Below are 57671 nucleotides of genomic sequence, written 5' to 3'. Positions count from 1 at the left end.
GGACGCAGCGGGATGCCGGCAGCACGGTCGCCACGTCGGCGCCGGCGCTCGTGCGGTTCCAGCCCATCGCGCTCGTCACGACGTCGCCGCGCACCGTCACGACGTCGACGGCCGTCGTCGTCACGGTCAGCGTGCGTCCGTCGAACTACGCGACGCGGGCGACGGTGCCGACCGGCACCGTCAAGGTCAAGGTCAACGGCAAGACCTTCACGGGAACCCTCGACGGATCGGGCTTCGACGTCGCCCTCCCGGTCGGCATGCTCCCGCGCGGCACGCACCCCATCGTCGCGAACTACGCGGGCGACACCGCGGTGTCGCCGACGATCGACCTCGGGGCGGTCATCGTCCGCTGACGCAGCGCGCGGCAGAAGGCCCCGGGCGACTCACGAGGTCGCTCGGGGCCTTCTGCGTGCGCGGCGCGCCCCGCGGGTCAGTGCACGAGCACCGGCACGGGAAGGACCGCCTTCGAGTCAGACCAGCCGTCGGCCCCCGTGAACGAGACGCGCAGCAGGTGCACACCCTTCGCGAGCTTCGGCAGCGCGATGTCGAGCTTGCCCTTCGCCGCGGCGGTGACGGATGCCGTCGCCACGACCTTGCCGTTGTCGCTCACCGTGACAGTCCCCTGCGGGGCGCTGCCGTCGTCCGCGAGCACCTTGCCGACGATCTTGACTGACGTGCCGAAGGGAGCTGCGAGCCGGCTCGGGGCCGCGAGCACCGTCGTGCCGACGGGCTGGCGGTCCACGAGCACCGCGACCGACCGCGCGGGCACCGTCACGGTGCCGGTCGCGGCATCCCACGACGTCGTCTTCACGACGGCGTCGGAGCCGTTCGCGAGCGCCGGTGTCAGAGCGAAGCCGCGGCCCGCGAGCGACGGGATCGCCTGCGTCGTCGCCTCGGGCGAGGCGTTGAAGACGACGAGCGCACCCTCGAGCGCGGGATCGACGTCCTTGCCGAGCAGGTCATCGATGAGCATCACGATGACGCCGGGAGCGGCATCCGTCCCGCTGTTCGGGAACGTGACCTTCTGCTCGATGAGCGCGGCAGACCCCAGGCGCAGCAGGTCGACCTCTTCGCGCACCTTCAGCAGGTCGAGGGCGGATGCCTCGGCCGCCGCCATGTCGGACGCGCCCGGCTTGAGCGCCGGGTTCGCCAGCAGCGGCCCGAGGATGCTCCACCGGTCGCCGTTGTCGGCCTGGATCGGCAGGCCCGACCCGAAGGTCGACTCCTGGCCCGTCCAGTCGATCCGGTTGAACCAGTCGCCCGCGTTGTAGCTGTTGTCGTCGAGCGACTTCGACCGCAGGAGCTCCGTGCCGGCGTGCCAGAACGACGGCGACTGCGAGAGCGTCACTGTCGCGAGCGACAGGGTGTTCATGCGCACGCGGTCGGCCATCGACGTGTCTGTCGGCAGCTTGAGCACCGACAGGTCGTACAGCGTGTTGTTGTCGTGCGCGTCGACGTAGTTGATCGTCTCGTCGGGCTGGTCGGCGTAGCCGGCCTCGGCGCCGTTGTAGTCGATCTCGGCGCCCGACCTGACGGTGCCGTCGGCCGATGTGAACTCGAAGTCGCGCAGGTTGCCCGTGAGTCCGATCTTCACGAGGTCGGTCATGTCGCCGAGCGTCGCGAGCTGCTCCTCGGCCGTGCCGCTGCGGCCGTTCGGGTCGGTGCCCAGGCCCGTGCCGAAGCCCTGCTCGTACGTCGACTCGCGGACCGGGCTGCCACCGTGCACGCCGTCGCGCAGGCGATCGTTGAACGTGCCGATGCCCGTGCCGCCGAGCTGCCCCTGCGTCGCCTGCTCGAACAGCGCGTTGTTCGTCACCTCGCCGAAGTTCCAGCCCTCGCCGTACAGGTAGATCGCCTTGCCGTCGACGCCGTCCTTCTTCAGCGTGAGCTCGTCGAGCGCCGCGCGGATCGCGAGCATGTTCTGCTTCGAGTGGTGCCCCATGAGGTCGAAGCGGAAGCCGTCGACCTTGTAGTCGCGCGCCCATGTGACGACGGAGTCGACCATGAGCTTCTGCGCCACCTCGTGCTCGGTCGCGACGTTCTGGCAGCACGTCGAGGTCTCGACCTTGCCGGCCGCGTTGAGGCGCTGGTAGTAGCCCGGCACGACCCGATCGAGCACCGACTTCGCACCCTGACCCGACTCGGCCGTGTGGTTGAACACCTCGTCGAGCACGACCTGCAGGCCGAGGCCGTGCAGCGCGCCGACCATCGAGCGGAACTCCGAGACACGCGCGCCGCCCTCGGGGTCGGTCGCGTACGAGCCCTCGGGAACCGAGTAGTGGTACGGGTCGTAGCCCCAGTTGAAGGCGTCGGTCGCCGCGACCGCCGAGACGCACGCCTGCTGCTCCGCGGAGTCGGCCGGCAGCGCCGCGAGGTCGCACGCGGGCGTCTGCTGCGCCGCCTTGTCCTCTTCGATCGACGCGATGTCGAACGACGGCAGCAGGTGCACCGTGTTGATGCCGGCGTCGGAGAGCTGCTTCAGCTGCGCCGTGCCCGCGCTCTTCTGCGTGAAGGCGAGGTACGTGCCGCGCAGATCCGCCGGCACCGTCTCGTCCGTCGCCGAGAAGTCGCGGATGTGCAGCTCGTAGATCGCGCGGTCGACGGGGCGCTCGACGACGGGCGCCGCCGTCTTCTCCCACTGCTTCGGCTTCCAGCTCTTGTCGTCGAGGTCGACCGCGACCGACCTCTTCGAGTTCTCGGTCAGCGCGAACGAGTACGGGTCCGTGACCTGGTTGGTCTCGATCTTCTGCGTCGTCGGCGCGTAGACGACGACCTCCCACAGGTACTCGTCGCCCTTGAGGTCCTTCTTGCCCTTGACCGTCCAGGTTCCGGATGCCGCGTCCCACGTCGCCTCGTGGGGCACGGGGTCGCCGGTGGCGCCCGCCTCCCAGGTCAGGAGCGTCGCGGACTGCCCCGTCGGAGCCCACAGCCGGAACGTCGGCTTGTTCCCCTGGAACGTCACGCCGAGATCGAGGTCCTCGACGGCGTCCGCGTAGAGGTCGTCGAGCACGCCCGGGATCTGCACGCCCGTGAAGGCGGTCAGGGTTCCCGCTGCGTTCCGCTGAGCGACCATGAGCTGGCCCTTCAGCAGCGCGGCGGCAGCATCCCGATCCTGCCCGTCGACGTGCAGCGCGATGTACGACGCGAGCGCGGGGAAGGTGCCCTTCTGCTCGGCCGTGAGGCCCCCCGCGATGCGGGTCAGGGCGATCGGATCGCCGCCCGTGATCACGCGGTCGGGAGAGACGGCGAGCGCGGCATCCGTCGACGAATACAGCTGCCACTGCGCGTCAGCCGCCGTGGACCCGAGGTTTGCGGGCCACGCGATCGTCTCGGCGTCGATCCAGTGCGCGCGCAGCTCGCCCGTGCCGGCGAGCGGCGGGTCGGCCGACTTCACGGTGAGCAGGTGCGTCGCGATGTCGTAGCGGAAGGTCGTGACCTTGCCCAGCGTCGCGCTGAAGCCGATGTTCGCGCCGCCGGGAGCGCCGCCCGCGCCGTAGTTCTCGTCCCACGATCGGTTGTGCATGACCTTGACCTCGTACGAGCCGGTGGGCAGGTCGTCGGTCGTGTACTGGAACGTGCCGTCGTGGTTCTGGTCGAACATCATCGTGGCGAGGCACGTCGGCTGCCAGTCCTCGGTGCAGCCGAGCTCGCTCTGCAGCGACCCGGGCAGCGTGACGACGGGGCCGTCCGCCGTCGACCAGACGTTCTTCGTGCGCGCGTCGAAGAAGAACGAGACGGGACCGTCGGCGGTGTGCTTCAGCGTGATGTTGCCGCCGCCGGGCGCGCCGCCCGCTCCGTAGTTCTCGGTCCACTCCTTGTTGATCGCGATCTTGTACTCGTACGTGCCCGCCGGCAGGCTCGAGAGCTCGAGCGCCCAGATGTCGCCCTTCTGCTTCGTCATCTGCACGAGGCCGCAGGCCGGCTGCCAGTGCTCGGGGCATCCCGCCTCGTCGTTGAAGCTGCCGGGGACGCTGACGGCGGCGTAGTCCGGCGCCGGCCCCTGCGGCTCGGGCTCCTCCGGGTCCTCGGGATCGACGGGCGCCGTCGCGAGGTTCACGCGGTGACCGACCGACGCGTACGTCGAGTCCGCCGAGCGATGGCCCGCGGCATCCGTCGACACCGCGCGGTACTCGACGAGCGTGCCGTCCGCGAGGCCCTCGATGTCGTGGAAGACGCCGGGCGCGGTGTCTTCGGCCGTGCCGAGCGCGTGCCAGTCGTCCGAGCCCGCGACGCGCCACGAGAAGCTCGTCTCGCGCCACGTGTTCGACGTCTCGGCCGAGACCGCGACCGAGCCCGTGAGCCCGGCACCCGCGACGGGAGCCTCGACCTTGATCGCCGCGGCCTCAGCGGGCGCCGAGACGGGGCGGTCGGCCTTGAAGACGCGGGTCGAGAGGGCGGGCACGGTGACGGATGCCGCGGCCGAGGCATCCGTCGTCACAGCCGCTCCCCCGCCGTAGACGGGCGTCAGCGTCGCACCCGCCGTGAGCGTCGTCACCGGGACGGTCTGCTCGGTCGTGGCGTTGTTCGTCGCGACGAGGTACTCGACCTTCTCGTCGCGGTCGACGCGCGAGAAGGCGTAGACGCCCGCGCTGTCGGCCGCGTAGCGCTCGATCTGCGCGCCGTCCGCGAGCGCGGGGTGCGCCTCGCGCAGGGCGGACAGCTCGGCGATGTGCGCGTACACGGGGGCGTCGGTCGCGTAGCGGTCCTGCGAGCCGGCCGCCTCGCCGGTTACGAGCGGCTGGTCCGTGTATTCGGCGATGTCGCTCGCGAAGAGAGTCTGACGCGAGTGGCGGTCCTTGCCGTCGCCCGTGCCCGCGAAGCCCTGCTCGTCGCCGTAGTAGACGACGGGCTGGCCGCGGCTCAGGAAGAGCAGATCGTGCGCGAGCAGGTCGCGCTGCAGCTGGCTCGTCTTGCCGTTGAGGAAGTACCCGATCCGGCCCATGTCGTGGTTGCCGAGGAAGGTCGGCAGCGCCGTCGCCGACGAGTCCGACGTCGTGTAGTGGTCGTCGCCCGCGAACATCGTGCTGAGGTTCTTCACGGGGCCGCCGCCGGCGAACGAGCTCGCGGCGGACTGGAACGTGAAGTCGAGGACCGAGTTCATGTCGGTCTGGCGCACGTACGGAGCGAGCTTCGTCGGGTCGGCGTCGTAGACCTCGCCGAACATGAAGAAGTCGGGCTTGCCGTTCGCGTGGGCGTAGTCGAGGACCTCGGTCGTCCACTTCTCCCAGAACTCGAAGTTCACGTGCTTGGCGGTGTCGATGCGGAAGCCGTCGATGCCGAGGTCGATCCATGCGTCGTAGACGTCGACGAAGCCGTCGACGACGGCGGGATGCTCCGTCATGAGGTCGTCGAGCCCCACGAAGTCGCCGTACGTGACGGACTCTCCGGCCCACGTCGAGTCGCCGCGGTTGTGGTACAGCGTCGGGTCGTTGAGCCAGGCGGGCACCTTGACGTCCTTCTCGGCATCCGCGATGACGGGCGTGTAGGGGAACGAGGTCGCGGGGTCGAGCGCCGGGAACGTGTCGCCGCCCGCGAGTTCGTCGATCTTGATCTCGTTGCCGTCGGCGTCGAGGTAGGGCGAGTCGCCGATGTCGACGTAGGAATTCGTGCCCTCGGCGTACGAGATGACGTCGGCCGTGTGGTTCGTGATGATGTCGAAGTAGACCTTGATGCCCTTGGCGTGGGCCGCCGCGATGAAGGACTCGAGCTCGGCGTTCGTGCCGAGGTGCGGGTCGATCTGCGTGAAGTCGGTGATCCAGTAGCCGTGGTAGCCCGCGCTCGCGTCGGCGCCGGCGCCCTGCACGGGCTTGTTCTTGAAGCTCGGCGTGAGCCAGATCGCGCTCGTGCCGAGGCCCGCGATGTAGTCGAGGTTGTCGTGCAGGCCCGCGATGTCGCCGCCGTTGTAGAAGCCCGTGCTCGTCGGGTCGAAGCCGGTCGTGAGGCGGTCGCCCGCGAGCCCGCCCGTGTCGTTGGCGGTGTCGCCGTTGGCGAAGCGGTCGGTCATGACGAAGTAGAACTGCTCGCCGCTGCCCGCCTGGCGGACGGGCGGCGCGACGAGGGCGTCGTCCTCGGCCGTGTAGCCCGCGCGCACCGACAGCACCTCGACGCCGATCCGGTGCTGCACGTCGTCGAAGACGAACCGCAGCCTCGAGGGCCCGGCGACCGTCAGCGGAGCGTTGTCGTTGCCGCCGTTCAGGCCGTACGACTCTCCCCAGCCGTCGTCGACGGCGACCTTGTACAGCCACGACCCTGCGGGCACCTCGAACTCGGCTGCGTAGATGTTCGGGTCATCCGTCGGCTCGAGCTCGGTCGCGGCGCACTCCGGCTGCCAGTCGTCCGAGCATCCGAGCTCTTTCTGCAGGTCGCCGACGAGAGCGAAGGTGCGCTCGGCGGCGGCGGCCGGAGCCGCAAGGGCCGTCACGCCACCCGTGAGGGCGAGCGCGGCGGCAAGGAGGGTGGCGAGCACGCGGCGGCGTGCGGCAGTCGTCTTCGACACTTCAGTGGCTCCTGAGGATGGAGCGGGCACGGCGACGTGCCCGGCTGCGGTGTCTGCGACGCTAGCGCGTGGGTGGGACAGAATGCAAGCGCTTACATAATGAGAGAACCCTCATCTAGGATTCGCTGATGCCGCGCCCGCGCCCTTCTCGGCGCGTGCGCGGAAGCGCTTGCAGCGGTGTCAGCCCCGGGTTTCCGCGGTGCCGTAGGTGCTGCGCTGCTCGATGACGGCGAGCGTGCACCGCGAGATGCACACGAGCTTGCCCGCGTCGTCGACGATCCGGACCTCCCACACGTGACTGCGCCGCCCGATGGCGGCGGGCGTCGCCGTCGCCGTGACCCAGCCCGAGAAGACCGGGCGGATGTGGTTGGCGTTGATCTCCTGGCCCACGACGTGGAACTTCTCGCGATCGACCGCGAGATAGCCCGCCCACGAGGCGAGCGTCTCGGCGAGCGCGACCGACGCGCCGCCGTGCAGCACGCCGGCCGGCTGCACCGTGCGGTGGTCGACCGGCATGCGCGCGACGACGGCGTCGTCCCGCACCTCGAGCATCTCGATGCCGAGGCCTTCGATGAGCGTCCCGCCCGCCATCGCGTTGAGCGGGACGGCCGAGACCTCGCCGAACCAGATGCTCACACCGCTGCCTCTTCCGCGCGCTCGGCGGCATCGCGCTGCGCGGCATCCGGAACATAGCCGTCGATGTGCCGCTCGTCGGGTCCGTTGTAGGCCGACAGTGGGCGGATGAGCGCGTTGGACGCCGTCTGCTCCACGATGTGCGCCGTCCAGCCGACGATCCGCGCCGCGACGAACAGCGGCGTGAAGGTCAGCGTGTCGAAGCCCATCAGGTGGTACGCGGGGCCCGACGGGTAGTCGAGGTTGGGGTAGATGCCCTTGCGCCCGACGAACTCGGTCTCGAGGGCGTCGTAGAGGGCCGCGAGGTCGTGCGCGTCGTAGTGCTCGACGAGCGTGTCGAGGGCGGCCTTCATCGTCGGGACGCGCGAGTCGCCCTTCTTGTACACGCGGTGCCCGAAGCCCATGATCTTGCGCTTCTCGGCGAGCGCTTCGTCGAGCCACGGGCCGACGTTGTCGGCCGATCCGATCTCGTCGAAGATGTGCATGACCGCCTCGTTCGCGCCGCCGTGCAGCGCGCCCTTGAGCGCGCCGATCGCCCCGACGACCGCCGAGTAGAGGTCTGCCATCGTGCTCGTGATGACGCGCGCCGTGAACGTCGACGCGTTGAAGGAGTGCTCGGCGTACATGATCATCGACACGTTGAACGCGGCCGCGACCGTCGCGTCGGGCTCTTGGCCGAACGTCACCCACAGGAAGTTGTGCGAGTAGTCCAGGTCGTCGCGCGACGCGATCGGCTCCTCGCCACGGCGACGGCGCTGGTCGTACGCGACGATCGCGGGGAGCTTGCCGAAGAGCCGCTCCGCCTTCGCGAGATCCGACTCGGGCGAGTTGTCGTACGTGGTCGGGTCGCAGGCGCCGATGACCGAGACCGCCGTGCGGACGACGTCCATGGGGTGCGCCTCGAGCGGCAGCAGGTCGATCGCCTGCTTGACGTTGGCGTCGAGCGCCCGATGCGATCGTTCGCGCGTGCGGAACGCCTCGAGCTCGGCATCCGTCGGGAGCTCGCCGTGCCACAGCAGGTAGGCGACCGCCTCGAACGGCTGCGTCGCCGCGAGCTCGTGCACGGGGTAGCCCCGGTACAGCAGCGAGTTGCTGTCGGGATTGACCTTGCTCACCGCGGTGTAGTCGACGGTGACCCCCGCGAGGCCCTTCTTGATCTCGATCGTGTCAGTCATGGGTTCTCCTTTGCCCCGCGCTCAGCGGCTGATCTGGAAGTTGAAGACGTTGTTGTCGAAGTGGCCGTACGCCTCGTAGTCGATGAGGTCGTACAGGTCGGCGCGGTGCTGCATCTCGCCGAGCTTGGCGGTGAGATGGCCGTCGCCCTGGAGCGTGTCGAGGGCGCGGGATGCCGCTCCCATCGCGATCCGCAGCAGCGACACGGGCCAGATCACGATGTTGACCCCGACGTCGCGCAGCTGGTCGACGCTGAACAGGTCGGACTTCCCGAACTCCGTCATGTTGGCCAGGATCGGCACGTCGACCGCGGCCCGCACGGCGGCGAACTCCTCGAGCGAGCGCATCGCCTCGGGGAAGATCGCGTCGGCCCCGGCGTCGACGAGCGCCTTGGCGCGGTCGATCGCGGCATCCATCCCTTCGACAGCACGGATGTCGGTGCGCGCCATGATCAGGAAGTCGGGGTCCCGACGGGCGTCGGCGGCGGCGCGGATGCGCTTGATCGCCGTCGACTCGTCGACGACGGCCTTGCCGTCGAGGTGCCCGCAGCGCTTGGGGTTGATCTGGTCCTCGATGTGGGCGCCGGCGACGCCCGCGTCTTCGAGGGTCTGGATCGTGCGGGCGACATTCATCGGCTCGCCGAAGCCCGTGTCGGCGTCGATGATCGCGGGCAGATCCGTCATGCGGGCGATCTGCGCGCCGCGGCCCGCAACCTCGGTCAGTGTCGTGAGCCCGATGTCGGGCAGACCGAGGTCGGCCGACAGCACGGCGCCCGAGATGTAGACGCCCTCGAACCCCTTCTGCTCGATGAGCCGGGCGCTGAGCGGATTGAAGGCGCCCGGGAAGCGCAGCAGCTCACCCGAGGCGAGCCGCTCGCGGAACGCGCGGCGCTTCTCATGCGCGGGGATCGTCGAGTACAGCATCAGCGCACAGCTCCTTCACCAGATTCGGGCGAGTTCGCGATATTCGGACGGATTCGGCTGCGGCATCCGAATGTCGTGGAATGATCCGAAGTTCGTGGGGCGCTCGGAGCGGGCGCGACCAGCATCAGAACAGGCCCTTCGGAGCCGGCGCGCCCGCCAGGACGCCGAGCTGGGCGACGATCGAGAGCTGCTGCACCTCGGCCGGCGTGAGCTCGGGCAGGCGCTGCGCGAGGTCGAGGAACCGCTCGATCTCCTCCTGCGCGAGCACGGGCTCGGCCAGCAGGCGGAACTTGCGGATGTAGTCCTCGCGCGCGAACGGCCGCGCGCCGAGCGGGTGGGCGTCGGCGACCGCGATCTCGTCCTCGATGACCGACCCGTCGGTCAGGGTCACGACGACACGACCGCCGAACGCCTTCTCGTTCGGGTCGTCCGAGTGGTAGCGGCGCGTCCACTCGGCGTCCTCGGCCGTCGTGATCTTGTGCCACAGCTCGACGGTGTCCTCCCGCGCGGCGCGGGCCGGCGCGTACGAGTCGACGTGATGCCAGCCGCCATCCTGCAGCGCGACGGCGAAGATGTACGGGATCGAGTGGTCGAGCGTCTCGCGCGAGGCAGTCGGGTCGTACTTCTGCGGGTCGTTCGCGCCCGAGCCGATGACATAGTGCGTGTGGTGGCTCGTGTGCAGCACGATCGACTCGACGTCGGCCGGGTCGAAGGACGCCTCGTTGTGCAGCTTGCGTGCGAGGTCGATCCACGCCTGCGCCTGATACTCGGCCGAGTGCTCCTTCGTGTACGAATCGAGGATGCCGCGCTTGGCCTCGCCCGGAGCCGGGAGCGGCACGTCGTACGAGGCGCCCGGGCCGTCCAGCATCCACGCGACGACGCCGTCCTCGCCCTCGTAGATCGGCGAAGGAGAGGTCTCGCCGCGCATCGCGCGGTCGACGGCCTCGACCGCCATCTTGCCCGCGAACGCGGGAGCGTGCGCCTTCCACGTCGAGATCTCGCCCTTGCGCGACTGCCGCGTCGCCGTCGTCGTGTGCAGCGCCTGGCCGACGGCCTGGTAGATCGTCTCGACGGGCAGACCCAGCAGGGTGCCGATGCCGGCCGCCGCGGAGGGTCCGAGGTGTGCGACGTGGTCGATCTTGTGCTTGTGCAGGCAGATCGCGCGGACGAGGTCGATCTGGATCTCGTAGCCCGTCGCGAGGCCGCGCACGAGCGCCGCGCCGTCGGCCCCGACGTGCTGCGCGACGGCGAGGATCGGCGGGATGTTGTCGCCGGGGTGCGAGTAGTCCGCCGCGAGGAACGTGTCGTGGTAGTCGAGCTCGCGCACCGCGACACCGTTCGCCCACGCCGCCCACTCGGGTGATGTGCGGCGCTCGAGCGCGCAGCCGAACACCGTCGCACCGTCGCCGCCGATCGAGACGGCGTGGTCGAGCGCCTGCTGCCGCGCGGCGCTGACGGGTGCGCGGGTGAGGGAGGCTGCCGCGACCGACGCGTTGTCGATCACGCGGTTGATGATCATGTCGACGACCTCGGGCTCGACCTCGACGGGGTCGGCCGCGACCTCGGCGATGTGCCAAGCGAGCTGCCCTTCGCGCGCGAGGTTCTCGTCGCTGCGGTGGACGCGGAGGTGGTGGATGACGGTCATGCTGCTCCCTGTTCGTGATGGACGGATGCCGCGGCCCCCGTCGCGACGCCCGCGGGGGCGTCGGCGACCGAATCGAGGATGCTCGCGAGCGCGTTGTGCAGGTGGACGTGGGTCGCGTGCGCCGCGAGGTCGGCGTCGCGGGCCGCGATCGCGGCGGCGATGAGCCGATGCTCGGCGACGGATGCCGCGAGCCGGCCGGGATTGTCGCGCGCGAGCCGGCGCACCCGCACGAGGTGCGTGCGGACGGTGCGCAGGGCCGAGGTCAGGTAGTCGTTCGCGACGGCGGAGTCGAGTTCGGCGTCGAACCGCGCGATGACGGCGTAGTAGTCGTCGGTCGCGGCGACGCCGTCGACGGTGGCTGCCGAGAACTCGCGGGCGAGCTGCGCGAAGGCCGCGGCATCCCCCCGTTCCGACGCAAGTCGCGCGGCGGTCTCCTCGAGCGCACGGCGCACTTCGAAGAGCTCGCGGATGTCGCCCGCGTCGACGTCGCTGACGACCGTGACGCGCGGGGACTGCTGCACGACGAGCCCGTCGGCCGCGAGCCGGCCCAGCGCTTCGCGCAGCGGAGTGCGGCTGACCCCGAGCCGAGCGGCCTGCTCGACCTCGCCGAGCACGGCGCCCGGCGCGAGGCGTCCGGACTGGATCTCGTCGAGGAGGCTCGCGTACGCCCGGTCACTCGCCCGCATAACGCACCTCCTCGATCACGGCAGGCCTAGTGTATACACAGCGGGCCGTATCCGGCCACCCGGCCCCTTCAGCATCCCCATTCGTATACATACGACACCTGCAAGCCGACCTCTACCGGTGACCCGGGGACAGGTGTAGCGTCCGCCTCGAGCGGGGGCCCTGACAAACGGAGATGCAATGAAGCACACTCGCACCGCGGCGATCGTCGCCGCCCTCGCCGCAGCCCTTCTGGCGCTCGCGACGGCCCCCGCCTCGGCGGCACCCGCCGAGATCGATCATTGGACCGATTCGGTGACCCATATCGAGCAGGAGGCGCACGAGGCCTGGTGCCCCGACGTCCCCTTCCTCGTGCTGTACCACGAGGATTCCCACGGGAACTTCCACGGCGTCGAGCGCAGGGGCGCGTTCTACGGCGGGAGCTCGTTCCACGTCGAGGCCAGCTGGACGAACGTCGAGAACGGCAAGTCCTTCAGCCTCGTGCAGCAGGGCGTCGACAAGGATCACCTCGTCATCCCGCAGGAGGACGGCACGATCATGCTGACGTTCCTGAACACCGGCGCGTCGACGTATTACGACAATGACGGCAAGAGGATGTTCGTGGATGCGGGCCGCACGTTCGGGACCGTCCATCTCGACGCCGACTACAACTTCATCGAGTTCATCGAGGCCGACGCCAAGGGCCACTTCGAGACGGCGGGCCGCGACTTCTGCGCAGACGTCATGGAGTTCATCGGCTGACACCGGCGCGGGCCACTCCGGCTGCGATCCCCTCCAGCCGGAGGGACCCGTGAGGATTGCGTAAGGAATATTCAGAAGTTTGTGAAACCGGCGTAGCGTGCGGGGCATGACCACAGTCATCCGCACGAGCGGCCTCGTGAAGCGCTACGGCCGCCACAACGCCCTGGACGGCCTCGACCTCGAGGTCGCGGGCGGCGAGATCCACGGGTTCCTCGGGCCCAACGGCGCGGGCAAGTCCACGACGATCCGCATCCTCCTGGGCCTCGCGCGCGCCAACGGCGGCGAGGCGTCCGTCTTCGACCTCCATCCGTGGCGCGACGCTGTCGCCATCCATCGCCGCGCCGCCTACATCCCCGGCGACGTCAGCGTGTGGCCGAACCTGACCGGCGGCGAGGCGGTCGACCTGCTCGCGCGCCTGCGCGGCGCCGCCGCGCGCGACCGCGTCTACCTGGCTGAGAAGGAGCGACTCATGGAGGCGTTCCAGTTCGACGCGCGCAAGAAGGGAAGGGCCTACTCGAAGGGCAACCGGCAGAAGGTCGCGCTCATCGCGGCGTTCGCCGTGCCGGCAGAGCTCTACATCTTCGACGAGCCGACGAGCGGGCTCGACCCGCTCATGGACGTCATGTTCCGGCGTGAGGTCGCGCGAGTGCACGCGACGGGCGCCACGGTGCTGCTCTCGAGCCACATCATGTCGGAGGTCGAGCAGCTGTGCGAACGGGTCTCGATCATCCGCGCGGGGCGGATCGTCGACGCCGGCACGCTCGCCGACATGCGGCACCTCACGCGGACGGAAGTGTCGTACGAGGGATCGGATGCCGCCCCCATCGCAGCGCTCTCGGATGCGCACGACGCCCTCGTCGAGGACGGGCGGGTTCGCTTCACGGTCGACAGCGACCGCGTCACCGGGGTCCTGCCGGAACTCTCGCGCTTGGGCGTCTCGGGCCTGCGGGTCGCGCCGCCGTCGCTCGAAGAGCTCTTCCTGCGCCACTATGGCGATGACCTCGCCGCGCTGGAGGGGAACGGACGATGAGGCGCGTCGGGATCCTGCTCGCCCAGCGCCTTCGTCGCGACTGGCTGCAGCTGACCCTGTGGATCCTCGGCACGATGGCGCTCGCCCTCGCGGGCCTGAACGGCACGGCGACGACCTACGGCAATGATCAGGAACGCACGACCCTTCTCGCGACCGTGATGGCCAACCCCGTCATCCTGCTCTTCCGCGGGCTGCCTTCGGGACCCGACGAGTCGGCCTTCATGGTTTTCCTGCTCCTGCCCTTCCTCGTGATGATGGCGGCATTCATGAGCACGTTCCTCGCGGTGCGCCACACGCGCGGCGACGAGGAGGCCGGACGTCTCGAGCTCGTGGCCGCGACGACGGCCGGGAGGACCCTGCCGACGGTCGCGACGATCGTCCACGGCGTGCTCGCGAACGCGATCCTGGGCGTCCTCGTCGCGGCGGCCTTCCTCAGCGGCGGATCCCCGACCGAGGGGTCGCTGCTCGCGGGCTTCACCGCCGCGTGCGGCGGGCTGACCTACCTCGGCTTCGCCCTCCTCTCGGCGCAGCTCATGCGCACCTCGCGCGGCGCGAACTCGCTCGCCGTCTGGGTGCTCGTGGTGACCTATTTCATCGCCGGCATCGGCAACGCTGTCGGCACCCCGAGTGACGACCTCACGCACATGGAGAGCTCGTGGCTGACCTGGCTCTCGCCATTCGGGTGGGCCGAGAACACGCGCGCGTTCGACGAGAACCTCTGGTGGCCCGCTCTGCTCTGCCTTGCGGCGTTCGTCGTCTTCGCAGGAGCGGCACTGGCGCTCCAGACCGTCCGGGACCTCGGCGGGAGCATCGTCGCCGAGCGACACGGCCGCTCGGCCGCGCGCCCCGCGCTGTCGTCCACGACGGCGCTCGTCACGCGGCTCGCGGCGGGCTCGACGATCGGATGGATGGCGGGCGCGTTCTTCGCGGGAGCCCTCTCGACCTCGCTCGGCTCGGTCGTGAACGAGATGGGCTCGGACAATCCGGCGGTCGCGGACATGCTCAGGGCCCTCTCGGCGGAGGCCGACCTCGAACAGGCGGTCGTCGTCGTGTTCTTCACGATGGTCGGCCTGCTCGCGGCGTGCGCCGCCGTGCAGACGGTCGCCCGCGCCCGTCAGGAGGAGGCGCACGGAACGGCGGAGCCGGTCCTGGCCACACCCGTGCAGCGGGTGCGATGGCTCGCCGATTTCGTCGTCATCGGGTTCATCGCGATCGTGCTGACGTGCGCCGCGGCCTTCGTGGGCGCGTGGACGGGTTCAGCCCGATCGGCGAACGGCGCGAGCCTCACCCAGGACGCATTCGTCGCCGCTGCGGGACAGGTCGTCGCAGCATCCGTCTTCCTCGTCCTGACGGCGGTCATCTTCACGATCGCGCCCCGCTGGACGATCCCCCTCGGCTGGACGCTCGTCACCGCCGCCATCGTCTTCGGGCTCTTCGGCCCGCTGCTGGGGCTGCCGGAATGGGTCACGAACCTCTCGCCGTTCTCGGTCGCGCCGGTCCCGAGTGGAGACGAGGTCGATCTGCGCGGGATGTGGTGGCTGCTGCTGACCGTGGGGGTGGGGGCGGCGGCATCCCTGACCCTCATGCAGCGCCGCGAGCTCGCGAGCGCCGGGTAGGTGAACCGCGTGGGGGACGAGCATCCGGGAACCGATGCGGCCGAGCAGGCCGCCTCGCTTCTGACGGCCGCCGGAATGGCGCGGATGCCGAGCCGCGTCATGATGGCTCTGGTCGGCTCGCCCGACGACGGCTACACGGCCGCCGAGCTCGCCGAGCGGCTCGGCGTCTCGGCCGCCGCCGTGTCGGGCGCGGTCCGCTACCTGCACTCGATCCACATGATCCGGCGCATCTCGCGTCCCGGAGATCGCCGCGATCGATACGACCTCGCCGACGACGCGTGGAGCGACGTCGCGACCGCGAACGCGCCGCTGTACACCCGGCTCGCCGACTTCATGGACCTCATCGCCGACGACAACGGCGAGGCCCCTGCCTCCGTCGCCCGCGCTCGCGCGACCGCCGACTTCCTGCGTTTTCTCGCGACGCGCATGCCGGAGCTCGTCGAGGAGTGGCGCGCGCACCGGGAGGAGCCGGCCGCCGGGTAGCCTTGCCCGAGTGACTTCCGACGCTCCCTACATCGTGGCCACCGACGGCGCCTGCAAGGGCAACCCGGGACCGACCGGCTGGGCATGGGTCGCCGAAGACGGGCACTGGGCGGCGGGAGCGCTGCCGACCGGGACGAACAACATCGGCGAGCTGCTCGGCCTGCTGCGCGCCATCGAGGACCACGCCGATGTGCGCGACCTCGTCGTGCAGGCCGACTCGAAGTACGCGATCGACAGCTACGAGAAGTGGATGGACGGCCACCGCCGCCGCGGGTGGAAGACCTCCGCCGGCGCCCCGACGAAGAACCGCGAGCTGCTCGAGCAGCTCATCGCGGCGCGCGACGCGCGCAGGGCCGCGGGGCTTCCGGATGTCGTGCTCGAGCACGTCCGCGGGCACTCCGGCCACGTGCTCAACGCGTGGGCCGACGAGCGCGCCGTGCGCGCATCGGAGCACGCCGCGAAGGGCACCGAGAGCGCGTGGTCGTCACTCGGCACGCACCCCAAGCTCGACGTGTCGGCCGCCCCCAAGAACGGCCGCTGACCCGCCGGCGCGCCGCTCCCGCGGCCCGCGTCAGACTCCGGTCGAGCCCTCGAAGAGGCCGATCTCGTTGCCGTCGGGATCGCCGATGACCGCCCACCAGCTCGTCGGGGTGATCTCGGACTTGGCCATGAGCACGCTGCCGCCCGACTCGAGCGCCGCGACGACCGTGTCGTCGATCGAGTCGACCTCGACGTAGGAGCGCGGCTGCGAGAACCCCTCATCACGTGGAGCGAGGCCGCCGCCCGAGATCTCGTTGGGCGCGCGCCACATGGGGTAGCCCTCGAAGCCCGGGAGCTCGGCGAGCTTCCACCCGAACAGTCCCGAGTAGAACGCCGTCGCCCGGGGGAAGTCGCTGACCGGGATGTCGATGTGCGTGATGTCGCCGTGAGCCATCAGGGGTCCTCTCGTGCGGAGCCGACCCGGCCAGTCTCACGCCGCGCCGGGCGCGCCGCAAGAACCCCGGCGCGTCAGTCCGCGCCCGCCGCCGAGAGGTGCGCGTCGAGCGCGTCGAGGGCCGGCCGCTGACCCTTCACGAGCTTGTCGCGGGCGGCGGGGAGCGGCATCCACTCGGCCCTGTCGACCTCGGGGAAGGACTGCGTGCGGCCCGATCGAGGCGGCCATTCCAGCTCGAACTCGCCGAACTCGAGACCGTCGAGCGAGACGTCCGCGCCGTCCACGACGAAGACCGTGATGCGCTTGCCCGACGAGTACGCCCACGTGCCGAGTTCGGCGTAGGGCTCGGGCGGAGGCGCGATGCCGAGCTCCTCGCCGAACTCGCGCCGCGCCGCGTCGAGCGGCGTCTCGGACTCCGGGTCGAACTCGCCCTTCGGGATCGACCACGCGCCGTCGTCCTTCGCAGCCCAGAACGGGCCGCCCATGTGCGCAATCAGCACCTCGGCCGGCCCGGCCGTGGGGACCCGGTACAGGAGGAGTCCCGCGCTGTGCACCGGCATGTCCACCCCTTTCACGCCGCAGCGTCGGAGATCCGGCGTCCGTCGGACCGATCACGAGGATTCGGTCCGACGTTACGCGGATCTCCGACGCTGTGGTCGGTGCGAGGTGTCAGGCGCGAGCGATCAGGGACGCGTCGCGGGCGAGACCTCGTAGGTCTTCTCGGGGTCGCGCTCGGCGACGCCGCCCAGCGCCTCGTCGATCGCGGCCAGCGCATCGGCGTCGAGCTTCACGCCCGAGGCCTTGACGTTCGAGGCGATCTGCTCGGGACGGGATGCTCCGACCAGCGCCGAGGCGACGTTCGGGTTCTGCAGCACCCACGCGATCGCGAGCTGGGCGAGCGTGAGGCCCGCCTCGTCGGCGACGGGCTGCAGCCGCTGCACGGCGGCGAGGACGTCGTCGCGCAGGAACCGCTGGATGAAGTGCGCTCCGCTCTTCTCGTCGGTCGCGCGCGAACCTTCCGGCACGGGCTGGCCGGGCAGGTACTTGCCCGAGAGCACGCCCTGCGCGATGGGCGACCACACGATCTGCGAGATGCCGAGCTCGACCGAGGTCGGCACGACCTTCTCCTCGATGACGCGCCACAGCGCCGAGTACTGCGGCTGGTTCGACACGAGCTGGATACCGAGCTCCTTCGCGAGCGCGTGACCCTCGCGCAGCTGCTCCGCGGTCCACTCCGAGACGCCGATGTACAGCGCCTTGCCCTGGCGGACGACGTCGGCGAACGCCTGGAACGTCTCCTCGATGGGCGTCTCGTAGTCGTAGCGGTGGGCCTGGTAGAGGTCGACGTAGTCGACGCCGAGACGCTTGAGCGAGCCGTTGATGCCGTCGTGGATGTGCTTGCGGCTCAGGCCCACATCGTTGGCGCCCTTGGGGCCGATGGGCCAGTAGACCTTCGTGAGGATCTCGAGGCCCTCGCGACGCTGACCCGCGAGCGCCTTGCCGAGGACGATCTCGGCCTCGGTGTTCGCGTACACGTCAGCGGTGTCGAAAGTCGTGATGCCGGCGTCGAGCGCCGCGTGCACCGTCGCGATCGCCGCGTCGTCGCCGACCTGCGACGCGTGCGTCACCCAGTTGCCGTACGTGATCTCCGAGACCTTGAAGCCGCTGTTTCCGAGGTAGCGATACTCGACCATTCCTGCCTTCTCCTGTTCGTACGGCCACGCCGTGTCCGGCGGGCCGTCCTACCCTAGGCGCCCGCCTGGCCCCGCGTCCATTGGGAACGAAACGATTCGACGGATTGCCGGGAAAGAGCCGACGGATGCCGCGGCCGGCGCAGCGCGCGCCGCGGTCGGGCCCACGCGGCCGGCGGCTCCACCGACGCGTCAGCGGCGAGTGGAGTGGCCGTGGGGACCGTCGTCCGTCACCTGACCGGAGCGGCCTCGCCCTCGATCGCGTCCTCGGCGCTGTCCGACTCGCCGGCGTCGTCCTTCGCCTGGGCTTCGGCGAGAGCGCGCGCCTCTTCGTCGAGATCGGTCGCGGCCTGCTCGAACTGCGAGTTGTACAGGCGGAAGTAGGCGCCGTGCGTCGCGATGAGCTCGTCGTGCGTGCCCTTCTCGACGATGCCGCCGTTCTCCATCACGAGGATGAGGTCGGCGTCGCGGATCGTCGAGAGGCGGTGCGCGATGACGAAGGACGTGCGTCCTTCGCGGAGCGCCGCCATCGCGTGCTGCAGCAGCAGCTCGGTGCGGGTGTCGACGGAGCTCGTGGCCTCGTCGAGGATGAGCACCGACGGCTGCGCGACGAACGCGCGCGCGATCGTGATGAGCTGCTTCTCGCCCGCCGAGATGTTCGACGCGTCCTCATCGAGGAGCGTGTCGTACCCGTCGGGCAGCGAGTGCACGAACCGGTCGACATACGTCGCCCGCGCGGCGGCGAGGATCTCGTCGTCGGTGGCGTCGGCCCGGCCGTAGCGGATGTTCTCGCGGATGGTGCCGGCGAACAGCCACGGATCCTGCAGGACCATGCCCGTCTTGGCGCGGATGTCGCGTCGCGTGAGCAGGGCGATGTCCTGGCCGTTGAGCAGGATGCGTCCGCTGTCCAGCTCGTAGAACCGCATGAGCAGGTTGACGAGCGTCGTCTTGCCCGCGCCCGTCGGACCCACGATCGCGACAGTCTGCCCGGGCTCGACCCGGAACGACAGGTCGTGGATCAGGGGGCGTTCGGGCGAGTACGAGAACGCGACATCCTGGAACTCGATCGTGCCGTCGCCCTCGACCGGCGCGGGGGCGTCGGCGGCGTCGGGGTCCTGCTCGGTCTCGTCGAGCAGCTCGAAGACGCGCTCGGCGGATGCCGTGCCCGACTGCACGACCGCGGCCATTCCGCCCAGCTCCGACAGCGGCTGCGTGAACTGCTGCGAGTACTGGATGAAGGCCTGCACGTCGCCGAGTCGCAGCTGGCCGCCCGCGACCATGAGCGCGCCGAACACGGCGATGCCGACGTAGGTCAGGTTTCCGATGAAGAGCATCGCGGGCATCATGATGCCCGACAGGAACTGCGCCTTGAACGAGGCCTGGTAGAGCTCTTCGTTCTCGGCGCGGAACGCCTCCCGCGAGGCCTGCTCGCGGCCGAAGACCTTGACGAGCGCGTGCCCCGAGAACGACTCCTCGACGCGCGAGTTGAGGCGCCCGACCTTGCGCCACTGGATGCCGAACGCCTTCTGCGACCGCGGCCCGATGACGCCGAAGAGCACGCCCATGAGCGGGAAGCTCACGAGCACGACGAGGGTGAGCTGCCACGAGATCGACAGCATCATGATGAGCACGCCGATCACGGTGAGCACGCTCGTGAGCGCCTGCGACAGCGACTGCTGCATCATCTGCGTGATGTTGTCGATGTCGTTGGTGACGCGCGAGATGAGCTCGCCGCGCTGCACCCGGTCGAAGTAGCGCAGCGGGAGGCGGTTGATCTTCGCCTCGACGTCTTCGCGCAGGCGCCACATGACCCGCACCATGATGACGTTGATGACGTAGCCCTGCAGCCACAGCAGGATCGACGACGCGAAGTACAGGGCGAGCACGATGAGCAGCACGCGGCTCAGCGCCACGAAGTCGACGCCGGCCCCGGGGACGAAGTGCTGCATCGCCGCGACCATGTTGGCGAGGTCCTGCTGACCCTCGGCCTCGAGCCCCGCGACGACCTGCGCCTGCGTAGCGCCGGCCGGCGCCATCCCCGACACGACGCCCTCGAAGAGGATGTTCGTCGCCTCGCCGAGGATCTTGGGCGAGAGCACCGCGAGCACGACGCCGATGGATCCGAGGATCGACACGAGCACGAACGCGAGGGCGTGCGGGCGCAGCAGGCCGATGAGCCGTCGGAAGGCGGGCCAGAACTGCGCGGCCTTGCCGGGGGCGACGGCGCCGCTCCAGTCGTCGGCGGAGATGCGCGCCTGCTCGCCGAGCTCGATCTCGAGCTTCTCTTCGGCGCTCAGCTCGGCGACGGCGGCGAGGGTCCGGCTGCGCCGGCGGGTGGGCTTGTCGGCGCTCATCGGGCGACCTCCGCTCCGAGCTGGGATTCGACGATCTCGCGGTAGGTCTGGCTCGTCTCGAGCAGCTGCTCGTGCGTGCCGAGTCCCACGATGCCGCCGTCGTCGAGGACGACGATGCGGTCTGCGTCGGTGATGGTCGAGATGCGCTGCGCGACGACGATCTTCGTGACGTCGGGCAGCTCACGCCACAGCGCCTGCCTCAGGCGCGCGTCGGTTGTGAGGTCGAGCGCCGAGAACGAGTCGTCGAACACGAGTACCCGCGGCTCGTGGACGATCGCGCGGGCGATCGCGAGGCGCTGGCGCTGGCCGCCCGACACGTTGGTGCCGCCCTGCGAGATCGGGGCGTCGAGCCCGCCCTCCATCTGGCTCACGAAGTCGCTCGCCTGGGCGATCTCGAGCGCCCGCCAGAGCTCGGCGTCCGTCGCGTCCTCGCGGCCGAACCGCAGGTTGGACGCGATCGTGCCCGAGAACAGGAATGGACGCTGCGGAACGAGCCCGATCGTGCCCCAGAGCGCGTCGAGGTCTGCGCGCCGCACATCGCGGCCCCCCACCTCGACGACGCCGTCGGTGACGTCGAACAGCCGCGGAATGAGCGAGATGAGCGTCGTCTTGCCGGCGCCGGTCGAGCCGACGACCGCGACGGTCTCGCCGGGGGCCGCCGTGAAGGTGATGCCCGACAGGATCGGGTGCTCGGCGCCCGGATAGGTGAACGACACGTCGCGGAACGCGATGGTGCCGGGCGTGGGGAAGTCGGCGACGGCGTCGGCGGCACGCTCGAGCGATGACGTCGTGTCGAGCACCTCGCCGACGCGCTCGGCCGAGACCGCGGCGCGCGGGATCATGAGCGTCATGAAGCTCGCCATCATGACGCCCGAGAGGATGATCATGACGTACTGCATGAACGCGAAGAGCGTGCCGATCTGCACCTCGCCCGCGTCGACCTTGATGCCGCCGAACCAGATCACCGCGACCACTGTCACGTTGAGGATGAGCATGACCGCGGGGAACAGCAGCACGAACAGCGAGCCGACCTTGCGGCCGATGACCATGATCTCGGTGTTGGCTTCGCGGAAGCGCTCCTCTTCGATGGGCTCGCGGATGAACGCGCGGATGACGCGGATGCCCGTGAGCTGCTCGCGCATCACGCGGTTCACGCCGTCGAGCTTGCCCTGGTAGCTGCGGAACAGCGGCACCATGCGGGAGATCAGGATGCCGGCGACGACGAGCAGCACGGGCACCGCCACGGCGATGATCCATGCGAGGCTCGCGCTCTGCTCGATCGCGAGGATGATGCCGCCGATGGCGAGCAGCGGCGCCGTCACGAGGAACGTCGCCGCCATCATCGTGAGCATCTGCACCTGCTGCACGTCGTTCGTGTTGCGCGTGATGAGCGACCCTGCGCCGAAGCCCGTGACCTCGCGCTCGGAGAAGCCCGAGACGCGCTCGAAGATGTCGTCGCGGATGTCGCGCCCGAGCTTCATCGCCGCGCGGGCGGCGAACCACGTCGCGATGATGGACGCGAGGATCTGCGCGAGCGAGACCGTGAGCATGAAGACGCCGGTGCGCCAGATGTACTCGGTGTCGCCCTTGGTGACGCCGTTGTCGATGATGTCGGCGTTGAGGCTGGGCAGGTAGAGCGAGGCGAGGGCGGATGCCGACTGGAACAGCAGCACGCCGAGCAGGAGCCAGCCTGACGGTTTGAGATAGCGGACGAGAAGTTTGGCCAGCACGGATTTCTCCTGACATGGCGAAGCCGTGGCGGGGCTTTGCCGGTGCGGATGTGGTGTTGCGTAACCACCTTCGCACGGCTCCCCGACATCGCGGCGGCCCCCTCCGTGCGGGCGGGACGCCGGACACTCTAACACGATATATCGCGTGACGAGAGGGCCTCAGCGAGCCGCCGACCACTCCTCGAACGCCAGCTGATCGATGACGGCGTCGCCCGCGGGCACGAGGCTCGTCTCTCCGACGACGCGGCCGAAGTACCCCGCGGCGGGGTCGACGACGACCGGTCGCGCGTCGCCGCGGGCCGCGAGGTCGCGGCCGAGGAAGTCGGCGAGCGGCGCCCGCTCGGGGCCCGCGACGTCGAACGCGCGGCCGGGAGCCGTCTCGGCCGCGTCGGCGAGCGCACGCGCGACGGCCTGAGCCGCGACCGGCTGCAGCAGCGCCGTCCCGACGCGCACTTCGCCGTCGACCGTGCTCGCGTCGGCGATCTGCGCGAGGAACTCGAAGAACTGGGTCGCGCGCACGATCGTCGAGGGCACCGCGCTCTCGGCGATGAGCCGCTCCTGCGCGACCTTGCCCGCGAGGTATCCGCTCGCGTCGGGGTTGCGGTCGATCCCGACGATCGACAGCGCGACATGGTGCGCGACGGCTGCCCGCTCCTCCGCGGCGAGCACGTTGCGGGTGGCCGCCGTGAAGAACTCGATGACGCCCGCTTCGTCCCACGCCGACGACTCGGTCGCGTCCACGACCGCGTCCGCGCCGGCGAATGCCTTGTCGAGGCCCGCCCCCGCCAGTGCATCGACCCCCGTGGACCGCGAGGCAGCGATCACCTCGTGACCGCGCTCCACCAGCTCCGCGACCACTCGCGCGCCGATCCGTCCCGTTCCGCCCAGCACCACGATCTTCATGATCTCTCCAACTCGGATTCTGCCTGTCCGAGTTCAATGTACCCGGACACCATCTATCCGAGTCAAGTAGTGTTTCCGGGTATGAGGATGTCGGGCGGAGTCGAGTGGGCGGTGCACTCGTGCGTCGCCCTCGCGGGCGTCGCCGAGCCCGTCCCCGCCGCGACCCTCGCCCGGCTCAACGACCTCTCGATGACGTACCTCGCCAAGCAGATGCAGTCTCTCGCGCGGGCGGGCCTCGTGCACTCGGTCCAGGGCAAGGCCGGCGGCTACGTCCTCGCGCGTCCGGCATCGGAGATCTCCGTCCTCGACGTCGTCCTCGCGATCGAAGGTTCCGAGCCGCAGTTCACGTGCACCGAGATCCGGCAGCGGGGCCCGCTCGCGGCATCCCCCGAGGACTGCCTGCGCTCGTGCGCCGTCCACCGCGCCATGCTGGCCGCGGAGGAGGCGTGGCGCGGGTCGCTGCGCAGCGTCACGGTCGCAGACCTGGTCGCGACGGTGGACCGGGACTCCGGCCCCGACGTGCTCGCGCGCGTCCGCGGCTGGCTGGCAGCCCCGACCGACTGACCCCGCGGCCTATGCCTCGGCGGCCCGTGCGATGTCGGCGCGCTCGCGCCAGCTGCTCGCCGTGACGCGGTCGAGCGCCACCTGGCGCCGCAGCGCATCGGCCTGCTCGTAGAGCGACGGCTGGCCGTAGCTCGTCATGACCTTCACGAGCACCGGCAGCAGCTCGATCATGAAGAAGAGCCCCGCGATGAGCCAGTGCGCCCACGCGAGCGTCGGCTCGCGCTCCGACAGCCGCTCGAGTCCGCTGATCTGGCTGAGCAGGCCGATCGCGCCTGCGTTGCCGCTCGCGACCTCCGCCGCGCGCGCGTCGTACGCGGCGAGCGCCGCCTGGTACTGCTCGCGCGCCGCGGGAAGCTCGTCCTTCGCCTGCTGCTTGTTGACCGCTTCGGAGGCGCCGGCCTCCGCCGTGCCGGCCGCCTGCGCGGCGGCGAGGTCTCCCTGCGCCGCGGTGAGCTGAGCGGCCAGATCGTCGTACGCCGCCTGCGCGGCCGCGAGCTGGTCCTGCGCGGCACCCGAGCTCGCGCCCTCGCCCGCGACGCCGCTGCAGCCGGCCACATCGCCCTGACCCGTGAGCTCGCACTGATACATGGCACGCGCCTGATCGATCACGAGCTGCTGCGCGGCGAGCTTCGCGGTGAGGTCGTCGACCGTCGCCTGGGCCGAGGCGGCGGCACCCGAGGTCGTGTCGGCTCCCGCGACGACACCGCTCGCCGCCTGGCTCTCGAGCCCGGCGACATGCTCGCTCGCGGCATCCAGCGCCTGCTTCTCGGGCCCATCGGTCACGGCGTCCTGGTCGGACTGCGCCTGGACGAGATTGGTCGCCGTCACTTCGCGCGCGATGTCGTTCTGGAAGATCTGCAGCACGAGCGGCTCGGCCACGACGATGCCGATGACGGCCGCCATGATGACGCGCGGGATGGCGAGGCCGATGAGCCTGCCGATGCTGTGCGTCGAGCGCATCGTCGAGGTGAGGAAGCGGTCGAGGTTGAAGATGATCAGCATCCACACGATCGCGAGCGGCAGGGCGCCCCACGCGACGATCCGCACACCCGTTGTGAGGGCGAAGTACATGGAGATCGCCGAGATCAGCGCCGTGCCGGCGATGACGAAGAACATCTGCACGAAGCGCGGCGTCTCGGTCGGCACCTGATCGAGCACCGACCCGTCGGCGCCGCCGAGGATCGCGAGCCGGCGCCATCCCGTGCCGCGCTCGCGACGACGCCTCGCGGTCTTGACACGAACGGGAGGGGTGGATGCCGCAGCCTCCGGCTCCTCGATCGGCGCGCGCGTCTCGACCGGCGCGCCGGCCGTGGCGGGCTCGTCGATCGCGCCCCACTCGCCGATCCGGTGCTTCTCGGTCTCGGGGTCGGCCGTCACCGCGACGGGCTGCGTCGGGTTCATCGCAAGCGCGTCCTCGAGGAGGTCGCGCGTCTCGGGGTACGGGTCCTCGGGGCCGTCGAGATGCTCTTCGCGCGGCTCGCCCGCGGCCTGCTGCGCGCGCACGTCGTCGAGGTACAGATCGTCCGGTCCGTCACCGTCGGTCTCGAACTCGATGCGGCCATCGGAGCCGAATCGGCCCGGCCGGTGCGCAGAGAAAGACATCCGGCCACCTTAGAGCGGTCAACCTGTGCGCCAGGTGTGTCCGCGGGCCCGCGGTCTGGAGCGCCGCGGAGCGGCGCCATAGGGTCGAGGCGTGACGCGTCGCACTCCCGCCGCACCGACCGCCTCCGCGACCGAAGCCGCCGCCGTGTGGGTCAGCGGGTCGCGCGGCAAGCTCGGGCGCGAAGTCTGCCGGCAGCTGCGCGCCGTCGGCGTCGACGTGCTCGAGGCTGATCGGCAAGGACCGTCGCCCGTGGATCTCACCGACGCCGACCAGGTTGCGCGCTCGATGCGAGGCGCGACCGCGATCATCCACTGCGCCGCGATCCCGACCCCGGAGCACACTGAGCCCAGCGAGCTCGTCCGCAACAACACGATGGCCTGCTTCAACGCGCTCGAGCAGGCGTGGCAGGCGGGCATCCGCACCGCGGTGGTGGTTTCGAGCGGTTCCGTCTACGGGACGTCGTTCTCGCCGGAGCCGCTCTTCTTCTCAGCCCTCCCCGTGGGCGAGTGGACGCCGCTCGAGTTCGTCGACCCGTACGCGCTCTCGAAGGACTTCAGCGAGCGCATGGGCGAGATGTACGCCCGACGCGGCATGACGGTGACGGCGCTGAGGCCGCAGTGGATCCTCACCTCTGGCGAGGCCGAACGCATCGCCCACAGCCGAAGCGACGCCGACGGCGCCGCGAGCCTGTGGGGCTGGATCCACCTCGAGGACGCCGCCCGGGCATGCGTGCTCGCACTTCAGCCCCAACCCGAGCACCGCGGCTACGAGGCGCTGGTGATCGCCAGCGACGAGACGCTCTCGGAGACTCCGACCAGTGACCTGCTGGACCGCCATCTCCCGGCCGCTGTCCGCCGACGGGACTTCCCCGGCCACGAAGGCGGTTTCGACAGTTCACGTGCAGCCGTCGTTCTCGGCTGGCGGCCGACGCGTTCGTGGCGAGATCGCTGAAGCTCCCGCGCCTCACCGACCGTCGTTGCGCACCCCCGCCGACAGGCGTACGTTCAGCTCGGGGGACCGAAACGGGAGCGTTGCAATGAGCGACGAACACGTTGTGGGCGGCCGTCGGCTGCCGTTCGACCGGGTCACGAGACCGGGGTCGTCGTTCGAAGAGGATGTCGCCTATCGCCGGGCGTACCGCCTGACCTTCTCGTTCGAGGAACGGAAGATCGCCCTCGTCCTGCGCGAGCCGATCGAGATGACCCTGCCGCCGTCGGCACCGCTCGATGGGAGAGCGCCTCGCGCGCCCTTCTGGTTCGAGCTTCAGGACGACAAGCAGACTGTGCTCTTCCGACGCACGCAGCGGCATCCACTCGACCCCCGCGTCGAAATCCGGACGGGAGATCCTGAGCATCCACTCGCCTACGTCGATTCGCGTCGCACGTCCGGAACGTTCACGCTGCTGGCTCCCGACCTGCCCGACGCGCGATGGCTCGTCCTGTACGACTGGGGCGAGGCCGAGAAGCCCGACCAGGAGCCGGTGCCGGCCGAGTTCGCGCGCTTCCCGGTCGGCGCGGCGATCGACGACGCCGCCATCGCGGCCGACACGATCCCGCCCACCACCGTCTCCGACGCAGTCGCGGCGTACGACCGCGCCGCTGTGATCCATCTGCGGGCCTTCGACAACCTGGGGAAGGTCGCCCGAACCCTCTACCGACTCGACGACGGCGGTGAGCAGGAGGGTCTGACCATCACTGTCGAGAAGCCCGGCGCGCACCGGCTGGCGTTCTGGTCGATCGACCAGACCGGCAACACCGAATCCGAGAACGTCGTCGAGTTCTCCATCGGCCGCCGACTCGAGGTGAGGTGAACCATGGGCGCATCCGACGGAGCGGTCCTGGCGTTCCGGACCCTTCAGGACAACGGGCCGCGACAGCTGCGGTACAACATCGCGATCGTCTCGGACGGGTACACGGCCGCCGAGATGCCGCTGTTCCGGTCGCACTGCAAGTCCTTCCTGCGGACGCTGTTCTGGACGGCGCCGTTCTCGGGCCTGCGCTGCACGTTCAACGTCTTCGCGCTCGAGGTCGCATCGACGCAGTCCGGCATCGACGACCCGCTCATGTGCGGCGACGGAACCACCGGCACCGGCGCCATGCCGAGGACGTACTTCGACTCGACGATGTGCGGCGGCGGCGCGGTCCGCAGGGTCATCTCGTTGGACTCCGGGGCGGTGCGCAATCGGGTCGCGGGATTCCTGCCCGAGGTTCATTCGATTCTCGTCCTCGTCAACAGCAGCCTTCACGGCGGCGTGCAGGGCGATGTCGCCGTGTTCACCGCCGAACCGGGCTGGGAGGACACCGCCCTCCACGAGTTCGCGCACGTCCTCGGTCTCGCCGACGAGTACGCCTGCTACGTGTGCGACGGAACGGACAGCGGCCGCCGATACGACTCCTTCCTCTCGTTCTTCCAGTACGGTCCGCTCGACGAGCCCAACGTCACCGACCAGACCGCGCTCTCGCGCATTCCGTGGGGAGCGTCGATCCTGCCGACGACGACAGTGCCCACCCCGCCCGGAACGGTGCCGCTCGGGACGGTCGGCCTGTTCGCGGGCGCGAAATACTATGCGACCGGCCTGTTCCGCTCGGAGGAGAGCTGCAAGATGCAGTCCACCGGGATGCCGTTCTGCGGAGTGTGCCGGACGTCGATCACGTCGGCGCTGGCGTCGTGGACGCCGTCGACGGTGTGCGTGACGCCGACGGTGATCGCTCCGACCATGAGCCTGTCGGCGTTCCCCACGCGCAAGGTGATGATCACGCCGGGTCGAGGCGGCTACATGGTTCCTCTGACGGCGAGCACCGCCGGTCTGCCCGGAACCCCGGTGTGGTCGAGCCGGGTCGACACGGGCTCGTGGATGCCGATGCCGGCGAACCGCACGGCGATCGTCCCGGTCAATCAGCAGGCGTGGACCCACGCCTACGACCACACCGTCGGCGTTCTGGCCGAAGTGACGGTCGCCGATCTGGACTTCTGGGTGCCGGGAACCGCCGCCTTCACGACGGCGGCGGCCGATGTCCCCATCGCACTGCCCCGCCCGGCTCCCGCAGGCAACGTCGTCGTCTCGGACTACGCGGACTCCGGCAACGTCGAGGGCAGCAACGGCTCGTCCTCGATCAACATCGGCGGGGTCAAGGCCGGCAACGGGTGGGTGTCGATCGGCACACGCCGCTACTACACGCGGCTCGCCGTGAAAGTGCAGCTCGACGCGGGGCACTTCGGACCCGACGATGATCCGGCCTGGTCGCTGCAGAGCATCACCTGGACTCCGGCACCCACACAGCGGGTCGGAGCGCACGCCTACTACGACATCACCTTCGACGCGGCGGGGATGTGCTGGCTGAACAGCAGCCCGGCGACCGTCGTCGACCCGAACGTCGGCTTCGCGATCTCCGCGTCGGGAAGGGATGCCATCGGCCAGCCGTTCACGGCGAGCGGCAGGCTGGTCCCGACGAATGTCGACTACCGCCAGTCCATTTCGACGATCCAGGTGCCGAGGATCCCCAAGTGGGAGTGGCCGATGCGGTTGGAGATCCTCAACGCGGGGCTCGAAGTCCAGGTCGACGGAACGCCGGTCGTGCTCGAGGGCGACATCCTGCGCATCGGCGACGTCGAGATCCCCGTCGAGCGGGCCGGTGGGTGAGGCGCCGGACGCATCGGCCGACCCCGTGCTCGCGTTCCGGGCTCGCGCCGCGTCTGAGGTGGTCCTGAGTCGGCGGCTGGCCGCGATGGTCGATGCGGGGCTGAGCCCTCTCCATCAGGTTTCAGTCAAGCGACGCAGCCGCCAGTTCTCCCACAGGGCAACCCAACGGGTCACGACGTCTTCGTAGGGTCCGATCCATTCCGCAGGGACGTCGGGAAGAACCAATCCCCGGGAGTGGAGCAGGCACTCGACGGGGATCCAGAGGCGCGTGCGCGGCTCGGCCGACTCCGAAGCCTCGCGCCAGAGGTTCTCCATCGCCGCCTGGTCGTCGTCGAGGTAGGCGAGGGCCGTCCGCGCCAGGGCGGTTCGACCCGCGATTCTGCGAGCTGAACGATCCCGGTCGGTGCGCTCGATCAGGTCCAGCGCGGTCGAGGTCGACCCGTGCCCGATCAAGATCCCCGCAAGAAGCGCGTCCTGCAATGCAGCCTCATGGCCGGCAGCCTCCGCGCGGAGTCGCATGGCATCCACTTCGCCGGCGGATGCGCCTCGGATGAGCGCCTGACGCGCGAGGTGCGCACCCGCGAGTTCGAGATGGTCCTTCAGGTTCATGCTGTCGACGCCCGACGTGAGACGTGACGCCGACCACTCGAGCAGCTCCTTGGGCTTGCCATGGTCGTAGCGGATGCGCCCACGCAGCCGTGGGCGGATCTCGTCGTCCGACCAGCTGGGCTCATCGTGGACCTGGCGGTACCGCCGCGCGCTGATGAGTGTGTACGCGCGCTGTCGTTGGCTGAACTTCGGCGCGTTCGGGCGCTCACTGATCAGCCGATCCCACTGCGCGAGCGATCGGTCCCACTCGCTCCCGCCGGCATAGAGATAGGCGAGGTGGCGGCTGCCTACACGGGCGATGGGGAGTGGGACTCCCGCGAGCCGCTGAAGCGACGCCTCACGCTCCTCGCGGGGAAGCGTGATGTCCTTGCCTGCGAGGAACAAGAGGATCGCTGCGCCCAAGTCCGTCCGGGAGCGCGCGGGAACGTGTGCCGAGAGGCCGGCGATCGAGGGGCCGAACACGAGGGCCTCGGTCACCCAGTCGCCGTAGACGGCGAACTTCGGCGCCCCGATGCCGGCGGGCACGGCGCACACGATCCGCATGGCGATCGCGTAGTCGCGCAGCGCACGATCGGCCGTCGACGCGATCGCGCTGTAGTCCTCGTCGCGGACCGCGTCGCGATAAGCCTCGATCGATTGCTGCCACCGGATGTGGACGTGCTCGAGGGCGCGGGTGCCGGCACTGATCCAGTCGTCGTCGGCCCACCCGTTCGCGACGCTGTATCCGGCATCGAGCAGGATCTCCCGCACCGAATCGTGCATCGTGAACTGGGTCGAATCGGATTCGGAGGGGCTCACGAGCGACCTGTCGAGGGCTCGCTGCGCGGCCCCGTGGTCGTAACCGACCACGGCCGCCGCGAGTTTCGCGTCGGTGGAGCCGAGCAGCGCGACGATCCGCAGGACGCGCTGCTCGTCCGCGGGAATGCCGTCGAAGAGCATCGCCACCATCGACTCCAGGCTCCCCGTGACGGCCGCTTCCGTTACGGCTTCGTCGTTTCGCACGTAGGTGATCGCCACCTCTATTGCGATCTCGAGGTACTTCGGGTTTCCTCCAGAGCTGTGGGCGATCCGACGGATCAACGTGTCATCGAGGCCGAGACCGTGTCGTCTCGACGCGTGCTCGAGGACTGCACAGCTGTCTGTCTCCGTGAGACTCCCGACGCTGTGCTGTCGAGGCTCGATCGACCCGGGCGGCACCGTCAGCAGCGGCCACACCTTGCCGCCCCGGTGCGGAAGCGTGTGCCCGTCGAGCCGCGCCCAGCGGAGTGCGCTGCGCCCCGTGACCACGAACAGCATCGAATGCAGACTCCAGGCGATGCGGTTGAGCAGCTCTTCTCCCTCGCGGCGCGCATCGAGATCGAGCTTCTCGAAGGTGTCCACGAACACGACGATCAGGGGTGACTCATCTGCCGCGGCGAGATCCGACAGGAGGAGGCCCACCATGCGCTCGACGAGGTCTGGACGGGGGTCGTCTGGCGTGGCGAGCACCCGCAGATCCTTGAGCAGGTCCTCATAGTCGTCCGGTACGCCGGGCAGACGACGGATGCGTCGATCGAACAGCGACCACAGCGACCCGAACAGCAGTCCGGCGACCTGCGCGGCCGTGCTGGGCCAGTCGAACTCCTTGGGCAGCGAGTCCTCGAAGACGGCCCCGGCAGTCGCGAGCACTGCGTTCTTGAAGTCCCGATCCTCCTCGGTGCCGACCGGGAAATCGACGCCCGGCTTGATGGACGCCCAATAGGTGGCGAAGGCGATGTCGAAGCAGGGCCAACTGCTCCGATACGCGCCCAATTGCCGCCGCAGGGTGTACAGCAGTTCTGCCGGATGGATCTTTCCGTCTCCGCCTTTCAGATCGATCCGCACCGTGGCGTCGACATGCGTCTCGGGTCGAGGTCCCCACCCCTCGATGGCCGGCAATCGGCCCTCGGCCCACTCGAGCAGCCGCTGCGAGAGCGCCGTCTTTCCAAGCCCGCCCATGCCATGGAACACCAGCACGTTCTGTCCCTGGCTCGCGTGCGAGGCATCCGAGTCCAGTCGACTCCGGTGCGCGGCGAGCGCGGCCGCGAACGCGCCGGACTCGGAATTGCGGTTCGTGTAGAGCAATTCGTCGCGCGCCACGGAAGTCTCCCCTAGTCCACCCGATTCGCATGCTAGCGAATCGGCCCTCCCCCCGACGGCGTCACGGGAGTGCGCTCGGCCGTGGCGCGGGCGGGTGCCCGCCGAACCACGATCGAGAGCAGGGCGGCGATGGCGCACAGCGCCGCGCCGCCCCACCATGCATAGGTATAGGCACCGAAGGCGTCGCGGATGACGCCCGCTCCCAGCGCCGCCGCGGCGGCGCCGATCTGGTGCGCGGCGAAGACCCACCCGAAGACGATGGTTCCGCGGTCGCCGAAGATCTCCCGGCACAGCGCGGAGGTCGGCGGGACGGTGGCGACCCAGTCCAGCCCGTAGATGACGACGAACAGCACCATGCTGGGGTGCACGACGTCGGCGAGCAGCCAGGGCAGCAGCACGAGGCCGACGCCGCGGAACGCGTAGTAGACGACCAGGAGGATGCGCGGATCGAACTTGTCGGTCAGCCATCCCGAGGCGATGGTGCCGGCGATGTCGAAGATTCCCACGACGGCGAGCAGTCCCGCGGCGGTCGTCGTGGCCATTCCGTGGTCGTGCGCCGACGGGATGAAGTGGATGCCGACGAGACCGTTCGTCGTCGCGCCGCAGATCGCGAAGGCGACCGCGAGCGCCCAGAACGACGGCGTCCGGGCGGCGGATGCGAGTCCCTCGATCGCCCGTCGGGCGGCATTGCCGCTGACTCGGGCGGGTGCGGTGTGCGTCGCCGGGTCGGCGCCGAAGGGCAGGACCCCGCGATCCTCGGGGTAGTCGCGCAGCACGAGCCACACGAGGGGTACGGCCGCGAGGGCGACGGCAGCGACGACGAGGGATGCCGCGCGCCAGCCGGCTGTCGCGGCGAGATCGGCGACGATCGGCAGGAAGATCAGCTGGCCGGTCGCGGAGCCTGCCGTGAGGATGCCCATCACGAGTCCGCGTCGTCGAACGAACCAGCGATTGGCGATCGTCGCGGCGAAGACGAGCGCCATCGAGCCGGTGCCCAGCCCGATCAGCACACCCCAGAACACGACCAGCTGCCAGGATGCGGTCACCAGGATGCTGCCGCCCGCCCCCAGGGCGATGAGGACGAGGGCCGTGGCGACCACCTGGCGCACCCCGAACCGGTCCATCAGGGCGGCGGCGAACGGGGCGGTCAGCCCGTACAGCAGGAGGTTGATGCTGACGGCGAGCGACATGACGGTCGTCGACCATCCGAACTCCTCGTGCAGGGGCACCATGAGAGCACCCGGAGCTGCGCGGAAGCCCGCTGCCGCCAGAAGCGCGAGGAATGCGACAGCCGCGACCCACCACGCGGGATGGATGCGGAGGCGAGCCGCACGGGCGGCACCGCCGTCCTCGAGGTCGGCCGGGCGCGGCATCCCTCCGTCCGTCGGGGTCATCCGCGCTCCACCGCGTCGTCGGTGGAGCGGTAGGCGACGGCGTCGATCTCGATGTCGAACTCGCCGGCCCAGCTCGCGACCGGGACGAAGACGCGAGTCGGCGCGTCAGCGGGGAAGTGGCGTGCGTAGACCTCGTTGATCGTCCGGTAGTGGCCGGCGTTCGCGGCATAGACCCTGACGTTCACGACGTCGTCGAGGGACGCACCCGCCGCGGCCAGGCACGCCGTGAGAGCGCGCAGGCACGTGTCCGTCTGCGTCGCGATGTCGCCGCGGACGAGCTCGCCCGTGTCGGGATCGTATGGCGGCAATCCCGACACGTAGACGGCCTGCCCTGCGGTGTTGACGAGCGTGAGTGGCACACCGAGCCGCGCGAACGCGTCGGAGAGGACGGGAACGGTGACGATGCGTCGCATGGCGGGTCCTCGGAATTCCGGAGTAGACTTTCTTGAAGAAAGTTACACGAGACGCGACCGCGTCCGCCACTGCGAGAGGGGCTCGGATGCCGCTTCGATCCGATTGGTCGACGGAGTACTGCCCGATCCGCCGCTCTCTCGACGTGCTCGGCGACCCGTGGGTGCTCCTGATCGTCCGCGACGTGCTGCACGGTCGCGGCCGGTTCGACACGCTGCGCGAGAATCTCGGCATCGCCGACGCCGTCCTCAGTCGGCGGCTGGCCGCGATGGTCGATGCGGGGCTGCTCACTCGCGTCGACTACCGCGACGGCGCCCGCATCCGCAAGGGATACGCGGCGACAGATGCCGCGGCCGAGCTTCTGCCGGTGCTCCAGCAGCTGGCGGTGTGGGGCGAGAAGCACACCGCGATGCCCGACGGCGGCGGGCACATGGCGATGATCCACGAGACCTGCGGTCAGGAGACGGCGCAGGGTCAGGTCTGCAGCGCGTGCGGCGCGGTGCTCACGGCCGAGCAGATGACCTGGGTCAAGCCGTGGAAGAACGCGCGCGACCGCCTGCAGCCCGCGGGCGCCCTGCTCTGAGCCGACGCAGCGTCTGTCGCCGGCTGAGAACTCGCCAGATCCTGATCGACCCCGAGCAGGGTCAGAGCTTGCCGGGGTCGGTGCTCGTCAGTAGATGGTCTCGCCTCGCTTGAGCATCTCGACGTACTCGGCGACGCGCGCGGCCCGTGAAGCCGGACGTTTGAGGTTGGCGACGCGGAAGGACATCGCGAACCGGTTCTGCGCGGACTGCGCCGCGAAGGCCTTCGCGATTTCGGGGTCTGCATTCAGGGCTTCCTGCAGCTCTGCGGGGAGTTCGCCGTCGCTCTGCCGGTACGCGCTGTCCCAGCGCCCGTCCGCCTTGGCGCGGTCGATCTCGAGCTGGCCCTGGGGCCGCATGCGACCTTCCTCGATCAGCCGAGTCACGTGGCCGATGTTGACCTTCGACCACAGGCTGCGCGGTCGACGTGGCGTGAAGGTCTGGATGAAGTAGTCGGCATCGAGCGAGTTCTTCTGCCCATCGATCCACCCGAAGCACAGCGCGACATCGAGCGCCTCGGCGTACGTGATGCCGGGCCGGGTCGTCGCCGTCTTCCGCAGTCGAAGTCGGATCCCGATCGGGTCGGGGCCCGACTCCAGCCAGGCCTCCCACTCCGCGACGGTGTCCACGTGCAGTTCGGGCTTGTCCACGCGGTTGAGGATAGCTCTCGGCTCAGACAGGGACGAGCCGATGCCCCGGCGCACGCCGCCCGCCGGGGCATCGACTTCCCGACATTTCGCGGGCGGAGTACCGTGCCGAGCAAGACCCTCGCGACCGCCTGCGGATGAAGGGGCGGCGCCGCGAACGGCAGGCGACGGACAGGGGTGCTCGAATGGCGCGATTGACGGTGGACTACATCACCTCGCTCGACGGGTTCGGATCCGCGGAGGGCTGGCCCGGACTCTGGGGCATGGGTGGCCCCGAGTACTTCGCGTTCCTCGAAGAGGATGCTCGTGACGAGTACCTGACGCTCATGGGGGCGAACACGTACCGACTCTTCGCAGAGTTCGCCCGCACGGGGTCCGAGGACCTGTCCGAGCTGACGAACCGCCGAAAGGTCGTGTTCTCGAAGAGCCTGCACGAGCCGCTCGAGTGGGCGAACACGACCCTCGAACCCGGCGACGCGGTCGAAGCGGTGCGAAGGATGAAGCTCGAGGGGAGCATTCCCCTGCGAACCGTGGGGAGCCCGAGCCTGTGCCGGTCGCTTCTGAGGGCTGGACTGGTCGATCGCTATCGCGTCGTCATCTTCCCCGTCGTGAACGGCGCGACGGGTGGCGACCGGATCTATGACGGCTGGCCGGATGTCGGCCTGGCGCCTGAGTCGATCCGCACGCTGGATGGCCGCCTCCAACTGGTCGAGTTCACCCCGACTGTGCTGGACGGTCCGCCTGACTGACGTCCCGGCATCCGTTCCCCGCGCCCGTCGGCCGAGGTCTCGGGGTCGCGGCTACCTCACGAGCGAGTCGAGGAGCGACGACCGCTCGCTCCGGGTGCCGGCGATCTCGACGACCTCCGCGTGCGTGCCGATGAGGTCGGGGTCTTCGATGAGATCGAGCAGGATGTCGTTCATCGTGTCTCGCAGCTCGAGGTCCTCGTCGGCGTCGACCCAGAACCGCTCGGAGGTGGTGAGCGGCAGCACCACGAGCAGGTCTACATGACGGAGCGCTTCGGCGGTGATGATCGCCGAGCGCTCCAGAAGCTCGCTCGACATGCCGGCACCCGTCTTCTCGCGGAGTGCCACCAGGTAGGCGAGGAAGTCCAGCGGGCCGCGTTCGGCGATGAGGTCGGGACCGAACTCGCCGGAGACGAGCCGATCGGCAGCAACGCGGAGCTGCGCCGCGAACATCGCCGCGCTCGGGCCGTCCCACGCTTCATCGATCAGATCGAACGGGTCGGGCAGCACGACGAAGTCCGGGTGGCGTGCCGCGAAGTCGGAGATCAGCGTGCTCTTGCCGCTCGCGTGAGTCCCTGAGACGACGATCCGCATGTCGCGAGGGTACCGGGGCCGCCGTGCAGGAGGTGTCGTCTAAGCCCGACCGCGGTTGCGCTCGACGACGCGGAGATTGCTGAGCGAGCTGCCGACGAGCATCTCGCTGCGCGTGCGCCGGACGATCTCGCTGTCGGTGACGAGTCGCCTGTGCGTGAGCACCTGCCACACGGCACGCTCGGCTTCGATCATCAGCGACGCGTCAGGGATCGCCGTCGCGGACCGAGTGCGGAACACCCCATCGGGCGACCCCGCGGTGAGCACACGCACCGTGACCGACGGCAGCGTGCCGACGAGCAGGGCCTCGAGCCACGCGTTCATCTCCGTCCCTCCGTCGAACGGATCGGTGCGAAGCGTCGCGAGCGTGTCGTACTGATCCACGAGCGCGTGCGCCGCTGCGATCGCGTGCATGGCCGTCGGCGCGGTGGTCGCAATGGGGCGCGCGGCGAGGTCCGTGACCCGGGCGCGCAGCTGAATGCGCCGGTCGTGGAGGCGGTCGGAACGTGGCTGCGTCACGCCCCAGTCCTGGAGCGCCTGCTCCACGGAGGAGAGTGCGAGCACCTCGGGAGGCCACCCATCCGGTGGAACCTTTCGCAGGACGGCAGCCGCGTCGACGAGGAGTGTCGCCGGCCCCCGGGCCGCGAAGAAGTTCTCGGGTGAGGAGGTGCCGTCGGTGGTCTCCGAGGGCTCCGACTCATCGAGGGCACCCAGCAGCAGGGCCGCCGCCGGAGCCAGACCGTGTCGGGCACCCAGCAGGTTGCCGACGACCCGCTCGATGTAGCCGTATCTCCCCGACGAGATGTGACCGCCCTGCCAGTCGGTCGCGGTTGCGACCGCGGTCGCGATGTCCGCGCCGAACAGTCCAGCCGTCAGTTGCAGTTGAGTGAGCAGACCCCTCGTCTCGAAGAGATCGCGTGTCCTGATTCCCGGGACGACATGCTGATGATCGCGAGTGATCCACAGCCGGGATGCCTCGGCCGCCTGCTCGCGGGCGGCTTTCCACGCTCGGTCGAGCCGGTCGTCGGCGAAGGTCTCGGCGAGCCAGTCTGCGTCGAGGGGAATCGGGATGCTGTTCCCCGCCAGGCTCCAGTGCTGCAGCCGATTGACGATGAAGGCCGCGTCGACGTGGGCGCTCAGGCCGAGCAGCGCGAGCGTCGCGCCGGTGTAGGTGCCCACGAAGTCGTGCACGTGCTGCAGCTCGTGCAGCAGGGTCCCGACGAGCGCGGCGAACTCGGTCCGGGCATCGCGGTCCCACCCCGCGGACGCGTTGCAGCGGGCCGCGAACCGGACGACCCCCTCCTCAGCGCCGAGGGTCTCGTCGCCGAGATCCGATGCCAGACCGAGCAGCTCGTCGACAGCCTGCGCGCATTGATCGCGCGCATCGATCTCGACGACTCGTGACCAGGGAGAGGTGCTCGCGGACGGAAAGGAGACGGGCACGGTCGCGCCGTCACGTCCCGGTGAAGCCGCCGCGCAGCTGCTCGAACGCGCGCTCGAGGGCCGCAGGATCAGACGAATTGAGCACGACGACGACCCCATCCGGGAGCATCACGGTCATCGACACGGGGGTCGGGGAGTCCGCGGCCTTGCGGCGGAAGAAGCGTTCGAGCACACGCCCCACGAGGTACCCGACAGCGGCTTCGACAAGGATCGTGCCGACCCACAGGAGGATCCCGATCGGCTCGAACCGGGCATCGTCCGACTGGTCCAGCTCCGCGATGTCCGCGGGATCGCCGCCTGCGGCGGACAGCTCGGCCTGCAGTTCGGCTTCGAGTTCCGACTCCCAGGCGACCGGGAGCGACACCTGCACTTCGACTTCGCCGTTCGACTCCGCCATTGCTCACCTCCACGACTGAACGAGCCCACGGCGAGTGATGGATCCGGGTCGCGATGAGCGAGGAACATCCTCGCGACTCAGCGTGCCCGACCCGCCGTGGGACGGTCAAGGCTCGAACTGATCCCGCGAAGCTCGACCTGGATCAGGTCTGAGCGGCCGGGGGCGGCGCGAGGTGTTTGACGCCTTGCTCGACGACGATGCGCACGAGCTGCGTGCCGGGGACGAAGATGTTGACCGTCTCCACCCCGACGTCGAGCAGGAACTTCGGCTCGAGGATCTTGCCGAGGTACTGCTCGAACGTGGCACCGTCGGGGTGGGTCGCACCGGTCAGCCCGTCGAACTCGATGACGGCTTCCTTCGCGCCGTGGCGGTACCGGAACGCGTACACGGGCCGATAGACGAGGTCGACGACATCCACCGTGACCCTCTCCTCGAGCACGCGATCGGCGTCGATCTTGCCGATGGCCCCCGCCATCACCTCGCGCACGAGCATCGACGCCTTCGCGTCGGGCGGAACGACGACCGTGCCTGATGTCGTCGCGGCGGCCAGAGCCTCGGCATCCACTACGGAACTCGCGTAGCTGTCGTACGCGCTCAGGGCGGGAGTCTCGAGACGGGTGAGCCCGTCGAAGGCGAAGGCCCGCGCGGACTCGTCGCGGCACGACTCGAGGCCGGTCAGCACGATGTGCCCCTGGTTGACGGGCAGGGCCTGCCCCGCGATCTCGACGCCGCGGACACTGGGGGAGACGGCGACGGAATAGCTCCTGGTGCGCTCGTAGGCCGCGACGGTCGACACGTGCAGACGCCAGAACGGCTGCAGGCGGCGTTCGCGGTAGACGCACTCGTAGTCCTCGGAGGTGGCCCGATTCAGCAGTCCCCCGAGCTTCGCGCCGGTGCCGAACGCGTCAGCGCGGCGCGACCACGCCCGACCCTCGGCGTGATCGAGGCTGAAGCGGTCGGCAAGGAGGATGATCCGCTCTTCGGCGATCTCGACCTGCATCGCGGCATCCCCTCTCGATATCGGGGTCAGCATACGACCGCTCACGGTCGCGCGGGAGGCCACGCTTCGAGCGGGGGCTGTCGGGTGGCACTGACAGGATGAGCGGGTGACAGAGCCCACACCGCATGAAGAGCTGCACAAGGACGGCAGCGTTCGAGGGCGCGGCCAGATGATGGATGACGAGATGCACGGCTATTGGGAGTGGTTCCGCCTCGACGGCACCATCATGCGCAGCGGTTCGTTCGACCGGGGTCGTCAGATCGGGACGTGGACCACCTATGACCGCTCCGGTGCGCCCCACAAAGAGACGCAGTTCGGGGAGTAGCTCCGCCGCCGCACTGTCCGACGGCTACAGGGAGCCGAGGACGACGCGAGGATCCTGGTCGAGCGCGAGGGTGTCGAGGACAGTCAGCAGCTGACGCTCCTCATAGGCGAAGTGGCTCTCCATGATCGCGCCGACCCCGTCGAGGTGACGCTCGAGTTCTTCCCGTGAGGCATCCTGATCCACCGCCGTGGACAGCGCCGTGAGCAGGTAGTCGATCATCGAGTGGTCCTGCATGAGGGTGCGCAGCACGGGAGCGAGACTCGGATGGGCGGCCTCGATCGCGGGGAAAAGGGCGCGATCCTCGCCGCGATGATGGTCACCGAGCGCGACGCAGAACCCGCGGCAGTACAGCAGCAGCTCACGACGCGCGGCGGCAGGGTCTTCGATGGCTTCGCGCGCGGCTCGCAGGGCCTGTCGCAGGCGGGCGTGCACGCCGCGCAGCTCGCTGCTCCACGCGATGAGCCTGGTCGTCTCGCGGTCAGTCACGCGAGAACGGAAGGTGCGACGAGGGCATCGCCCACTCCTTCAATCCGGCGCCTCCATGCCTGACACGGTCTGCCACCGGCACGCGACGCTTCCCCGAAGATACCCGAAGCGTGCGGGCCCCGGTCAGTGCGTCGACGGCCGACCCGCGACATCCCGTGGCAGAGTGCTGGCGTGCCGTCGCCTCAGTCGCTCAGCGAAGAAGACCGCCGACTGGTGGCGGCCTGGGCGGCCGACTGCGCCGAGCGGGTCCTCCCGCTGTTCGAGGCGGAGGCGCCGGCGGACGCCCGCCCCCGGGACGCCGTCGCGCGTGCTCGGGCGTTCTCGCGGGGCGAGCTCACGGCGGCGGGCGAGATCCGCCGCCGCTTCGTCGCCGGTCGCGCCGCGCACTCGGCGTCCTCCCCCGCCGGCGCTGCCGCTGCCCGCGCCGCCGCCCAGGCGGCCGGTGTCGCGCACATGGGTGCGCACGCGCTCGGCGCAGCCGCCTACGCCGCGAAGGCCGCGGGTATGGCCGACCCCGCAGGGGGCGCCGCGATCGAACTCGACTGGCAGCTCGAGCACATCAGCCCGCCCGTCGCCTCGGCGCTGCGACGGCTCCCGATCCTCGGCGAGGACTCTGCGGGACCGCTCGGCCCCGGACTCCTGGCCTCGGGCGACCTCGGCGACCACATCAGGCGAATCCAGGCGTCGCTGCGCGGGACCACCGGCGAGTCCACCGCGTGACGACTCCGTCCCGCGGGGACCGCCCGACTACGGGCGAGGCTGCGGGGCGAGCACGATGAGCCACGACGCATAGTGCTCGGTGATCAGTCCGCCGAGGTCGGCGACGGCGGCGGCGGCCTGATCGGCCTCGTCGGCCGACCAGTCGCTGAACGTGGCGAACAGCCGGCGCAGCTGCACGGCGTCGAGTTCGATGCTCCACCGGCACCGGAAGACGTCCTCGACGGCGAACAGTCCCGATCGGCTCAGCCGCTCGGCGGCGACCGCGGCGTTCTCGTGATCGCCCTCGCGCGGCGGCGCCTCCCGCCGGTCGACGATCTGCGCGACCCGCTCCCGGAACGGCGTGACCGCGGCACCCGCATCGCCGAACACGTTGCGCCACACCAGGAACCGCCCTTCGGCCGTGAGCGCCCGATGCACCTTCGGCAGCACGATGTCGAGGTCCATCCAGTGGATCGAGGTCGCCGCCACGGCGAGATCGAACGACGCCGCGCCCAGCTCGACGTCCTCGGCACGCCCGATCAGGACACGGGCATGTGGATGCTGCGCCTCGAGCATCGTCGCGAGTCGCGCACCCGGCTCGACGGCGACGACGTCCACGCCCATCGCGAGGAGCGGTCCGCTCGCCTCGCCCGTGCCGGCTCCGAGGTCGACCGCGCGGCGCCCGCGACCGACGAGTCCGGTGTCGCGCACGCGCGCCCACAGCTCGGGCGGATACGGCGGCCTGGCGCGGGCGTAGTCGTCGGCATGCGCGTCGAAGTGCATCGGATCCGGCACGACTCGAGCCTACGGATCTCGCCGCGACGCATCTTCGGATGCCAGAGCTCCGGGGACGACGGCGGCCGGATGCGCGCGGGCGCGGCCGCGCGCGCGCCTCAGTCCTCGAGCGGCGTGACGGCGGCGACGCGCTGGTCGTCCTCGGTCGCGACGAGCTGACCGCACGCGCCGTCGATCTCCTTGCCGCGCGTGTCGCGCAGCGTCGTCGGGATGCCGGCGTCGTTCAGACGACGCACGAACTCGTTCTGGGCCGCCTTCGTCGACGAGGTCCAGATCGAGCCGGGCGTCGGGTTGAGCGGGATCGGGTTGACGTGCACCCACCCGCGCCCGCGCGCGTTGAGCTTGTCGGCCAGGAGGTCGGCGCGCCACGGGTGGTCGTTCATGTCCTTGATGAGCGCGTACTCGATCGAGACGCGACGGCCCGTCTTCTCGAAGTACAGGCGCGCGGCGTCGAGCGCCTCGTCTACCTTCCACCGCGAGTTGACGGGGATGAGCTCGTCGCGCAGCTCGTCATCGGGCGCGTGCAGCGACAACGCGAATGTCACGGGGATGTCCTCGTCGGCGAGCTTGCGGATCGCGGGGACGAGTCCGACGGTCGAGACCGTCACGCCGCGCGCACTCATGCCGAGGCCGTGCTTCTTGTCGGTCATGACGCGGACGGCCTGCATGAGCCGCGCGTAGTTGGCGAGTGGCTCGCCCATGCCCATGAAGACGATGTTGGTCACGCGCTCGTCGGGGTGCTCGGCGGGGCCCAGCCCGCCCTCGCGGATGAGGCGGTTGGCGCGCACGACCTGCTCGATGATCTCGGCGGCCGACATGTTGCGCGTGAGGCCCGCCTGCCCTGTCGCGCAGAACGGGCAGTTCATGCCGCAGCCCGCCTGCGACGAGACGCACAGCGTGATGCGGCCCGGGTAGCGCATGAGCACCGACTCGACGAGGGCGCCGTCGTGCAGCTTCCAGAGGAACTTGATCGTGTCGCCCTTGTCGGTCTGCAGCCGCCGCACCTCGGTCAGGAGGGGTGGCAGCATCCCGTGCACGAGCTCTTCGCGCCCCGCGGCGGGGAGGTCCGTCATGAGCGCCGGATCGTGCGTGTAGTGCGTGAAGTAGTGCTTCTCGAGCTGCTTCGCACGGAAGCCGGGGAACCCCAGCTCGACGAGCTTCGCGATCCGCTCGTCGTGCGTGAGGTCGGCGAGGTGCACGGGCGGCTTGCCGCGCTTGGGCGACGCGAACTGCAGCAGCGGCCGCCCCTCGGTGTCCTTCTTCTGCGTCCAGCCCTCCGTGGTGGGCCGCACCTGGGGTGCGCGGGCGGGCGGGCGGCTCGAATCCATGGCTCCAGGGTAGGCGACCGACCTGCGCGAAGTCTGTTGGGAGAAGGGAAGCCGCCCCCTCGGTGGAGAGTCAACCCATAGCCAGGCCTCAGGTATCCATGAGATTCTTCTCATGATCGACACCGCTCCGGCATTCCCCCCGAAGCCGGCAGGTGCCGGGCGTCCCCCAAAGGAGGGTGAGAGCCTGAACGCACACGTGACAGCATCGGCGCTGAGCCCCCGCCTTCTTCACGGTCTCGCCGACGATGCGGAGCAGCGACTCCGCGTCGAGGGGACCGCTGTCGTCGTCGACATCTCGGGCTTCACGACGCTGTCCGAGCAGCTCGCCGCGGCGGGGCGCGAAGGCACCGAGCAGCTCATCGCGACGCTGTCGCGCATCTTCACGGTGCTTCTCCCCGTCACCGACGACGGCGGCGACATCGTCAAGTTCGCGGGCGACGCGCTCTTCGTGCTGTTCACAGGCCCCGACCACGCCCGGCACGCGGCGCATTCGGCGTGGAACATGAACAAGGTCCTCACGGCGATCGGCGACATCCATCTGCCCGCGGCCCGCGCAAGATTGCGGATGTCGGTGGGGCTGCACGCGGGAACCTTCGAGTTCTTCCTCACGGGCGGGCAGAACACGTCGGTCGTCCTGACCGGCGCCGACACCTCGCGGGTCATCGACCTGCAGTCGGCGGCGGAGGCCGGCCGGATCCTCGTGAGCGACGAGGCCGCGGCGCTGCTGCCCGCGGCCCAGGTCGCGAAGGAGGAGTCGGCTCCCGGCGCCCGGCGCCTCGTCAAGGGCGGATCGGTCGCCTCCGCCTCGCTCATGGCGCTCAGCGTCGGCCGCACGAGTGCCGCCGACCGCTTCCTCCCGCGCGCGTTCGCGCTGCGGCCGGATCTTCTGGGCTCCGAGCCCGACCACCGCTGGGCTGCGATCGCGTTCATCCAGGTCTCGGGCGTTCCGGGGCGTCCGAGCGACGACGACGTCGCGCTCATGGATCGGCTCACGACCCTCGTCGAGGACGTCGCGAACGAGACGGGCGTGACGCTGCTCGACGTCGACCCGGCCGTCGGCGGCTACCGGTACTTCCTGACGGCGGGCGCGCCGACGACGGCGGAAGACCCCGAGGGCCGGCTCATCACGGCGGCACTGCGGATCCTCGAGGCGAACACCCCGTACGGCCTGCGCGCGGGGGTGACGGCGGGCCGCGTCTTCGCGGGCTTCGTCGGCGCGATGTACCGCCAGACGTATACGGTCATGGGCGACCCGACCAACCTCGCGGCGCGGCTCACGGCGCGCGCCGAGCCGGGCACCGTGCTCGTCGCGCGGTCGACGCTCGAGCGGACGGGCCGTCCCTTCGAAGCAGAGGACGGCGGCACGATCTCGGTCAAGGGCAAGACGCAGCAGATCCCGGTCGCAGTCGTCACGGGGCATGGCGGCGCGACGATCCTGTCGGCGCAGCAGACGCCCTTCGTCGGCCGCCACGCCGAGCTCGAGCGCCTGAGGACGATGCTGACGGATGCTTCGGCCGAAGCGGGATCCGTGCTCACGATCACGGCCGCGGCGGGCGTCGGCAAGACACGGCTGCTCGAGCACGCGCTCGAGGAGACGCCGCTCCCCGTCCTACGCGCGTACGGCGACCGCTACGGCGCGAGCACGCCGTATCGCGCACTGCAGACCCTGCTGCGGCCCCTGCTGCGCATTCCGCCCGCCGCGCGCGCCGCCGAGGCAGGCGAGCGCCTCGCGCAGGTCGTCGCCGACCACTTCCCGCACCTCGTCCCGTGGCTGCCGCTCCTGGCGCCCGCGGTCGGTGCGAAGGCCGAGCCGACGGCGGAATCCGAAGCTCTCGACGAGGCGTTCCGCGCCGAGCGGGCCGCGGAGGTCGTCTCCGAGTTCCTCGCGGCGCTGACGGCGGGGCCCGGATGCCTCGTCCTCGACGACGCGCAGTGGGTGGACCCGGCCTCGGCCGCCGTCCTGACGGCGCTCATCGAGCACGATGCGCGGCACGCCGTGCTGCTCGTCCGCCGACCTGTCGAAGGCGGCGTCGGACCGCTCGGCGACGAGCTCGTGCTCGCGGGCCTGGGCGACGATCACATCCGCGACATCATCGAGTCGGTCGCGGGCAGACGCCTGCTGCCCACCGATGCCCGTCCGCTCGTCGCGCGCGCCGAGGGCAATCCGCTGTACGCCATCGAGCTCGCGACGGGCCTGGCCTCGGGCGACGACGCGCTCGGGATCGAGCAGCTCATCGGCGAGCGCATCGACGCCCTCACCGAGAGCGAGCGCACGACCCTGCGCCGGGCGGCCGTGCTCGGCATCCGGATCCCTCTCGGTCTGTACGTCAAATGCGTCGGGATGCCGCTCATCTCGGGGGGCCTCGGCTCGTTCCTCGAGCTCGGCGCCGACGGGGTGTCGTTCCGCAGCGAGCTGTTCCGCGATGTCGCCTACGACCAGCTCACGTTCCAGGCGCGGCGCGAGCTGCACCGCGCGGCGGCGGCAGCGATCGAGGCCGACCCGGGGCTCGGCGGCTCGGCGCGCAACGTGATGCTCGCCGCCCACTACGAAGCGGTGGGCGACTGGGAGGCCGCGCATCGCGCCGCCGTCGCCGCCGCGACCGCGGCGGAAGAGGCCTTCGCACTCGAGGAGGCCGTGCGCAACTACCGCCTCGCGGTCGAGGCCGCGCGGCGCTCGGCCGGGTCCGAAGACCTCCCCGCGCTGCTGCAGGCGCTCGGGCGCGTCTCGATCGCGGGCGGCTGGACGCAAGAGGGACTGGAGGCGTACTCGAGCGCGCGCAAGCTCATCTCGGACACCATCGCCCGCGCCCGCCTCGACCACGAGCGCGCCTACGCGTTCAACATCCTCGGCCGCCAGGACGAAGCCTCGCGCGCCCTGCGCACGGCCCGACGCGCTCTCACCGGGGCGGGCCCCGAGGGTCAGCGGGTGCTGGGCGCCGTCGCCGTGACGGAGGCGGGCGTGCGCCTGCGGCAGGCCCGCTGGGCCGACGCGCGCGCGCTCGCGAACGAGGCGATCGCTCTGCTCGACGGCATCGTGCACGACGACACGGGCCGCCGCGTCCTGGCCGACGCGCTGCGGTACCACGACATCGCGGCGAGCGAGCTCGAGGGCGACGCGGGCATGATCCACCTCTCGCGCGCACTCGAGCTGTACGACCAGGCGCACGACGAGCTCTCCAAGTCGAAGGTGCTCAGCCTCCTCGGCGTGCGCGCCTACTATCGCGGCGACTGGACGACGGCCACGGCCCTCTACGAGCAGTCGCGCGCGGCAGCCGACGCGGCGGGCGACGTCGTAGGCGCGGCAGTCGAGTCGGGCAACGCCGCCGAAGTGCTGATCGACCAGGGACGCATCGACGAGGCGCGCCCGATCGTCGATGACGTGCTGCGCGTCTTCGAGGCATCCGGCAACCACTACCTCGCCGCCTTCGTGACGGGCTTCGTGGGACGCATCGCGCAGCAGGCCCGGGATCCCCTCGCCGCACAGGCCGCGTTCCGCGCGTCAGCCGAGGCGTTCGCGGCCATCGAGGAGACGGATGCCGCGCTCGATGCGCGCGTGCGACTCGCGGAGTCGATGCTCGACGCCGGCGAACTGGAGGAGGCTGCGGCGCTGCTCGCCGAGCTCGGCGGGCACTCCGGCGACGCGCGCCTCACACGTCAGCGCGCGCGGCTCGCGGCCCTCTCGGGCGACGGCGACACGGCGCTCGCCCTGACGCTCGACGCCGTCGACGACGCCGGGGCGACGCCCCTTGAGAAGGCGCTGTCGCTCGCGCAGCTGTTCCACCTCCGCCCCGACCCCGCCGTCCGCGCCGAGGGCGAGCGGCTGCTCACGGGACTCGGCGTCATCAACGCCGGCCAGATCTTCACCCTCTCCCCCGTCACCTCCGAAGCGGCGCATGCCCGATGACCCCCGCTCCCCTCAGCCCCCGCACGGCCCGGCGCTCCGCCGGGATCGTCGCCGTCGCGGCCGTCGTCGCGGCGGGGCTCGTCGCGATCGCTCCGCCCCTCGCCGCGCCCGCGGCCGCCGCCGTTCCGCTCCCGTCGGGTGCCGAGCGGTTCGCCGTCTCGCGCACTGCTGCGGGCGAGTCGACCGAGCCGTACCTGACCCCCGACGGCCAGCGCGTCTTCTTCACCTCGACCGCCTCCGACCTCGTCGCCGATGACGACAACGGCGTCGCCGACGTGTTCCGGTCGGTGGCGGCATCCGGATCCGACGATCCGTTCTCCGGCGCACCCGTGATCGTGAGCGTCCCCGATGACGCGCTCGGCACCACGCAGGCGAACGGTGCGAGCGGCGACGCCGTGGCGAGCGCAGACGGCAGGTACGTCGCGTTCGCGAGCGCCGCGACGAACCTCGTGGCGGCGGGCGGCACGCCGGGTCGCTCGAGCATCTACGTGCGCGACACCGTCCGCGGCACGACCTTCCGCGTCGAGGCGCCCGCGGGCGAGCCCGACGGGCGCTCGTACGACCCCGACCTCGACGACAGCGGACGCTACCTCGTCTTCACCTCCGAGGCGACGAACCTGTCGGCCGGCGACACCAACGGCGCGGCCGACTCGTTCTGGGCCGATCTCGACGCGAACGGCGACGGTGTGCACGGCGACGTCGCCGTGTCGCGGTTCCTCCCGTCGCAGTCCATCCCGGGCGGCACCGAGCAGGCGCGGATCAGCGGCAACGCCGACACCGTCGTCTTCACGGCGCACCTCGACGACCTCGACCCCGCCGCCCCCGCCCCCTTCCCCGGCGACCACGTCTACCGCGGCGGCGGCAACGTCGGCGTCGAGAACGCGGCGCTCGTGCAGCGCGACGCGAGCCACGCCACGGTCGACTCGACCGGCACGACGTTCGCCTTCATCGACGAGAGCACCTGCGACGCGTTGCCGTCGGTCGTCGTCGCCACCCTCGACAACAATCTCTACTCCGTCGCCCTCGGCACGATCGGCACCGATCGGCGCGTGGGCTACGTCGCCGACCCCGAGATCGCGGCCGACGGCAGTCACGTCGTGTGGACCACGACCGTCCCCGCCTTCGACTTCGCCACTCCCGCCGTCGAGCTGACGCAGCCCGTCGTGCGCGAGCAGGAGATCGACTGGCGCGACGCCAAGCAGCAGCTCGAATGCGTCGCGACCTTCAGCACCGACTGGATCGATCTGGCGGACGGCGTCGCGCCCTCGCTGTCGGCGTCCGGCCGGACTGTCGCCTTCACGGCGCCGGCGCCGGCCGCGGCATCCGTCTTCGCGATCGACACGCACAGCCACGACGGCCTCGCGGTCTCGAGCACGCAGGGACAGCTCGTGACGCCGGGCTTCATGACCGTCATCGACATCGGCACGATCCCGCTCTCGACGCTCCGCGGCTACGCCTCGGCGGTCGCCAACGCACCGATGCACCGCCTGCCCATGCACCGGCTGCCGATGCACCGCCTGCCGATGCACCGGCTGCCCATCCACCGGCTCCTGGTCGAGGACTCGCCCATGCACCGGCTCCCGATGCACCGGCTGCCGATCCACCGGCTGCCCATGCACCGCCTCGACCTGCCCGGCGGCTGGGCGCAGGTGCTCGCCGACACGCCCTTCGCGGGCGAGCTCATCCAGAGTGTGACGCTCGACGAGGTGCTGACGTGGGCGGCCGCCGCCCTCGCGACGGGATCGAGCGCGACCGAAGCGGAGCGCGCCGCGGCGACCGTCATCCAGAGCCTCACGCTCGGCGATCTCAGCATCGACGACAGCGGCCTCGACGCGCTGACGCTCGCGTCGTACGTCCTGGGCTCGGCTCCGCTCGCGGAGGTGCCCATCGCGGGCGACGGCGAGCCACTCGAGCGCTGGCAGGACATCGCGGACGCGCAGGGCCTCGGCCTGACGGTCGAGCCCGACATGTTCCTCGCCGACCTCGACGCGGTCGGGCTCGACATCGAGCGGTCCGGCATCGACGCCGTGCCGCTGCGCAGCCTTCCGGTCGCCGCGACGCTCATGGACGAGCTGCGCATGAACGAGCTCTTCCTCGCCGGCACGCCGCTCGGCGGCGTCGAGGTCGCCTCTCTCGACGCGTCGGCGCGGGTCGCGCTGTTCGGGACGGCGGATGTCGCGGGCACGCTCGCGACGCCCACCGTCTGGTACCTCGACGACGCCTCGGCAGCCGACCTCGCACCGGGCGCACCGGAGAGCGTGACCCTCGGCACCCTGTTCCTCTCGATGCTCGACGCCGCGACCTACCCGTGGGAGCAGATCGCGGCGAGCTCGATCGACCCCAACCTCGCCGAGTCGGCGACCGGCCCGACGGGATGCGACGTCGTCCTGCGCTGCGGTCAGAACGCGACGTTCCTGTACACGTTCGACCCGGGCCCCGGCGAGCCGTCGACCTTCACGGCGCCCACGGCGACTCTGACGACCCCCGCCGGGACGGCGACCTACCTGCAGTGGGCGTCGGCCTCGGGGCCGGGTGGAGTCTCGATCTCGGGCCAGACGCCGTTCCAGGGCCCCAAGCAGGTCGAGGGCGGCACGATGCGGATCCCGCTCGCCGACACCCCCGGCGGCACGGTGCTCAGCGTCGAGGCCTGGTACACCGCGACGACGCTGCCCGGCGAGTCGCAGGCGACGGGCGAGCTCTCGAGCGGCGGCCTGGCCGGGCGCGCGACGCTCTACGGCGACGCTCCGCTCGACACGTTCGACGACCCCGCGCACAACCTCTACGACGGGCAGTGGGAGGCGCCGCCCGCGGCGATGATCGAGAGCCAGGTCTACTACGAGTGGCTCTCGCCCGGCTGGCGCGATCTTGACGACAGCGGCGACCTCGTCGAGGGACCCGCGCAGGACGAGGACTACTTCCTCGTGAATCCGGCGCCGGCGGGCAAGCGCCTCGTGATCTCGACGAACGCGATGGACGGGCAGATCGCCCTCGCTCTGTACGCGCCGAAGTCCCCCGACTCGACGCTCGGCCTCGAAGGAGCGGGCCCCGCGCCCGGGACGCCCGTCACCGAACAGAGCGGACCCGGCGGTCAGCCCGCCGAGTCGGGAGCCGATGCGGGCGTCCAGCTGCAGGATCAGATCCTGATCGACCAGGCCGTCGTGAGCGGCGACGGCACCGCGCAGATCGAGGCGGCGTCGACGGATGCCGCTCCCGGCGACCAGCTCCTGGTGCGCGTGACGAGCGGCAACGGCACGCCCAGCGCTGCGCTCTACTCGCTGCGCGTGCAGTACGTCGACGAAGCGCCCGAAGTGCACTGCACGCCGTGGAAGGCGGCCGTCACCGACGATCCCGGCGTCGAAGGCGTCAGCGACCCGGTCACCGACACGACGAACACGATCTTCCTCTTCGACGCGAAGCGCTACGGAGACACGTACGGCGCCGCGGCAGCCGACGAGGTGCGCGATGCGCTCGTGTCGCTCACCGGCGACGGGCACGTTGGCACGGGCCCGGTCGACGGCGCCGTGCTCGCCATCGACAGCTCTCCCGGCGTCGTCGCGGCGCGCGCGGCGCTCGACGCCAACCCGTGCTCGATGACGGCGCGCGCGGCACTCACGAGCGCGATCAACGCGTTCGTCGCGGATGCGATCGACGGCCACCGCTCTCAGATCTCGTCCGTCGTCATCGTCGGCGGAGACGACATCGTGCCGCTCGCCCCCGTCGCCCAGCACACGTCGCAGTTCACCGAGGAGAGCCACGCGGCCGACCTGCGGCTCACGAGCTTCGAGGGCGAGCCGTGCCCCGTCGGGATCACGCCCGGAATCGGCGTCGACCCCTGCGAGACGCCGCTGTCCGCGGCCGCGTCGACCTCGCACATCCTCACCGACGACCCGTACGGGCTCGCGACGGCCTACGACTCGCTCGGCGGGCACCTCTACGTGCCGACCGTGGGGCTGGGGCGCCTCGCCGAAGGCCCGGAAGGCACCCTCGCGACGATCGACCGCTTCCTGCAGTCCGACGGCATCCTGGACGCGGACTCGAGCCTGACCGGCGGGTACGGCGCGTGGAGCGAGCTGCCCGAGGAGGTCACGGAGTCGCTCGCGTGGCGCTCGGCGACCAACCAGCAGTTCAGCGACGTCTGGACGGCCTCCGACATCGAGAGCCGCCTGTTCCCGGATGCCGCGGAGAGCCCGCGCGTCGTGTCGATCAACACGCACGCCGACGAGACCCGCATGCTGCCCGGCGTGCCGGGCGCCGAGTCCGGCGACTTCGCCGACGGCGACCTGTTCCTCGCAGCGGGACACGAGGATGCCGCGCAGCTCGCAGGCGCCCTCATCTTCGGCATCGGCTGCCACGCCGGCAACAACCTGCCGGCGGGGTACTACGGCGACGTCACGGACTGGGTCGACGTCTTCTCGCAGGCCGGCGGCTATATCGGCAACACCGGCTACGGCCTCGCCAACAGCGTCACGACGGCCCTCGGCGAGCGCCTGCTCGCCCTGTACAGCGACTGGATCGGCGTCTCGCTCCACGGCGACGCCGTCTCGGCGGCGAGCGCCCTCACGTACGCGAAGCAGTCGTATCTGGGCGGGCTCGGCCTGTACTCGGGCTACGACGAGAAGGTGCTCATGGAGGCCGTGTACTACGGCCTCCCGATGTACACCTTCGCGGCACCCGCCAAGACCGAGATGCCCCTGCCCGAGACCCCCGACCTCACCGTCTCGGACGTCGACGGCCTCATGACCGCATCGCTGTCGTTCAGCCCCGAGTTCCACGAGAACACGACGCCCGACGCCGAGTACCTCACGGTCGACGGCGAGGCGCCCGTCGCGGTCCCGGGGCAGCCGATCCTTCCGAGCATCGTGCGGACGCTCGAGCCGGCCCCTCCGGGCCTCGCCCCGCGCGGCGTGATCCTCACGGCGCTGACCTCGGTCATCGACCGCACCGGCACGCCGGCCGTCGCCACGCCGAGCGTCGGGATCCCCGAGACGACGGCGACGCGCACGAACGTCGCGTTCCCCTCGACCTTCGGGACGATCACGCAGCAGCAGACACCGCTCGGTCCCGTCGACCTGCTCGTCATGACACCGGCGCGCGTCGAGCAGCCGGCAGCGGGCCAGGGGTTCACCGAGCGATTCACGGACTTCACGGCGCAGGTCGTGTACGGCGATGCCTCGTCGACCGACACGGCCCCGCCCGTCATCGCATCGATCGAGCTCCCCGGGCCCGGCGGCGGCACGATGTACGTCCAGGCATCCGACATCGAGAGCGACATCGCGTCGGTCATCGTCCTCGTGCAGCCCGAAGGGCAGACCGAGTGGCAGCGTGCCGACGTGACGCCGCCGGCCGAGGAGTTCGGCACGGAATGGTCGGCGACCGTTCCCACGACGCCGTTCCGGTGGATGGTCCAGGTCGTCGATGCGGCCGGCAATGTCGCGACCGAGACCTCCCGCGGGCGCCTCGGGGTCGCGGGAGCCGCTGCTCCGACGCTCGGCGACGCGGGACCCGACACGACGGTCGACGTCGGCGCGCGCGTCCTGCGCGCCGTACCGGTGACGGACGGCGTCGCGGGCGAGGGACTCACCGCCTCGGTCCGCCTCACCGCGGCGGACGGCGAGCTCGTCGCGACGTCGGCGGCCACGGTCGAGACAGGGGCGGACGGCACGACGCGCGCGCTCATCGATCAGGTCGTCCCGCGCTACGGCGCGTTCACGGCGACCCTCACGGTGTGCCGCGGCAGCGCCTGCACCGACGCCTCCTTCCAGATCGACACTCCCGCACCCAACTCCGCGCCCACCGCGACCGTCGTGCTCACCGCCGACGCGAACCCCGTCGAGCCCTCGAGCATCCTGACGGCCCACGCGACGGCGACCGACCCCGACGGCGGCCCCGTGACGGCCTCGTACGCGTGGTCCCGCAACGGCCTCCCCCTCGCCGGCGCGACCGGCTCGACGCTGGCCCTCGCGGGCATCGCGCAGACCGGCGACGTGATCCGGGTGACGGTCACGCCCGACGACGACATGACGCCCGGCCACGCGGCGTTCGACGAGATCGTCGTCGGCCGCGAGGTCACCCCGCCCGCCGCGCCCACGATCACCGCGATGGCCACGACGAGCGCCGGCGCCTACGTCGAGGGTGCATGGAGCATCTCGGCCGTGACTGTCTCGTTCGCGTGCACGCACGGCGCGCCGCTGCTGCTCCCCTGCCCCGCACCGCAGGTGATCGCGACAGACACCACGGCGGCGGGAACCACCGTCACGGGAACCGTGACCGACCTCATCGGCCGCACCGCGACGGCGACGGTGCTCGTCCGCCTCGATGCCACGGCACCGACGCTGACCCCCGCGGTGACCCCCGCGAAGGTCGAAGTGGGCGCCCCCGCGACCGCGACGCCGAATGCGACGGATGCCGCCTCGGGCGTGGCCTCGCAGTCGTGCGACGTGCCTCAGACGGCGACGGCGGGAGCGGCATCCGTCACCTGCCGTGCCACCGACGTCGCGGGCAACACGACAGTCGTGCAGGCGCACTACACGGTCGTGGCGACGCCGGACCCGGAGCCCGAGCCCCAACCGGAGCCCACGCCGACCCCGACGCCGCCGACGGCGACACCGACCCCTCCCGGCTCGACGCCACCCGCCACTCGCCCGCCGAGCACGCGACGCAGCACGGGCGGCCCGGGCGGCTCGGGCGGCTCGGGCGGCGGAATCGCGGCGCCCGTCCTGCCGGGTGCCGGGACGCTCCCCGACCGTCAGGCCCTCGGCCCCGTCGAGACCGACGGATCGAGCGTCTACTCCCACGGATCGGCGGTGCCGGTCATCTTCCGCGCGCTCGACGACGACGGCGAGGCGATCGGCACGCCCGGGTTCGTGCGCGAGATCGTCCTCGTGACGTCGCAGGATCTCGCCGCCGGCGCGGCCGTCAACGAGGCGTACTTCCTGCCGTTCCCGTTCGTCTACGCGGATGCCGCGGACGTCTGGCTCGGCACGATCCCGACCGCCGACCTCGACCCGGGCGTGAAGTACACCTACCGCGTCGATCTCGCCGACGGCACGTCGTTCACCCTGACGTTCGGAGTGAGCGGATGACCGTCGCCGACGAGGGAGTGCCGATGCCCGACGAAGCCGCCGTGACCCCCGGGCCCTCCGACGACGACGTGCGCGCCGCGCAGACCCATGCCCTGGCGTCCGAGATGCTCGCCGAGGTCATGGTCGAGATCGATCGCGCCGATCAGAAGGCCTCGCTTCTCATCAGCAGCCTCGGCATCGCCTTCAGCATCGTGCTGAGCGGCATGCTCGGCGGCGGTTGGTCGCCCGCCGACCTCGGCTCGTTCGGCGTCATCCTGTGGACGGTCGGCGCCATCGCAGCCTCCGCCTCGGTGGTCGCGGCGGCTCTCGCCGTCTGGCCTCGGCTCAGCAAGGGCCCGGGACCCGGGGCGATCACCTACTGGGGGCAGATCCGCGGGATGCCGTCACCGCAGGCGGTCGCGGCGGCGCTCGCGGAGCGCGGCCTGCAGCCGCCGGAGCGCACGTACCAGCAGCTCCTCGTGCTCTCGGCCGTCGCGCAGCGCAAGTATCGCAACATCCGGCAGTCGATGGTCCTCGCGGGGATCGCATCGGGCGTCGTGGTGCTCGCCTTCCTCCTCGGGTTCTGAATCGGAGCCCGTCATCGCCACGAGGGTTACCGTGGAATCGTGAGCGCAGTCGACGTCGAGGTGCGCGGCATCCGGATCGAGGATGCCGGCGAGATCCTCACGCTCCAGCGCGCCGCGTTCGTGCAGGAGGCCCTCATCCACGGGACGCCCGACATGCCGCCGCTCACGCAGACCCTCGACGAGCTGGGCTACCAGCTGCGCGACGACCTCGGGCGCCTCGCGAGCCGATGAGGCTGACGCGATGGATGCCGCGACACGGGCCGAGCTGGCAGATCTGAGGCAGCGGACCTACGGTCTGCACCCCGACCTCGCGGACGACCCGGCGGCGCTCGCGCGGCTCGACGCGCTCGAGCAGCTCGCCGTCGCGGAGCATGCGGGATCCCCTCCCGCGCGGGCAGACGGTCCGGCGAGCGCTCCGTCACCGAAGAGCGAGTCGCCGCCCCGTTCGCCCCGACCCCGTGCGCCCCGGACCGCCCGCCGGCGTGCGGGGGGATGGTGGCCGCTCGCGTTGACGCTCGCGCTCGTCGCGACGGCGGTCGTGGTCGCACGGCCCGGCTCGCCCCCACCGACCGCGAGCCCCGAGGAGCCGATCGGGACGACCTCCGACGCGGCAGCGGGCGCCGCGCAGCAGCCCGCGCCCGAGGTCATGCTCGAGGTTCCCCTGGACGACTGGTTCGGGGTGTCCAACCCCGCGCCGGACGAGATCCCCGTCTTCCCGACCGCCGCGACCGTCACGTGGGCCGCACCGCTCGGCGAGTACTACGGCTGGAGCCTCTGGGTCGCGGGCGCGTCGGACGGCGTCCAGGCCGAGAGGTGCGTGCTCCTGCAGCACGGCGGCATCTCGCGCAGCCGCTGCATCCCGGATGCCTTCCGCGCCTTCATGGCGCTCGTCGTGAGCCTGCCGTACCGCAGCGTCGAGGCCGACGAGCGCCCCGACGGCTTCGCGCCCGGTGACCGCATCGAGTTCCTGTGGACGGGCGACGACACCGTCCGCGTGCTCCAGTCCGAGGCCGCGACGCAGCCCTGAGCACGCCGGGACTATCGTTTCAGGGTGGTCCCGCTCGAGAACCTCCTCGCCTTCACGCTCGCGGCCCTCGTCCTCATCGTGATCCCCGGGCCGAGCGTGCTCTTCACGATCGGTCGCGCCCTCGCGCTCGGCCGCATCGGCGGCCTCCTGAGCGTCCTGGGCAATGCCCTCGGGCTGCTGCCGGTCATCGCGCTCGTCGCGCTCGGCGTCGGCGGGATCGTCGCGCAGTCGATCGTGCTCTTCACGATCGTCAAGGTCGCGGGCGCCCTGTACCTCATGTTCCTCGGAGTGCAGGCGATCCGGCACCGCAACCGCACGGCGGAGGCCGCCACGAACGGCGCGCCGCCGCGGTCGCACTGGCGTCAGCTCGGCGAGGGGTTCATCGTGGGCGTCACCAACCCCAAGACGATCGCCTTCTTCGTCGCGGTGCTGCCCCAGTTCGTCGACCTCGAGGCGGGCATGGTGCCGCTGCAGATGGTCGAACTCGGCCTCGTGTTCTTCGTCATCGCACTCATCTCGGACGGCATCTGGGCGCTCGTCGCCTCCGCCGCCCGCGACTGGTTCGGTCGCTCGCCGAAACGCATCGCGACGCTCTCGGCGACCGGCGGCGGCCTCATGATCGGCCTCGGCGGCATCCTGCTCTTCACGGGCAACCGGCACTGAGGATGTGACCGCCGCGCGAGGACCGGCCAATAGACTTCGTGCATGCCGGTGCCGCCCGAAGCGCGCGGAGCGCGCGAGGTCGCGCACAAGGTGCTCAACAACAACGTCGTGATCTCCGTCGACGAGCACGGCGGCGAGCGCGTCCTCATGGGGCGGGGGCTCGGCTTCCAGCTCAAGCCGTCCGACACGATCGACCCGGCGAAGGTCGAGAAGACGTTCGTGCTCGATCAGGCCGACGACCCCGAACACGTGCGACGGACGCTCGCCGACGTCCCGTACGCGGTGGTCGAGGCCGTGGGCGCCGCCGTCGACGGGGCGGAGCGCCGGCTCGGCCACGATCTCGGCCGGCGCCTGCTCATCGCCGTGATCGACCATGTCCAGTACGTCCTGGAGCGCCTCGACAACGGCATCCGGATCCCGACGACGACGATGCCCGAGCTGCGCGTCCTGCACCCGCACGAGTTCGCCGCCGCGACGCGCATGGCCGAGGTGATCAGCGAGCGGCTGGACCGCGAACTGCCCGACGAAGAGGCCGTGTTCCTCACGATGCACCTGCTCAACGCGACGCGCGACGAGCCGAACGGCACTGCCGCCCAGCTGTTCCGCCGTGTGCAGCACGTCGTCGCGACCGTCGAGACGGGACTCGGGGTCACCCTCGACGTCGAGAGCCCCGACTACGCGCGCTTCATCCTTCACGTGCAGTTCCTCCTGCAGCGCCTTGTATCGCAGTCGATGCTGCGCAGCGCCGACACGTCGTTCTTCGAGTTCGCGCGCATGAAGTATCCCGGCTCCTATCGCATCGCGGAACAGGTCAAGGGCTACGTGCGCGAGGCGACCGGATCCGACCTCACCGACGAGGAGCTCCTGTACCTCATCGTGCACGTCGAGCGGCTGGCGGGTCAGGTCGCGCGTGACACGGCCGGTGGCGGCGTGCTAGGGTGACCGACGCAGGGCTTCCGTCCTGCCGAGATATCCGGATTGTTACCGCGCGAGCGGGCAAAACCTGAACTCACATCGCCGAATCGGCGATGAACGAGTTCAGGTTTTTTTGTTGCCAGAAAACGGCGACGGACCGGCTGCTCGCTTGCACCACGGGCCGCGCAGAAGCGGCGAGAAGGAGGCGGATCCCCATGGCGGATCACGCGAAAACGGCCGCAGGGGTCCTCAAGGGCGTCGGCGGCGAGGACAACGTCCAGTCCCTCGTGCACTGCGCGACGCGGCTCCGATTCGTCCTGAAGGACGAGTCGAAGGCGGATGCCGCGGCCATCAAGTCGACGCAGGGCGTCATCACGACGGCCCAGGCCGGCGGCCAGTACCAGGTCGTCATCGGCAACGACGTGCCCGAGGTGTTCGCCGAGATCGGCAAGATCTCCAAGCTCGGCGGCGCAAGCGCGTCGGCGCCCGCCGCGGATGCGCCGCGCGGGAACCTCCTCAACCGCTTCATCTCGATGATCTCGGCGATCTTCACGCCCCTTCTCTGGGCGCTCGCAGGCACCGGCCTTCTGAAGGCGTTCCTCGCGGCCGCTGCGACGTTCGGCTGGATCGACACGACGACGACGACGTACGCGATCCTCTACGCGCTCTCCGACGCCTTCATCAACTTCCTGCCGATGGCACTCGCGATCACGGCCGCCCGCTACTTCAAGGCGAGCGAGTTCACGTCGTTCGCGATCGCCGGCGCCCTCATGTACCCGACGATCTCGGCGACGGTGGGAGCCGAGGGGCTCACGTTCATCGGCATCCCGTTCACGATGGTCACCTACGTCTCGAGCGTCATCCCGATCATCATCATCGTGTGGCTGCAGAGCCACGCCGAGCGGTTCCTCTACGCGAAGCTCCCGGCCGCGATCCGCCGCTTCGTGACCCCCATGATCGTCGTGCTCGTCGCGGTGCCCCTCGTCTTCGTCGTGATCGGCCCCATCTCGGCGATCATCAGCGGCTGGATCGGCGGCGGCATCGGCTGGCTCTTCGCCAACGTCCCGTGGCTCGGCGGCGCCGTCATGGGCGGACTGTGGC

The 57671-nt window shown here is 70.5% G+C and carries 46 protein-coding genes (2 of these 46 running past the window's edge); 22 read left to right on the top strand and 24 right to left on the bottom strand.

The window, feature by feature from the left end; translation table 11 throughout:
* A protein-coding gene (locus MJ607_RS09955) for a choice-of-anchor I family protein (RefSeq protein ID WP_243075434.1) crosses the window boundary here: on the top strand, positions 1-353 show its 3' portion. The gene continues 1909 nt to the left of window position 1, outside the view; the window shows 353 of its 2262 coding nt (coding positions 1910-2262); the start codon falls outside the window, past its left edge; it ends in the stop codon at positions 351-353.
* A gap of 77 nt (positions 354-430) precedes the next feature.
* Here MJ607_RS09955 and pulA read toward each other — a convergent pair whose 3' ends face one another.
* The 6 genes from pulA to MJ607_RS09925 all read right to left on the bottom strand — a co-directional run bounded on the left by pulA (position 431) and on the right by MJ607_RS09925 (position 11556).
* The gene (gene pulA, locus MJ607_RS09950) at positions 431-6496 is read right to left on the bottom strand and encodes a pullulanase-type alpha-1,6-glucosidase (RefSeq protein WP_243075433.1); all 6066 of its coding nucleotides are present in this window, start codon (positions 6494-6496) and stop codon (positions 431-433) included.
* 180 nt (positions 6497-6676) lie between these two features.
* Positions 6677-7132 (bottom strand): hotdog fold thioesterase, encoded by a 456-nt coding sequence (locus MJ607_RS09945; RefSeq protein ID WP_243075432.1) that lies wholly within the window; start codon positions 7130-7132, stop codon positions 6677-6679.
* Complete coding sequence (locus tag MJ607_RS09940) at positions 7129-8304, bottom strand: bifunctional 2-methylcitrate synthase/citrate synthase (protein WP_243075431.1); 1176 nt, start codon at positions 8302-8304, stop codon at positions 7129-7131. Before MJ607_RS09940 ends, MJ607_RS09945 begins: the two co-directional genes overlap by 4 nt.
* Positions 8305-8325: 21 nt before the next feature.
* Positions 8326-9225 carry a methylisocitrate lyase gene (gene prpB / locus MJ607_RS09935; protein ID WP_243075430.1) on the bottom strand — a complete coding sequence of 300 codons (900 nt, stop codon included), beginning with the start codon at positions 9223-9225 and terminating at the stop codon, positions 8326-8328.
* A 124-nt stretch (positions 9226-9349) separates the two neighbouring features.
* Complete coding sequence (locus MJ607_RS09930) at positions 9350-10870, bottom strand: MmgE/PrpD family protein (RefSeq protein ID WP_243075429.1); 1521 nt, start codon at positions 10868-10870, stop codon at positions 9350-9352.
* Complete coding sequence (locus MJ607_RS09925; RefSeq protein WP_243075428.1) at positions 10867-11556, bottom strand: GntR family transcriptional regulator; 690 nt, start codon at positions 11554-11556, stop codon at positions 10867-10869. The genes MJ607_RS09930 and MJ607_RS09925 overlap by 4 nt, the downstream gene beginning before the upstream one ends.
* A 178-nt stretch (positions 11557-11734) precedes the next feature.
* On the opposite strand from MJ607_RS09925, the gene MJ607_RS09920 reads away from it, so the two are divergent.
* From MJ607_RS09920 to MJ607_RS09900, 5 genes are all read left to right on the top strand, one after another.
* Complete coding sequence (locus MJ607_RS09920; RefSeq protein WP_243075427.1) at positions 11735-12295, top strand: hypothetical protein; 561 nt, start codon at positions 11735-11737, stop codon at positions 12293-12295.
* A gap of 106 nt (positions 12296-12401) precedes the next feature.
* A complete protein-coding gene (locus MJ607_RS09915) occupies positions 12402-13325 on the top strand; it encodes an ABC transporter ATP-binding protein (protein ID WP_243075426.1) in 924 nt (307 codons plus the stop codon).
* A complete protein-coding gene (locus MJ607_RS09910) occupies positions 13322-14941 on the top strand; it encodes an ABC transporter permease (protein ID WP_243075425.1) in 1620 nt (539 codons plus the stop codon). Before MJ607_RS09915 ends, MJ607_RS09910 begins: the two co-directional genes overlap by 4 nt.
* 9 nt (positions 14942-14950) lie before the next feature.
* Positions 14951-15424: a GbsR/MarR family transcriptional regulator gene (locus MJ607_RS09905; protein ID WP_243075424.1), complete on the top strand. Its 474-nt coding sequence runs from the start codon at positions 14951-14953 to the stop codon at positions 15422-15424.
* 10 nt (positions 15425-15434) lie between these two features.
* Entirely contained in the window at positions 15435-15965 is a 531-nt protein-coding gene (locus tag MJ607_RS09900; RefSeq protein WP_243075423.1) for a ribonuclease H, read from the top strand.
* A 30-nt stretch (positions 15966-15995) separates the two neighbouring features.
* Here the strand turns inward: MJ607_RS09900 and MJ607_RS09895 are convergent, their stop codons facing one another.
* From MJ607_RS09895 to MJ607_RS09870, 6 genes are all read right to left on the bottom strand, one after another.
* A complete protein-coding gene (locus tag MJ607_RS09895; RefSeq protein WP_243075422.1) occupies positions 15996-16358 on the bottom strand; it encodes a VOC family protein in 363 nt (120 codons plus the stop codon).
* Between the two features lie 74 nt (positions 16359-16432).
* Positions 16433-16918 (bottom strand): NUDIX domain-containing protein, encoded by a 486-nt coding sequence (locus MJ607_RS09890; protein ID WP_243075421.1) that lies wholly within the window; start codon positions 16916-16918, stop codon positions 16433-16435.
* A 123-nt stretch (positions 16919-17041) separates the two neighbouring features.
* Positions 17042-18052 (bottom strand): aldo/keto reductase family protein, encoded by a 1011-nt coding sequence (locus MJ607_RS09885; RefSeq protein ID WP_243075420.1) that lies wholly within the window; start codon positions 18050-18052, stop codon positions 17042-17044.
* Between the two features lie 227 nt (positions 18053-18279).
* Positions 18280-20403, bottom strand: a complete 2124-nt coding sequence (locus tag MJ607_RS09880; protein WP_243075419.1) for an ABC transporter ATP-binding protein — start codon at positions 20401-20403, stop codon at positions 18280-18282.
* Entirely contained in the window at positions 20400-22133 is a 1734-nt protein-coding gene (locus MJ607_RS09875; protein WP_243075418.1) for an ABC transporter ATP-binding protein, read from the bottom strand. Before MJ607_RS09875 ends, MJ607_RS09880 begins: the two co-directional genes overlap by 4 nt.
* 159 nt (positions 22134-22292) lie before the next feature.
* Positions 22293-23036 (bottom strand): SDR family oxidoreductase, encoded by a 744-nt coding sequence (locus MJ607_RS09870; RefSeq protein ID WP_243075417.1) that lies wholly within the window; start codon positions 23034-23036, stop codon positions 22293-22295.
* A gap of 81 nt (positions 23037-23117) precedes the next feature.
* On the opposite strand from MJ607_RS09870, the gene MJ607_RS09865 reads away from it, so the two are divergent.
* Entirely contained in the window at positions 23118-23600 is a 483-nt protein-coding gene (locus tag MJ607_RS09865; protein ID WP_243075416.1) for an Rrf2 family transcriptional regulator, read from the top strand.
* 9 nt (positions 23601-23609) lie between these two features.
* Here the strand turns inward: MJ607_RS09865 and MJ607_RS09860 are convergent, their stop codons facing one another.
* Positions 23610-25202 carry a DUF4407 domain-containing protein gene (locus tag MJ607_RS09860; protein ID WP_243075415.1) on the bottom strand — a complete coding sequence of 531 codons (1593 nt, stop codon included), beginning with the start codon at positions 25200-25202 and terminating at the stop codon, positions 23610-23612.
* A gap of 91 nt (positions 25203-25293) precedes the next feature.
* Between MJ607_RS09860 and MJ607_RS09855 the strand changes: the two genes are divergently transcribed.
* The 3 genes from MJ607_RS09855 to MJ607_RS09845 all read left to right on the top strand — a co-directional run bounded on the left by MJ607_RS09855 (position 25294) and on the right by MJ607_RS09845 (position 28843).
* On the top strand, positions 25294-26154 hold the full coding sequence (locus MJ607_RS09855; protein ID WP_243075414.1) for an NAD(P)-dependent oxidoreductase: 861 nt from the start codon (positions 25294-25296) through the stop codon (positions 26152-26154).
* An 85-nt stretch (positions 26155-26239) separates the two neighbouring features.
* The gene (locus MJ607_RS09850; RefSeq protein WP_243075413.1) at positions 26240-27013 is read left to right on the top strand and encodes an OmpL47-type beta-barrel domain-containing protein; all 774 of its coding nucleotides are present in this window, start codon (positions 26240-26242) and stop codon (positions 27011-27013) included.
* Between the two features lie 3 nt (positions 27014-27016).
* Positions 27017-28843: a M64 family metallopeptidase gene (locus tag MJ607_RS09845; RefSeq protein WP_243075412.1), complete on the top strand. Its 1827-nt coding sequence runs from the start codon at positions 27017-27019 to the stop codon at positions 28841-28843.
* Between the two features lie 114 nt (positions 28844-28957).
* Here the strand turns inward: MJ607_RS09845 and MJ607_RS09840 are convergent, their stop codons facing one another.
* Genes MJ607_RS09840 through MJ607_RS09830 form a run of 3 tightly spaced genes read right to left on the bottom strand, consistent with a single transcriptional unit; the run spans position 28958 to position 33377 of the window.
* Positions 28958-31570 (bottom strand): hypothetical protein, encoded by a 2613-nt coding sequence (locus MJ607_RS09840; RefSeq protein ID WP_243075411.1) that lies wholly within the window; start codon positions 31568-31570, stop codon positions 28958-28960.
* Positions 31571-31602: 32 nt separating this feature from the next.
* Positions 31603-32964 (bottom strand): MFS transporter, encoded by a 1362-nt coding sequence (locus tag MJ607_RS09835; protein ID WP_374238049.1) that lies wholly within the window; start codon positions 32962-32964, stop codon positions 31603-31605.
* A complete protein-coding gene (locus MJ607_RS09830; protein ID WP_243075410.1) occupies positions 32961-33377 on the bottom strand; it encodes a RidA family protein in 417 nt (138 codons plus the stop codon). Before MJ607_RS09830 ends, MJ607_RS09835 begins: the two co-directional genes overlap by 4 nt.
* Positions 33378-33463: 86 nt before the next feature.
* On the opposite strand from MJ607_RS09830, the gene MJ607_RS09825 reads away from it, so the two are divergent.
* Entirely contained in the window at positions 33464-33958 is a 495-nt protein-coding gene (locus tag MJ607_RS09825) for a helix-turn-helix domain-containing protein (protein ID WP_243075409.1), read from the top strand.
* Positions 33959-34045: 87 nt separating this feature from the next.
* On the opposite strand, the gene MJ607_RS09820 is transcribed toward MJ607_RS09825, so the two are convergent.
* On the bottom strand, positions 34046-34606 hold the full coding sequence (locus MJ607_RS09820) for a YdeI family protein (RefSeq protein ID WP_243075408.1): 561 nt from the start codon (positions 34604-34606) through the stop codon (positions 34046-34048).
* 182 nt (positions 34607-34788) lie between these two features.
* Here MJ607_RS09820 and MJ607_RS09815 point away from each other — a divergent pair, with 182 nt between their 5' ends.
* On the top strand, positions 34789-35352 hold the full coding sequence (locus MJ607_RS09815; RefSeq protein WP_243075407.1) for a dihydrofolate reductase family protein: 564 nt from the start codon (positions 34789-34791) through the stop codon (positions 35350-35352).
* A gap of 51 nt (positions 35353-35403) precedes the next feature.
* On the opposite strand, the gene MJ607_RS09810 is transcribed toward MJ607_RS09815, so the two are convergent.
* From MJ607_RS09810 to MJ607_RS09795, 4 genes are all read right to left on the bottom strand, one after another.
* Positions 35404-35943, bottom strand: coding sequence for an AAA family ATPase (locus MJ607_RS09810; protein WP_243075406.1), 540 nt, complete (start codon positions 35941-35943; stop codon positions 35404-35406).
* Positions 35944-35982: 39 nt separating this feature from the next.
* Positions 35983-37383 (bottom strand): hypothetical protein, encoded by a 1401-nt coding sequence (locus MJ607_RS09805; RefSeq protein WP_243075405.1) that lies wholly within the window; start codon positions 37381-37383, stop codon positions 35983-35985.
* Between the two features lie 10 nt (positions 37384-37393).
* The gene (locus tag MJ607_RS09800) at positions 37394-37780 is read right to left on the bottom strand and encodes a hypothetical protein (protein ID WP_243075404.1); all 387 of its coding nucleotides are present in this window, start codon (positions 37778-37780) and stop codon (positions 37394-37396) included.
* 142 nt (positions 37781-37922) lie between these two features.
* Positions 37923-38780, bottom strand: coding sequence for a hypothetical protein (locus MJ607_RS09795; RefSeq protein WP_243075403.1), 858 nt, complete (start codon positions 38778-38780; stop codon positions 37923-37925).
* A 106-nt stretch (positions 38781-38886) separates the two neighbouring features.
* Between MJ607_RS09795 and MJ607_RS09790 the strand changes: the two genes are divergently transcribed.
* Positions 38887-39105, top strand: a complete 219-nt coding sequence (locus tag MJ607_RS09790; RefSeq protein WP_243075402.1) for a toxin-antitoxin system YwqK family antitoxin — start codon at positions 38887-38889, stop codon at positions 39103-39105.
* A 24-nt stretch (positions 39106-39129) separates the two neighbouring features.
* On the opposite strand, the gene MJ607_RS09785 is transcribed toward MJ607_RS09790, so the two are convergent.
* A complete protein-coding gene (locus tag MJ607_RS09785) occupies positions 39130-39591 on the bottom strand; it encodes a hemerythrin domain-containing protein (protein ID WP_243075401.1) in 462 nt (153 codons plus the stop codon).
* Positions 39592-39762: 171 nt separating this feature from the next.
* Between MJ607_RS09785 and MJ607_RS09780 the strand changes: the two genes are divergently transcribed.
* Positions 39763-40311, top strand: a complete 549-nt coding sequence (locus tag MJ607_RS09780; protein WP_243075400.1) for a putative immunity protein — start codon at positions 39763-39765, stop codon at positions 40309-40311.
* A 27-nt stretch (positions 40312-40338) separates the two neighbouring features.
* Here MJ607_RS09780 and MJ607_RS09775 read toward each other — a convergent pair whose 3' ends face one another.
* Together MJ607_RS09775 and rlmN are read right to left on the bottom strand one after the other, a co-directional pair.
* Complete coding sequence (locus tag MJ607_RS09775) at positions 40339-41085, bottom strand: class I SAM-dependent methyltransferase (RefSeq protein WP_243075399.1); 747 nt, start codon at positions 41083-41085, stop codon at positions 40339-40341.
* Between the two features lie 98 nt (positions 41086-41183).
* Positions 41184-42413, bottom strand: a complete 1230-nt coding sequence (rlmN, locus tag MJ607_RS09770) for a 23S rRNA (adenine(2503)-C(2))-methyltransferase RlmN (protein ID WP_243075398.1) — start codon at positions 42411-42413, stop codon at positions 41184-41186.
* A 196-nt stretch (positions 42414-42609) separates the two neighbouring features.
* Between rlmN and MJ607_RS09765 the strand changes: the two genes are divergently transcribed.
* The 8 genes from MJ607_RS09765 to MJ607_RS09730 all read left to right on the top strand — a co-directional run.
* Positions 42610-46317 (top strand): AAA family ATPase, encoded by a 3708-nt coding sequence (locus tag MJ607_RS09765; RefSeq protein ID WP_243075397.1) that lies wholly within the window; start codon positions 42610-42612, stop codon positions 46315-46317.
* Positions 46314-53399, top strand: a complete 7086-nt coding sequence (locus tag MJ607_RS09760) for a hypothetical protein (protein ID WP_243075396.1) — start codon at positions 46314-46316, stop codon at positions 53397-53399. Before MJ607_RS09765 ends, MJ607_RS09760 begins: the two co-directional genes overlap by 4 nt.
* Complete coding sequence (locus MJ607_RS09755) at positions 53396-53965, top strand: Pycsar system effector family protein (RefSeq protein WP_243075395.1); 570 nt, start codon at positions 53396-53398, stop codon at positions 53963-53965. Before MJ607_RS09760 ends, MJ607_RS09755 begins: the two co-directional genes overlap by 4 nt.
* A gap of 39 nt (positions 53966-54004) precedes the next feature.
* Positions 54005-54196, top strand: coding sequence for a hypothetical protein (locus MJ607_RS09750; RefSeq protein ID WP_279234552.1), 192 nt, complete (start codon positions 54005-54007; stop codon positions 54194-54196).
* Between the two features lie 10 nt (positions 54197-54206).
* Positions 54207-54992: a hypothetical protein gene (locus MJ607_RS09745; RefSeq protein ID WP_243075394.1), complete on the top strand. Its 786-nt coding sequence runs from the start codon at positions 54207-54209 to the stop codon at positions 54990-54992.
* 24 nt (positions 54993-55016) lie between these two features.
* Positions 55017-55655, top strand: a complete 639-nt coding sequence (locus MJ607_RS09740) for a LysE family translocator (RefSeq protein WP_243075393.1) — start codon at positions 55017-55019, stop codon at positions 55653-55655.
* A 42-nt stretch (positions 55656-55697) separates the two neighbouring features.
* Positions 55698-56597 carry a PRD domain-containing protein gene (locus MJ607_RS09735; protein WP_243075392.1) on the top strand — a complete coding sequence of 300 codons (900 nt, stop codon included), beginning with the start codon at positions 55698-55700 and terminating at the stop codon, positions 56595-56597.
* A 188-nt stretch (positions 56598-56785) separates the two neighbouring features.
* On the top strand, positions 56786-57671 hold the start of the coding sequence (locus MJ607_RS09730; RefSeq protein WP_243075391.1) for a beta-glucoside-specific PTS transporter subunit IIABC. 971 nt of this gene lie beyond the right edge of the window; only the first 886 of its 1857 coding nucleotides appear in the window; the start codon lies at positions 56786-56788; its stop codon lies beyond the right edge, outside the window.

The sequence above is a fragment of the Microbacterium sp. SS28 genome, from assembly GCF_022761035.1.
Lineage (GTDB): Bacteria > Actinomycetota > Actinomycetes > Actinomycetales > Microbacteriaceae > Microbacterium.
Note: the sequence above shows the minus strand (reverse complement) of the source record. Positions and strands in the feature narration are given on the sequence as shown.

Excerpts from the sequence above, each read along its gene's own strand:
- MJ607_RS09890 (WP_243075421.1), bottom strand. The coding sequence starts at position 16,918 with ATGCCGGTGCACAGCGCGGGACTCCTCCTGTACCGGGTCCCCACGGCC.
- MJ607_RS09795 (WP_243075403.1), bottom strand. The coding sequence starts at position 38,780 with ATGCAGGTCGAGATCGCCGAAGAGCGGATCATCCTCCTTGCCGACCGC.
- MJ607_RS09885 (WP_243075420.1), bottom strand. The coding sequence starts at position 18,052 with ATGGTCGAGTATCGCTACCTCGGAAACAGCGGCTTCAAGGTCTCGGAG.
- MJ607_RS09870 (WP_243075417.1), bottom strand. The coding sequence starts at position 23,036 with ATGAAGATCGTGGTGCTGGGCGGAACGGGACGGATCGGCGCGCGAGTG.
- MJ607_RS09850 (WP_243075413.1), top strand. The coding sequence starts at position 26,240 with ATGAGCGACGAACACGTTGTGGGCGGCCGTCGGCTGCCGTTCGACCGG.
- MJ607_RS09865 (WP_243075416.1), top strand. The coding sequence starts at position 23,118 with ATGAGGATGTCGGGCGGAGTCGAGTGGGCGGTGCACTCGTGCGTCGCC.
- MJ607_RS09845 (WP_243075412.1), top strand. The coding sequence starts at position 27,017 with ATGGGCGCATCCGACGGAGCGGTCCTGGCGTTCCGGACCCTTCAGGAC.
- MJ607_RS09940 (WP_243075431.1), bottom strand. The coding sequence starts at position 8,304 with ATGACTGACACGATCGAGATCAAGAAGGGCCTCGCGGGGGTCACCGTC.
- MJ607_RS09860 (WP_243075415.1), bottom strand. The coding sequence starts at position 25,202 with ATGTCTTTCTCTGCGCACCGGCCGGGCCGATTCGGCTCCGATGGCCGC.
- prpB (WP_243075430.1), bottom strand. The coding sequence starts at position 9,225 with ATGCTGTACTCGACGATCCCCGCGCATGAGAAGCGCCGCGCGTTCCGC.
- MJ607_RS09760 (WP_243075396.1), top strand. The coding sequence starts at position 46,314 with ATGACCCCCGCTCCCCTCAGCCCCCGCACGGCCCGGCGCTCCGCCGGG.
- MJ607_RS09915 (WP_243075426.1), top strand. The coding sequence starts at position 12,402 with ATGACCACAGTCATCCGCACGAGCGGCCTCGTGAAGCGCTACGGCCGC.
- MJ607_RS09910 (WP_243075425.1), top strand. The coding sequence starts at position 13,322 with ATGAGGCGCGTCGGGATCCTGCTCGCCCAGCGCCTTCGTCGCGACTGG.
- rlmN (WP_243075398.1), bottom strand. The coding sequence starts at position 42,413 with ATGGATTCGAGCCGCCCGCCCGCCCGCGCACCCCAGGTGCGGCCCACC.
- MJ607_RS09895 (WP_243075422.1), bottom strand. The coding sequence starts at position 16,358 with ATGGCTCACGGCGACATCACGCACATCGACATCCCGGTCAGCGACTTC.
- MJ607_RS09745 (WP_243075394.1), top strand. The coding sequence starts at position 54,207 with ATGGATGCCGCGACACGGGCCGAGCTGGCAGATCTGAGGCAGCGGACC.
- MJ607_RS09825 (WP_243075409.1), top strand. The coding sequence starts at position 33,464 with ATGCCGCTTCGATCCGATTGGTCGACGGAGTACTGCCCGATCCGCCGC.
- MJ607_RS09800 (WP_243075404.1), bottom strand. The coding sequence starts at position 37,780 with ATGGCGGAGTCGAACGGCGAAGTCGAAGTGCAGGTGTCGCTCCCGGTC.
- MJ607_RS09830 (WP_243075410.1), bottom strand. The coding sequence starts at position 33,377 with ATGCGACGCATCGTCACCGTTCCCGTCCTCTCCGACGCGTTCGCGCGG.
- MJ607_RS09925 (WP_243075428.1), bottom strand. The coding sequence starts at position 11,556 with ATGCGGGCGAGTGACCGGGCGTACGCGAGCCTCCTCGACGAGATCCAG.
- MJ607_RS09930 (WP_243075429.1), bottom strand. The coding sequence starts at position 10,870 with ATGACCGTCATCCACCACCTCCGCGTCCACCGCAGCGACGAGAACCTC.
- MJ607_RS09815 (WP_243075407.1), top strand. The coding sequence starts at position 34,789 with ATGGCGCGATTGACGGTGGACTACATCACCTCGCTCGACGGGTTCGGA.
- MJ607_RS09810 (WP_243075406.1), bottom strand. The coding sequence starts at position 35,943 with ATGCGGATCGTCGTCTCAGGGACTCACGCGAGCGGCAAGAGCACGCTG.
- MJ607_RS09920 (WP_243075427.1), top strand. The coding sequence starts at position 11,735 with ATGAAGCACACTCGCACCGCGGCGATCGTCGCCGCCCTCGCCGCAGCC.
- MJ607_RS09880 (WP_243075419.1), bottom strand. The coding sequence starts at position 20,403 with ATGAGCGCCGACAAGCCCACCCGCCGGCGCAGCCGGACCCTCGCCGCC.
- MJ607_RS09835 (WP_374238049.1), bottom strand. The coding sequence starts at position 32,964 with ATGACCCCGACGGACGGAGGGATGCCGCGCCCGGCCGACCTCGAGGAC.
- MJ607_RS09735 (WP_243075392.1), top strand. The coding sequence starts at position 55,698 with ATGCCGGTGCCGCCCGAAGCGCGCGGAGCGCGCGAGGTCGCGCACAAG.
- MJ607_RS09755 (WP_243075395.1), top strand. The coding sequence starts at position 53,396 with ATGACCGTCGCCGACGAGGGAGTGCCGATGCCCGACGAAGCCGCCGTG.